Genomic DNA, 55,729 nt, shown 5'->3' with positions numbered 1-55,729 from the left:
CAGATACGCGGCCTGCACGGGCGCGGCCATCACGCCCCAGTAGCCGTTCTCCAGCGGCACCGGGTCGCGGGCGACGTCGTAGAGCGCGGCGACCCGGGCCCAGTACGCCTCGTCGCGCGCGAGCGCGTCGGCATCGACGCCCGCGGGCGCGACCGGCACGTCGGGCATCGCCGCGGCGGGCAGCGCCGCGGCCAGCGGGGCGAGCGCGGCGGCGCGCAGCAGGCCGCGGCGGGTGCGGTCGGCCATGTCAGAACCGCAGCCGGAGCTGGGCGTAGACGTTGCGCCCATCGGTGTCGTAGGGCGCGTTGCGCGAGTAGACCAGGCCGCGGCTGGCCTGGAACGTCGCCTCGTCCGGGTAGCGGTCGAACAGGTTGTCGGCGCCGATCCGCAGCGACAGCGCGTCGGTCGCCTTCCAGGTCGCGGCCAGGTCGAACATCAGCATGTCGCCGAAGGTCTGGAACACCTCGCCGGCCGTGTTGCCGCTCGAATCGGTCCAGGTGCCGTAGTAGCGTGCCCGCGCCATCCAGTCCCAGCGCTGCTGGCCGAGCGTGGCGGTGAAGCTGCCCTTGTTGCGCGGCAGGCGCTCTTCGAAGATCCGCTTCTGGTCGGGGTTGGTCGCCACGCCGGTGCTGCCGTCGGCGACCTCGGTGCGGTTGTGGTTCCAGGCCAGCGTGAGCCCCAGATCGCCGAACCGGGGCTGGCTGCGATGGTGCGCGACCAGGTCGACACCCTTGGTGACGGTGTCGAAATCGTTGGCGAACCAGTTGATCGAGGTGTAGCGCATCGGGTTGGGCACGTCGGCCGGAACCGCGCGGTTGGCCGAGATGCTGAAGCGGTCGTCGACCGCGATGCGGTAGACGTCGAGCGAGCCGGAGAACCCCGCCGGCCCCTGCCAAGCCAGACCGAGCGTCGCCGATTCCGATTCCTCCGGGCGCAGCGGCTGCGCGCCCAGCGCACGCGCGACCGGATCGTCGGGCGAGAGCCGGCCGGTGTTGAACACCAGCAGCGTGGTCGTGTCCAGACCCTGGGTCGTGGACGTGGAGAACAGCTGGCCGGGCGTCGGCGCACGGAAGCCGGTGGACCAGGCGCCGCGCAGCGCCAGGCCCGGCGCGATCTCCCAGCGCGCCGACAGCTTGCCGTCGAGCGTGTCGCCGAATTCGGAGAAGTCCTCGTAGCGCAGCGCGCCGCCGAGCGCGACGCGCGCGCCCAGCGGCACCTCGACGTCGAGATAGGCCGCCTGGCTGGTCTGGTCCCAGCTGCCAGCCTGCGCCGGGCTGAAACCGGGCGCGCCGCTGGCGTTGGGCGCCAGCCCCGCGACCGCGCCGGGTCCCACCGCCCACGAGGCCGGATCGCCCTGGCCGACCGCATAGGTCTCCTTGCGGTGTTCGGCGCCGAACGCGACGTTGACCGGCGCGTCGAGCGCGGCCGTCTGCCACGCGTAGACGAAGTCGAGGTTGAGGTTGGTCTCCTGCTGCTCGAGATTGCCGAGGTAGAAGCGGGTGGGGCTGTCGGGCCCGAGCGAACCGTTGAACGAGTTGTCGAGCGTGTAGTCGATGCTGCTCACGCCGTGCGCGGCGCTGACGTCCCAGTCCAGCGCCTCGCCCAACACGCCGCGGACGCCGGCCAGCAGGTGGATGTCCTCGGACGCATTGCCGTACTGCGGGGAGAACCCCACCGGGTAGAGGTCGCGCAGGTCGAAGCCCGGGAAGACGTCGGTGCGCCGGTAGAGTTCGCCGTTGGTGTCGGGGTTGCGCCAGTTGAAGTCGCTCACGCCGTCGGTGTTGCCGTACAGGCCGAACGCGTAGAGGCCGCCGTACTCGCCGAACGGGCGATCGAGGTTGAAGCCCAGCCGCGTGCTGGCGAGCTCGGGCTGGCCCCAGCGCTGCACCGGGTCGGGCACGTCGAGCTCGGGATGGGCCTCCTGGAACGCGATCGCATCGGGTCGCTGGCGCGAGCGCGAGGTCGGCTTGGACTCGCTGTGCGCGAGGAACACCCGGAACGCGCCGCCGTCGGCCAGTTCGAAGCCGTAGCCGAACTCGCCGCCCCATGCCGCGCCGTCGCCCTCGCTGTACTCGGAGACGTCGAGCCCGAACTGGCCGCCGACGCTGTCGTCGAGGATGATGTTGATCACGCCGGCGATCGCGTCCGAGCCGTACTGGGCCGCCGCGCCGTCGCGCAGCACCTCGATGCGCTTGATCGCCGCGGCGGGGATCTGCGACAGGTCCGGCCCCTGCGCGCCGCGGGAGCCGAGCAGTGCGGAGCGGTGGAAGCGGCGCCCGTTGACCAGCACCAGGGTGTGGTCGGGCGAGAGCGCGCGCAGCGTGGCCGGGCGCACGAACACCAGGCCGTCGGCCATCGGCATGCGCTGGACCACGAACGAGGGCACCAGCTGGGCGAGGATGTCGTTGACGTCGCTCGACTCGACGCTGCGCACGTCCTCGGCGCTGAACACGTCGATCGGCGCCATCGTGTCGAACTGGGTGCGGGCCGAGCCGCGGGTGCCGGTGACGATGACCGCGTCGAGCGCCGACGTCGTGGGCGGAGACGATGCGGCGTCAGGCGCAGGCGCGGCGGAAGCGGAGAGGGAAACGAACGCGGTCGACAGCGCGATCGCGATCGCGCGTGCAAGGTTGGCTGGTGTCATGGCTCGGCGGCTTGGGAGAGGGAGCGCGGACCGCATCCCTGCACCGCAGCGCGGCATGATCGGCGCCACGGTTGACGCGCCGATGACAGCCGCGGCTCGCGCGCGCCGTCATCGTCTCCCGGGCCACCTGCGCCAGCGCAGCGCGCGCCGGCGCAAACGTCAACTGCGCAGGCCCACGCCGCGCCTGAGCAGCGTCAGCGCCACGACGGTCAGCACGACCACGAAGCCCAGCATCAGCGCGTAGGCGATCGTCAGCGGGATGTCGGAGGTGCCGAGCAGGCCGTAGCGGAACGCGTTGACCATGTAGAAGATCGGGTTGGCGTGGGTCGCGGCCTCGGCCCAGTCGGGCAGCAGCTTGACCGAATAGAACACGCCGCCCAGGTAGGTCAGCGGGGTCAGGATGAACGTCGGCACGATCGCGACGTCGTCGAACTTCTTGGCGTAGACCGCGTTGATGAAGCCGGCCAGCGAGAAGATCGTGGCACCCAGCAGCACGGTGGTCAGCGTGACCAGCGGGTGCGGGATGCGCACGTGGGTGAACAGCATCGCGATGCCGAGCACGATCACGCCGACCGCGACGCCGCGCGCGACCGCGCCGATCACGTAGCCGCCGAGCACCACCCAGCCGGGCATCGGGCTAACCAGAAGTTCCTCGACGTGGCGGCCGAACTTGGCGCCGAAGAAGCTCGAGGAGATGTTGCCGTAGCTGTTCTGGATGACGCTCATCATCACCAGGCCGGGCACGATGAAGTCCATGTAGGACACGCCGCCCATCTCGCCGATGCGCGCGCCGATCAGGCCGCCGAAGATCAGGAAGTACAGCGTCATCGTGATCGCCGGCGGCACCAGCGTCTGGGCCCAGATGCGCAGGATGCGCACGACCTCGCGCCGGGCGATGGTGCCCAGGGCGACCAGATTGCGGGCGGTGTTGGTGGGTGTTGTGTTCATGCTCGGCGTGTGTCGAAGAAGAGAATGGGTCGGGGATGCCGCGGTGCGCGCGCCCCGCGCCTACGCATTCCCGGTCCCCGATCCCGCATCCCGCGCGGTCAGCCGCACGAACAGTTCCTCGAGGCGGTTGGACTTGGTCCGCATCGAGCGCACGCGCAGCCCGGCCGCGTCGAGCGCGGCGAACACGCGGTTGAGGTCCATCGCGCGCGGCATGTCGATGTCGAGCGTGTGCGCGTCGGGCGCGGCGATCGTCACCCCGTCGATCGCCGGCAGCGCGTCGGGCAGCGTCCCGTCGATGTCGAGCATGAACCCCTCGACGTCGAGCTGGGCGAGCAGCGCGCGGATCGGGCCCTGTTCGACGATGCGGCCATGGTCGATGATCGCCAGATTGCGGCACAGCGACTCGGCTTCCTCGAGGTAGTGCGTGGTCAGGATGATCGTGGTGCCGGCGGCGTTGATCTCGCGCAGGCTCCGCCACATGCCGCGCCGGATCTCGATGTCCACGCCCGCCGTGGGCTCGTCGAGGATCAGCAGCCGGGGGCGGGTCATCATCGCGCGGGCGATCATCAGCCGGCGCTTCATGCCGCCCGACAGGGTGCGGCTCATGACCTGGGCCTTGTCCCACAGCTGCGCGGCGCGCAGCTCGGCCTCGGCGCGCTCGGCGGCCTCGCGGCGCGGCACGCCGTAGAAGCCGGCGTAGTTGACCAGGATGTCGAAGGGCTTCTCGAACAGGTTGAAGTTGATTTCCTGAGGCACCAGGCCGAGCAGGCGCATCGCCTGGTCGCGGTGGCGCGCGATGTCCACGCCGAACACCTCGACGCTGCCCGCGCTCATGTTGACCAGCGAGGAGACGATGCCGATCAGCGTGCTCTTGCCCGCGCCGTTGGGGCCGAGCAGGGCGTGGAAGTCGCCGGGCGCGACCTCGAGCGAGATGCCCTTGAGCGCCTCGACGCCGCCGGCGTAGGTCTTGCGCAGATCGCGCACGGACAGCGCCGGCGCGTCGGCCGGCAGGGATTGGGTTCGGGTCATGGGTCCGAGAGGTCCGGTGCCGGCGGCCCAGGGGCGGCCTCGGCGAAGGCGCTAGTATAGGCGCCCGGTCGCGGCCGGCCCCGCGATGCACTGTTGCGCGGACCGCGCGCCGGTTCCCGCCTCCGATCCGGTTGACTCGTGGCCATCCAGCAGTTCCCGCTCAAGCTCACCGGCCGGCGCATGATCGCGCCGACCGTCGCCCATCTGTCGTTCGTGCGCGACGACGGCCAGCCGCTGGACTTCGTGCCCGGCCAGTTCATCCAGGTGCACTTCGCGTATGCCGACGGCACCACGACCAAGCGCTCGTACTCGCTGGCGACGATCCACGACCATGCGATGGGGCCGGGCGAGGCGGTGGAAATCGCGGTCAGCTACGTGCCGGGGGGCGCGGCGACCGCGCTGTTCGAGGGCCTGGCGCTCGGCGACCACGTGCAGGCCAGCGGTCCGTTCGGCCGGTTCTGCCTGCTGCCGCAGGACCGCAACCGCCGCTACCTGCTGATCGGCACCGGCACCGGCGTGACCCCGTACCGGGCGATGCTGCCGCTGCTGGCGCAGGCGATCGCCGAGCGCGGCGTCGAGGTCGTGCTGCTGCTGGGCGCCCGCACGCCGGCCGAGCTGCTGTATGGCGACGACTTCCGCGCGTTCGCGCAGGCGCACCCGCAGTTCCGCTTCGTGCCGTGCTTCTCGCGCGAGCTGCCGGCGCCGGGCGATCCGCACGCGCACGCCGACGTGCGCCACGGCTACGTGCAGCAGTTCATCGGCGAGTTCGCGCCGACCGCCGACGACATCGCCTACCTGTGCGGCAATCCGGACATGGTCGACGCCGCCTTCGAGGCGCTGAAGGGCTTCGGCCTGCCGGTGCCGCGGATCCGGCGCGAGAAGTATGTCAGCAGCAAATGAGGCCGTGACCGCCGGCCGGTCGCCTCGTCTTCGACGCGCAGCTGAGGTATCGGCGATACAGGTCGGGCGGCCGCGAGCGGCGGACGGCATCCGCTCCCCGTCGCGCTCCTCACCTCCATCGTAGGAGCGCGCTCGCGCGCGATGACGCGTTGCCGGGCGAACCCTATCGCGCGCGAGCGCGCTCCTACGGGTCATGCGTGTCAAGCACGCTTGACACCGGAGCGGCGCCGCCCGCATGCTGGATGTCAAGCCTCCTTGACACCCAATGCCATGCGTCCGTCCAGTTCCCGCAGTCTGCTGCTCGCCCTCGCGACCTGCCTGCTCGCATGCGCCCTCGGCACCTGGCGCTGGCTGCCGCAGGTACCCGGCTGGCTGCTGGGCCTGCAGTTCCTGGCCGCCGGCGTCCTCGCGGGCGTGGCGCTGTCGTCCGGCGCTGGCGCCGGCACGGGCTGCGGGGCGGCGCCGCGCGCGCTGCAGCGCCGCTACACCCGCGAGATGCTGGTCGCGCTGGGCGCCTATGCCGCGCTGCTGGTGGTCTCGCTGCTGTGGCTGCGCCATGTCCAGGGTCCGCTGCCGCGTGCGCTCGTCGCGCTGCTGCCGGTCCCGCCGATCGCGCTGGTGCTGCGGGCGATGGTCCGCTACGTGCGCGGCGTCGACGAGCTGCAGCAGCGCATCGAGCTCGAGGCGGTCTGCATCGCCGCGGCCGGCGTGTCGCTGGCCTACATGACCGGCGGCTTCCTGCAGGCCGCCGGCGTGGTCGCGGTGCCGGCGAGCGCGGCGATGCTGTGGGTGTTCCCGCTGGTGTGCGGCGGCTACGGCCTGGCCAAGGCCGTCGTCGCGCGCCGCTACCGATGAGCGCGCGCGGATGAAGAGCCGGGTGCGGGAACTGCGCGAGGCGCGCGGCTGGTCACAGGCGCAGCTCGGCGAACGTCTGGAGGTATCGCGACAGACGATCAACGCGGTGGAGACCGGCAAGTACGATCCGAGCCTGCCGCTGGCGTTCCGGATCGCACGCGAGTTCGGCGAGCCGATCGAATCCATTTTCCTGTTCGAGGACGTGTCATGAGGACAAACAGGCTTCCCCTGCTGGCGCTGCGCTTCCCGATGCTGGCGCTGGCCACGGGACTGGCGCTCGCCGGTTGCGGCGCGTCGCGGGGCGGCGACGGCGAAGACGCGGCGCGCCCGGCCCGGATGTTCGGCCAGATCCCGTTCCAGGCCTGCACGCTGGACGGCGGCAACGCCGCGACCCGCGTCGAGGCGCAGTGCGCGACCTACGAGGTGCCCGAGGACCCCGACGCGCCGGACGGCCGCCGCATCGCGCTGAAGATCGCGTGGCTGCCGGCCGGCAACAGCGACGGCGGCACCGGCGACCCGGTGTTCTTCCTCGCCGGCGGGCCCGGCCAGGCGGCGACCGAGCTGGCCGCGCACGTCAATCTCGCGCTGCGCGAGGTACGCAAGCAGCGCGACATCGTGCTGGTCGACCAGCGCGGCACCGGCGGGTCCAACCCGCTCGACTGCGTGGACGCCGACGGCGCACCGCTGGAACTCGACGCGCTGACCGCACCGACGGACGCCGACCTCGATGCCTACGTCGGCCGCTGCCTGGCCGGCCTGTCCGACCGTGCCGATCCGCGGTTCTACACGACCGCCAACGCGATCGCCGACCTCGACGCGGTCCGCATCGCGCTCGGCACCGAGCGGCTCAACCTGGTCGGCGGCTCGTACGGCACGCGCGTGGCGCAGCAGTACGCGATGGCGTATCCGCAGCACGTGCGCAGCCTGGTGCTCGACGGCGTGGCGCCGAACGACCTGGTCGTCGGCGGCGAGTTCGCACACACCTTCGAGGACGCGCTCGCGCTGCAGGCGCGCCAGTGCGCGCAGGACGCGGCCTGCCGCGAGCGGTTCCCGACCGACCTGCAGGCGCAGTTGCGCGGCGTGCTGTCGACGCTGCGCGCCGCACCGGTCGCGGTGAACTACCGCGACCCGACCACGGGCACGGAGCAAGCGGGCACGGTCTCGCCCGACACGGTGTCGGGCCTGGCGTTCCTGTTCTCCTACGCGCCGCAGACCGCGTCCTTGCTGCCGTTGATGCTCGACGAGGCCGCGCACGGCCGCTACGGCCCGCTGCTGTCGCTGTCGCAGCTGATGAACGCGAACGTCGGCGGGCAGATGACGCGCGGCATGCAGTGGTCGGTGCTGTGCGCCGAGGATGCCGGCCGCTACCGCGAGGACGCCGGCGCGCGCGACACGATCCTCGGCCCCGAGGTCGCGCGGATGTTCTTCGGCGCCTGCCGCACGTGGCCCGCCGGCGCGCCGCCGGCCGACCACACAGCGCCGCTGCGGTCCGACGTTCCGGCACTGCTGCTGTCGGGCGAACTCGACCCGGTGACCCCGCCGGCCTACGCCGAGCGCGTGCTCGCCGGCCTGCCCAACGCGCGCCACCTGGTGCTCGACGGCCAGGGCCACGGCACGCTGGCGCTGGGCTGCACGCCCAAGCTGGTCGCGCAGTTCATCGAATCGACCGACGCCAAGGCACTCGACGCCGCGTGCCTGGACGCGATGCGGCCGGTCCCGCCGTTCACGAGCTTCAACGGATGGGCGCCGTGACGGCCGGGCATCGGGACTCGGGAATGGGGAATCGCAACCGGCCAAGCCCCACGCGTCCCGATCCGACCCGACGACACCCCGCCGTTCCGAGCCTCGATTCCCGACTCCCCAAACCCGGATCGCTTCCATGATCACAGCCCAGCAACTGCACAAGGCGTTCAAGACGAAGACCGGCACGGTCCAGGCGGTCGACGGCGTGGACTTCGTCGCCGAGGACGGTCGCATCACCGGCCTGCTCGGTCCCAACGGCGCGGGCAAGACCACGACGCTGCGCATGCTCTACACGCTGATGAAGCCCGACCGCGGGCAGGTGCTGGTCGACGGCATCGACGCCAGCCGCGACCCGGCCGCGGTCCGCCGCGTACTGGGCGTGCTGCCCGACGCGCGGGGCGTGTACAAGCGCCTGACCGCCCGCGAGAACATCCGCTACTTCGGCGAGCTCCATGGCCTCACCCGGGCGCGGATCGACGAGCGCACGCAGGCGCTGAGCGACCAGCTGGGCATGGGCGAGATCCTCGACCGCCAGACCGACGGCTTCAGCCAGGGCCAGCGCACCAAGACCGCGATCGCGCGCGCGCTGGTGCACGACCCGCGGAATGTCATCCTCGACGAGCCGACCAACGGTCTGGACGTGATGACCACACGCGCGATGCGCGAGTTCCTGTTCAAGCTGCGCGACGAGGGCCGCTGCGTGATCTTCTCCAGCCACATCATGCAGGAGGTCGCCGCGCTGTGCGACCGCATCGTCATCGTCGCCAAGGGCCGCGTGGTCGCGGCCGGCACCGCCGACGAACTGCGAGAACGCTACGGTACGCAGAACCTCGAGGACGCCTTCGTGCGCGCGATCGGTTCGGAAGAGGGGCTGCTGGCATGACCGCGTCGCTGCAATGGGTGTGGAGCGTGATGCGCAAGGAGCTGCTCGACATCGGGCGCGACCGGCGCACGCTGTTCATGGCGCTGCTGCTCGGCCCGCTGATGTATCCGGTGCTGATGGTCGGCATGAACACGATGATGGAGAAGCGCGCCAAGACCGAGCAGGACCGCGTTCTCGAGGTGCCGGTGATCGGCGCGGCGCATGCGCCGAACCTGGTCGCGCACCTGGCGACGCAGGGCATCGTCGCGGTCGACGCTCCCGACGACCTCGATGCGGCCATCGCGCGGCAGGACGTGGACGTCGCGATCGAGATCCCGTCCTCGTTCGCCGACGACTGGCGGGCCGGTCGTCCGGCCACCGTGGAGGTGATCAGCGACAGTACCCAGCGCAATGCGCAGACGCCGGCGATGCGCGTGCGTACGGCGATCCTGGGCTACGGGCAGCAGGTCGGCGCGTTGCGCCTGCTCGCGCGCGGCATCGACCCGGCGCTGGTGCAGCCGGTCGCGGTGGGCACGCGCGACATGGCCAGCGAGGAAGCCAAGCGCGGCATCCTGCTCGCCGCGCTGCTGCCGTACCTGCTGATCCTGTCGAGCTTCATCGGCGGCTCCTACCTGATCATCGACGCGACTGCGGGCGAGCGCGAGCGCCAGTCGCTCGAACCGCTGCTGGCCACGCCGGCCGCGCGCGGCGCGATCGTCAGCGGCAAGATGCTCGCCGCCTGCACGATCGGCCTGCTGTCGCTGCTGCTCACGCTGCTGGCGTTCAAGCTCAGCGCCCAGGTCGGCACCGGGATGACGCGCATGCTCGACGTGCGCCTGGCGGCGATCGGCAAGATGCTGCTGGTGCTGCTGCCGATGCTGTTCATCGGCACGTCGCTGCTGACCTTCCTCGCCGCCGCGGCCAAGAGCATGAAGGAAGCGCAGAGCCACATCGTCTGGCTGATGCTGCTGCCGATGATCCCGACGTTCGTGCTGATCGTGAACCCGATCAAGACCGAGCTGTGGCAGTTCGCGGTGCCGTTCCTCGCGCAGAATCAGCTGCTGCTCAAGATCATCCGCGCCGAGCCGATCGCGCCGCAGGTCTGGGCGGTGTACCTGCTCGCCAGCCTGGCGCTGGTCGCGGTGTTCTGGGGCCTGGCGGTGTGGCGCTACCGGCAGGAGCGGCTCGCGATCTCGGGCTGAGCGCGCAGGCCCGCAGCCGCGCGACACGATGCAGGCCGAAGGCGGTCCGCCGGCCAGGGGCCGGTGGACCGGCCGTCGTCAGTTCGCGGTCGGCGAGAACCCGATCGTGCGGCGCGTAGTGACCGGCGCGGGCACCGGCTCGAAGCGCCAGCGCCGCACCGCCGAGAGCGCCTCGCGGTCGAAGGTGCGCGGCGGGTCGGCACGCACGATGCGCGCGCTGCTGACCGCGCCGTCGACGCCGACGGTGAACTCGACCTGCACCTCGCCGCTGATGCCCGCACGCAGCGCATCGGTGGGATAGCGCGGCGCCGGTGTGCTGAGCGGGCGCAGCTGGACGGGCGCCGGGGTCGGCGCGACCGCGACGGGGGGCGGGGCTGGCGCGGGGCTGGCGGGCGCCTGCCGCGCAGGCTCGGGACGCGGCGGCGGCGGCGCGCCGTCGGCCGGGGCGGGGGCGTCGCGCTCGGCCGTGGATTCGGCCGGCGGCGGACCCGGCAACTGCTGCGCCGCCGAGGCCTGCTGCTCGCGTTGCTGTTGCGCGCGTTCGCGCTCGATCTGCTGCTGGCGCTGCGCCTCCTGTTCGGCACCGAGCTGTCGCTGCGCGGCGTCGGTCTCGGCGGCCGCGATGCTGGTGCGCAGACGGCCGAGTGCCGGATGTTCGGCATCCGCGCGCTCGATCAACCCGAGCAACCGGCGCGCCTCGGCGAAATCGCCCCGGTCGCGGTTCTGTTCGGTCGCGATCACGGACATCGGCAGCAGATCGATCAACGCGCTGGAGGCCGCGGCGTCGCCCGCGGACTTCTCGCGCAGCGCGAGGTAGTACTCCATCGCGTTCTCGCCCGGCGGGAAGTACAGCCGGCTGTCCTGGTAGGCCTGGCCTGCCGCCTTGCGCAGATCCTCGACCGAGAGCGCGGCGATCGCGTCGTCGGCTGCCTGCTGCTGGCGTGCGGCCTGGTCGGCGGCCTCCCGGCTCACCGCCGGGGTCTCGACGGGCGTGTCCTCGATCGCCGGAGTCTGGTCCTGGCGGCCGCAGCCGGCCAGCCCGAGCGCCACGCACAGCGCCGCGGCCAACCCTGCCCGCGACGACATCGCGGACGTCGATCGTTTCGAGACCATCATCGTTCCCCAAGGATGCCTGTTCTTCAAAGTGCGTAGCACGCGGCAGACCGGTGGATTTGTCAACCGCGCGGCCCGCCGATCGGCGCCCGATTGTAGGCACGTTCGCAGCGCGTTGGCCGAACATGGGCTGCCTTCTGCGGGATTCCCGGCATTCGGCGCGTGGCCTACTTGCCGATGCAGAAGCTCGAGAAGATATGCCCGAGCAGGTCGTCGGGCAGCACGCGCCCGGTGATCTCGCCGAGCGCGTCGTGCGCGATCCTCAGCGCTTCGGCCGTCAGCTCCAGGCTCTGCGCCTGCAGCGTGTCGCGCGCGTCTACCACCGCATCGTCGGCGGCGCGCAGCGCATCGACGTGGCGCTGGCGCGCGGTGAACGCGCCCTCGCCGGCGACCGGGCCTGCGACGTGCGCCGCGAGCGCGGCGCGCAGCGCGTCGAGACCGGCCCCGGTGTGCGCCGATACGTACAGTCCGTCGCCGGGCGCATCGCCGCCCGCGAGCAGGTCGGCCTTGTTGTGCACGATGACGTGCGCCGGCACGTCGGCGATGTCGTCGGCGACGGCGTCCAGCCCGGCCTGCGGGTCGCGCGCATCGAGTACGACCACCGCGAGGTCCGCACGCCGGAGTTCGGCGCGGGCGCGGCGGATGCCCTCGCGCTCGATCGCGTCCCCGGCCTCGCGCAGGCCGGCGGTGTCGACCAGGGTCAGCTCGGCGCCGGCGACACGGACGGTCTCGTGCAGCAGGTCGCGCGTGGTGCCGGCGATGTCGGTGACGATCGCGCGCGCGCTGCCGGCCAGCGCGTTGAGCAGCGAGCTCTTGCCGGCGTTGGGCGGGCCGACGATCACCGCGTGCACGCCATCGCGCAGCCGGCGCCCCTGCTCGGCCTCGGCGAGCAGGGTGCCCAGCGACCCGGCGAGCGCATCGAGCCGCGCGGCGACGACGTCGCCGCCGAGCGCGTCGATCGGCTCGTCGGAGAAATCGATCATCGCCTCCACGTGTACGCGCAGGTGCAGCAGTTCGGCGGCCAGGGCGTCGCAACGGCTCGAGAACGCGCCGTCGAGTGCGCGACGCGCGGCGCGTGCGGCACGCACGTCGCCGGCGGCGATCAGGTCGGCGACGGCTTCGGCCTGCGCCAGATCGAGCCGGCCGTTGAGGAACGCGCGTTCGCTGAACTCCCCAGGCCTCGCGAGCCGCGCGCCGAGCGCCCGGCACCGCGCGAGCAACTGCTGCAGCACGACCGGGCTGCCGTGGCCCTGCAGTTCGACCACATCCTCGCCGGTGTAGCTGGCCGGGGCGACGAACGCGATCGCGACGCCGTCGTCGAGCGTCCCGCCGTCCTCGTCCTCGAAGTGCACATGGTGGGCGTGGCGCGGGCGCAGCGCACGGCCGCACAGCGCCTGCGCGATCTCGGACGCGCGCGGACCCGAGAGCCGCACGATGCCGACGCCGCCGGCGCCGGGCGCGGTGGCGATCGCGGCGATGGTGTCGGTGGGCGTGGTCATGTCGTGGCTCCTCAACGCACGAGCCCGCCATGCGGCGGGCTCGTGGAGATCGCGTCGGCGCGGCCCGTCAGGCCTTCGCCGGCGCCTCGCTGTAGCGGCGGATCATCCACCACTGCTGCAGCAGGCCCAGGCCGCCGTTGGTGACCCAGTACAGCACCAGGCCCGAGGGGAAGAAGATCATGATCACGCCGAACACCAGCGGCATCAGCTGCATGATCTTCTGCTGCATCGGGTCGACGCCGACCATCGGCGTGAGCTTCTGCGTGGCCCACATGATCGCGATGTTGAGCACCGGCAGGATGAAGTAGGGATCACGCGCGGTCAGGTCCTGGATCCACAGCATCCACGGCGCGTGGCGCAGTTCCACCGACTCGAGCAGCACCCAGTACAGCGCGAAGAACACCGGCATCTGCAGCAGCACCGGCAGGCAGCCGCCGATCGGGTTGATCTTCTCCTTCTTGTACAGCTCCATCATCGCCATCTGGAACTTCTGGCGGTCCTCGCCGTAGCGTTCCTTGAGCTGGGCGATGCGCGGCTGGAACTTGCGCATCTTCGCCATCGACTTGTACTGCGCGACCGACAGCGGATAGAGCGCCAGCTTCACCAGCAGCACCAGGCCGATGATCGACCAGCCCCAGTTGCCGAGCAGGCCGTGCAGCTTGGCCAGCACCCAGAACAGGCCTTCGCCGAGCATCGCGAACAGCGAGAAGCGGCTGTAGTCGACGACGCGGTCGAGGCCGCGCACGCCCTGGGCCTTGATCAGGTCGACCTGCTTGGGGCCGACCCACAGCCGCGCGCTGGTGGACGCCTGCTGGCCGGCCGCGACCGAGATCGGCGGGCCGAGCTCGCGGATCAGGTAGCGCGGCGCACCGGTGCTGCGGTCGACCTGCATCGAGATCGTGCTCGCATCGTCGGCGCGCGGGATCCAGGCGCTGAAGAAGTGGTGCTGCGCCATCGCGATCCAGACCTGGCTGTCCTTCGCGTTGAGCGGGCCATCGTCCTCGAAGTCGCCGAGCTGGCGTCGGCCATAGCCGATCTCGCCGCCGAACCACGTCGCACCGACCAGGCTGTAGGACTCGGGATTGGTCATGCCGCGCTTGAGCGCGGGCGCGGTGCGGATCAGCTGGCGGTAGGCGAAGCCCTGCCACGGCGCGCTGCCGGCGTTGACGATCTCGTCGCGGACTTCGATCGCGTAGTCGGCGCGCGAGAATACGAAGTTGCGGCGGATCGTGACGCCGTCGGTGCCGGTCCACACGAACGGCACGACCAGCGTGCCCTCGCCGTCGGCCAGCGCGACGTTCGACGCCTCGCCCTCGGGCACGAACGCGCCCTCGTGGCTGGGCGCGGCGTTGCTGCCGCTGACCCAGCCGGCCTGCGCGGCGTAGTAGTGCAGCGGGTCGGTGTCGAGCATGCGCACCGGGGGGCTGCCGGCATCGCGGGTCTGCGGGTAGCCGAGCAGGTCGGCCTCGACGACGTTGCCGCCGTCGAGCACGACGCGCAGCACATCGGTCTGCACCACGACGCGGCGCGCCGCCTGCGCGGCGGTCGCGGCCGGTGCCGCGCTCGTGCCGGGCACCGCGGGGGTCGCGGTGGCGGCCGGCGCCTCGGGCACCGCGGCGCCCGGCGCCTGGGGCATCGGCACGGTCGGCGACGCGGCGCTGGCGGCCGTCGTCTGGGCCGGCTGCGCGGCGGCCGCCTTCTCCTTGCCCCACTCCATCCACAGCAGCACGGCGACCATCAGCCAGGCGAGGATCAGGAAAGTACGGATCTGGTTCATCAGGCGGGCAGGCTCATGCGCCGGGCGGGGCCGGCGTGGGTGGAATCGGGGAGGCGGGCATTGTGCCGACCGGGGCGGCCAGCGGCAACGCGCGGGCACGTCGCAGCGCGGCGACGAACGCGGTGCGCAGAGTAGCGTTGTCGGCGGCGGCGGCCGGCGGCCGGGCGACGACCACGTAGCTGCCGGGCTTCAGCTGCCCCTGCAGCAGGCGGAACTGGTCGCGCAGTACGCGCTTGATGCGGTTGCGACCGACGGCGCGCTTGTCGACCTTGCGCGAGACCGCCAGCCCGAGGCGGGCCGGGCCCGGTTCGGGCAACAGGTGCACGGCCAGCAACGGCGACGCGGTCCGCGACGCACTGGCGAAGATGCGGTCGAAATCTGCACGCGCGCGAACGCGCACGTGCCGCGGGTAGCGGGCACCTGCGTTCATCGGATCGGCGCGGCGGACGGGACGGCGAGCGACGCGTTGCGGCTCACCGTCCCGGCAGGAAGCATCCTGGCGGCGATTAGGCCGAGAGGACCTTGCGGCCCTTGGCGCGGCGACGGGCGAGGATCTTGCGGCCGTCGGCAGTCGCCATGCGGGCACGGAAGCCGTGGTCGCGCTTGCGCTTGAGGTTGCTGGGTTGGTAGGTGCGCTTGGTAGCCATGGTGACGCCTTCTGGGGCAACGCGACGAAAAGGAACCGGAAATTCTAGCGGCGCGCTCCCGGGCCGGTCAAGTCGCCGTGGAACCGCGCCCGCCAGCGCACCGCATCGCGGCCGGTGGCCGGGCGGCGGCATGGTAGTCTGCGAGCCCTCTTTCCCGGTGCCGGAAGCCGCGCGGCTGCGCGACGGTCGCACCGTCTTTTGGTCGAATCGCGCGCACTATGGATGTCTGGCCCCGCTGCCTCCAACGCCTCGAAGCCGAGTACCCGGCCGAGGAAGTCCACACCTGGCTCAAGCCGCTGCAGGCCCGGGCCGATGCGCAGGCCACCGTGCTCTACGCCCCGAACGCGTTCGTCCGCGACGAGGTCCAGGCGCGCTACATGCCGCGGATCCGCGAGCTGCTCGCCCATTTCGCCGGCCACGACGAGGTGAGCCTGCAGGTCGGCTCGCTGCCGCGCGCCGCCGCGCCGCCCCCGCCGCAGGCCGCGCCGGCCCCGTTCGGCGGCGATGCCCGCAACAGCGCCCCGGCCGCGCCGATCGAAGCGTTCGCCGGCAACATGGACAGCCACTACACCTTCGACAACTTCGTCGAAGGCCGCAGCAACCAGATGGGCCGCGCCGCCGCCTGGCAGGCCGCGCTCAAGCCGGGCGACCGCGCACACAACCCACTGCTGCTCTACGGCGGCACCGGCCTGGGCAAGACCCACCTGATGTTCGCGGCCGGCAACGAGATGCGCCGGCAGAACCCGCGCGCGCGCGTGCTGTATCTGCGTTCGGAAGAGTTCTACAGCGCGTTCTTCCGTTCGATCCAGGAGAAGACGTCCGACCAGTTCAAGCGCCAGTTCCGCCAGATCGACGCGCTGCTGATCGACGACATCCAGTTCTTCGCCGGCAAGGACCGCACGCAGGAGGAGTTCTTCCACACCTTCAACACGCTGTTCGACAGCAAGCAGCAGATCATCATGACCTGCGACCGCTACCCGCGCGAGGTGGACGGCCTGGAGCCCCGGCTCAAGTCGCGGCTGGCGTGGGGGCTGTCGGTGGCGATCGACCCGCCGGACTTCGAGACGCGCGCGGCGATCGTGCTCGCCAAGGCCGCCGAGCGCGGCACCCAGGTGCCCGACGACGTGGCGTTCCTGCTGGCCAAGAAGATGCACTCGAACGTGCGCGACCTCGAGGGTGCGCTGAACACGCTGGCTGCGCGCGCGAACTTCATGGGCCGCGCGATCACCGTCGAGTTCGCCACCGAGACGCTGCGCGACCTGCTGCGCGCCCAGCAGCAGGCGATCAGCATCGCCAACATCCAGAAGGTCGTCGCCGACTACTACGGCCTGCAGATCAAGGACCTGCTGTCCAAGCGCCGCACGCGGTCGCTGGCGCGGCCCCGGCAGGTGGCGATGGCGCTGTCCAAGGAGCTGACCGAGCACAGCCTGCCGGAGATCGGCGAGGCCTTCGCCGGGCGCGACCACACGACGGTGCTGCACGCCTGCCGCCAGATCCGCAACCTGATCGAAAGCGACGGCAAGCTGCGCGAGGATTGGGACAAGCTGATCCGCAAGCTCAGCGAGTAAGCTGCGCAAAACCGGGGACTGCACAACACCGGGACGCGCAGTGGACAGGATGTGGACAATTTCGGACCCGCAAAGTTGCCCACAGCTTGATCCACTTTTCCACAGGGACTGTCCACCGGGTTTGATGTACCGAAATCTCTCTCAGAATCAGCAGCTTGAATGAGATATCACCCGGTTTTCGCTGCATCCAGCTCCACCTTTTTTAGATTTATAACCATCTTAAGAAAGCACGGCTCAAGGGGATAACACCGACATGCGCTTCAGTCTGCAACGCGAAACCCTGCTCAAGCCGCTGGCCCAGGTCGTCAACGTCGTCGAGCGGCGTCAGACCCTGCCCGTGCTGGCGAACCTGCTGGTCCAGGTCCAGGATGGCCAGCTGTCGTTGACCGGTACCGACCTCGAGGTCGAGATGGTCTCGCGCCGCGCCGTCGACGACGCGCAGGACGGCGAGACCACGATCCCGGCACGCAAGCTGTTCGACATCGTTCGTGCGCTGCCCGACGGCAGCAAGGTCGCGATCTCGCAGTCGGGCGACAAGGTCACGGTGCAGGCCGGCCGCAGCCGCTTCACGCTGGCGAGCCTGCCGGCCGGCGACTTCCCGTCGGTGGACGAGGTCGAGGCGACCGAGCGCATCGCGGTGCCCGAGGCCGCACTCAAGGAGCTGATCGAGCGGACCGCGTTCGCGATGGCCCAGCAGGACGTGCGCTATTACCTCAACGGCCTGCTGTTCGACCTGGGCGAGACGCGGCTGCGCTGCGTGGCCACCGATGGCCATCGCCTGGCGCTGTGCGAGACGGAGCTCGAGACGCCGGTGCAGGCCAAGCGCCAGATCATCCTGCCGCGCAAGGGCGTGACCGAGCTGCAGCGCCTGCTCGAGGGCGGCGACAAGGTGCTGGAGCTGGAACTGGGCCGCAACCACCTGCGGGTCAAGCGCGACGATGTCACGTTCACCAGCAAGCTGATCGACGGTCGCTTCCCGGACTACGAGGCGGTGATCCCGATCGGCGCCGACCGCGAGGTCGCCGTGGACCGCGAACTGCTGCGCGCCGCGCTGCAGCGCGTGGCGATCCTGTCGAACGAGAAGTACCGCGGCGTCCGCGTCGAGGTGTCGCCGGGCATGCTGCGGATCAATGCGCACAACCCCGAGCAGGAAGAGGCGCAGGAGGAGGTCGAGGCGGACACCAAGGTCGACGAACTGGCCGTGGGCTTCAACGTCAACTACCTGCTCGATGCGTTGACCGCCTTGCGCGGGGAGCAGGTGATCCTCAAGCTGCGCGACGCCAATTCGTCGGCGTTGGTGCGCGAGGCCGCCGACGAGCGCAGCCGTCACGTGGTGATGCCGCTGCGTCTCTGACGCGCGGTCTATCATGCGCGGGTCCGCCCGCCGCGACGTTTCACGTGGAACAAGCGCCCGGCATTGCCGGGCGTTTTCCGTTTTCGACCTCAGGACCCGGCGTTGCAGCTCACCCGTCTCGATCTTGGCCATGTCCGGAACCTGGATGCCGTGTCGCTGGCGCCGGGACCGCGCCTGAACCTGTTGCTCGGCGCCAATGGCGCGGGCAAGAGCAGCGTCCTCGAGGGCCTGCACCTGCTGGCCTACGGACGCAGCTTCCGCGGGCGGGTGCGGGATGGGCTGATCCAGCGCGGCGCCGAGGCGTTGGAGGTGTATGCGGAATGGCGTCCCGATCCATCACGCCCCGACCAGCGCCGGCGGGCGGGGCTTCGGCACGCCGGGCAGTCCTGGACAGGACGGCTCGACGGGCAAACGGTCGGGCAACTCGGTGAACTGTGCGCTGCGTTGATGGTGGTGACGTTCGAGCCGGGCAGCCACGCGCTGATCTCGGGCGGCAGCGAGATCCGACGCCGCTATCTCGACTGGGGACTGTTCCACGTGGAACAGGACTTTCTGGCGCAGTGGCGGCGCTACGCGCGGGCGCTGCGTCAGCGCAACGCCTTGCTGAAGGCCGGCTCCGGCGGCGCGCAGCTCGATGCCTGGGATCACGAGCTCGCGGAGGCGGGGCAACCTCTCGACCTGCGCCGGGAGGCGTACTTGGAGCGGTTGCAAGGGGCCGTCCAGCGCATCGCGGCCGTGCTGGCCCCGGGGTTGGGCGAGGCGACGCTATCGTTCCTGCCCGGATGGCGCCGGAGCGACCTGTCGCTGGCGGACGCGCTGCTGGTCGCGCGCGATCGTGACCGCGCGCTCGGGCACACGACGGTGGGCCCGCATCGGGCCGACTGGCGGATCGGGTTCGACGCGCGACCCGAGCAGGGCCTGCTGTCCCGCGGGCAGGCGAAGCAGGCGGCGCTGTGCTGCCTGCTTGCGCAGGCGGCCGATTGTGCAGACATGAGCGGCGGGCATTGGCCGGTCGTCGCGCTGGATGACCTGGCATCGGAGTTGGACCGCGAGCACCAGAGGCAGGTGCTCGAATTCCTGCACGGCGTGGAGGCGCAAGTGCTGCTGACCGGGACGGAACTGCCTCCCCATTGGCCGATGCCGCTGGTCGAGGGTGCGCGTGTGTTCCACGTGGAACAGGGTGGCGTGTTACCCGCTGACTGATTCGATTACTGGTGCGCTCCCAGTGTGCGTTTCACGTGGAACGTTTCGACGAGCTTGTTCAGGCATCGACCCGCGCCAGTGTGGTGTTCCACGTGGAACCTGGTCCAAATCAGGCTCCCATTCCGGAGCACAGGGTAGGGTGGCCCCTTGGAGATCAGGTCCTGATGGCTCGGTGCTGGCCTGTGTGCGCGCCCGCCGGGTACCGTGCCGAGTCGCGGCCCGATACCTCCTTGGTCGGTTCGGCACCCGGCGGGCACTGACGTCGTTCCGCGGCTGAGCGGAGGGCGAAGCCGCGGGATGGACGGGAGATCATTCGTTCCACGACTTATGCGACCGCCGGACCGCTCGCCCGCAAGAACGGCAGGCATAGCGCCCGCCGAGCGAGCATGACCGATAACCCCGACGACGCTGCGCGGAAATCCCAAGAACTCTTGCGCGTCGACAGCGCCATGCCGGGGCACCGCCCCGTGCACGAGAGCTCGGACGCAGAGCGCGTGTGCGCCCGGATAGCCGAGTCACCTCCCCCGGGTGCAGGGGAGGTCGGCGCGCCTGGCGCGTCGGGTGGGGCCAGGCTGTCGGCATCACAGTTGGCAACGATGTCGGCTCGTCCGATGCCGTGCGCGTGTGTCCACCGGGCACCGCGCCGAGTCGCGGCCCGATATCCGTTTGTTCGGCCCGGCATCGGCGGGCACTGGACATCGTTGCGCGGCGGACCGGAGAGCGAAAGCCGAGACATCAATGGATGGGAGCGTGGGGCGACGCATTCCGGCTCAACGTGCGGGCGACGCACGCCGAACGCTCGCGCCGTGCCGTGCCGCACCATGCCGTGAGTCAGCGCGCCTCGCTGCGGTGCGAAGGCATCCCGGCAGCCGACACGACGCCTGAAGAGGGGCCCCAGGGCAGCGTGTTCCACGTGGAACCTGTCCTCCGGGCGCGCGGAGGCGGGGTGGTATGATGGCCCTCTTGCCGGCCCGTTCGAACTGCCGCATGTCGCCTCCCGGCGCCTGCGCGTCGCGGACCGCGCGCCTGCCCTGACAGCGAATCGAATGAGCGACGAGACCATCACCGGCGGTGCGCCCGCCAACACCGATTACGACTCCAGCCGGATCACCGTGCTGCGCGGCCTTGAGGCCGTCCGCAAGCGGCCGGGCATGTACATCGGCGACGTGCACGACGGCACGGGCCTGCACCACATGGTGTTCGAGGTCGTCGACAACGCGATCGACGAGGCGCTGGCCGGCCACGCCGACGAGGTCGTCGTGACGATCCACGAGGACGGCTCGGTGTCGGTGTCGGACAACGGCCGCGGCATCCCGGTCGACATCCACAAGGAAGAGGGCGTGTCCGCGGCGCAGGTCATCATGACCCAGCTCCATGCCGGCGGTAAGTTCGACGACAACAGCTACAAGGTCTCCGGCGGCCTGCACGGCGTGGGCGTGTCGGTGGTCAACGCGCTGAGCGAGAAGCTCACGCTCGATATCTGGCGCGACGGCTACCACCACCACCAGGAATACGCGACCGGCGAGCCGGTGGCCCCGCTGGAGCGCCGCGACGCGTCGAACAAGCGCGGCACCACGCTGCGCTTCTGGCCGGCGGTGGCGACGTTCACCGACGTCACGTTCCACTACGACATCCTGGCCCGCCGCCTGCGCGAACTGTCGTTCCTCAATTCCGGCGTCAAGGTCACCCTGGTCGACCTGCGCGGGGAAGGGCGGCGCGACACCTACCAGTACGAGGGCGGCATCCGCTCGTTCGTCGAGCACCTGGCGCAGCTCAAGACGCCGCTGCACCCGAACGTGATCTCGGTGACCGGCGAGCAGAACGGCATCACCGTCGACGTCGCGCTGCAGTGGACCGACGCGTACCAGGAAACGATGTTCTGCTTCACCAACAACATCCCGCAGAAGGACGGCGGCACGCACCTGCAGGGCTTCCGCGCCGCGCTCACGCGCACGCTGACGCAGTACATCGAGCACAACGGCATCGCCAAGCAGGCCAAGGTCGCGCTGTCGGGCGACGACATGCGCGAGGGCATGATCGCGGTGCTGTCGGTGAAGGTGCCCGACCCGAGCTTCTCGTCGCAGACCAAGGAGAAGCTGGTCTCCTCCGAGGTGCGCCCGGTCGTCGAAAGCGCGTTCGGCCAGCGGCTGCAGGAATTCCTCGAAGAGAACCCGAACGAGGCCCGCGCGATCGCCGGCAAGATCGTCGACGCGGCCCGCGCGCGCGAGGCCGCGCGCAAGGCGCGCGACCTGACCCGCCGCAAGGGCGCGCTGGACATCGCCGGCCTGCCCGGCAAGCTCGCCGACTGCCAGGAGAAGGACCCGGCGCTGTCGGAACTGTTCATCGTCGAGGGCGACTCGGCCGGCGGCTCGGCCAAGCAGGGCCGCAACCGCCGCAACCAGGCGGTGCTGCCGCTGCGCGGCAAGATCCTCAACGTCGAGCGCGCGCGCTTCGACCGCATGCTGTCCTCGGCCGAGGTCGGCACGCTGATCACCGCGCTGGGCACGGGCATCGGCAAGGACGAGTACAACCCGGACAAGCTGCGCTACCACCGCATCATCATCATGACCGACGCCGACGTCGACGGCTCGCACATCCGCACGCTGCTGCTGACGTTCTTCTACCGGCAGATGCCCGAGCTGATCGAGCGCGGCCACGTCTACATCGGCTTGCCGCCGCTGTACAAGATCAAGCAGGGCAAGAACGAGCTCTACCTCAAGGACGACGCGGCGCTCGACGCCTACCTGGCCGGCAACGCGGTCGAGGGGGCGCAGCTGATTCCGGCGACCGACGAACCCGCGATCGAGGGCGTGGGCCTGGAGCGGCTGCTGCTCGACTTCGCGGCCGCCAAGGAGGCGATCGCGCGCAATGCGCACCGCTACGACCCGGCGGTGCTCGAGCTGCTGCTCGACGCCGCGCCGCTGTCCGGCGATGCCGAGGCCGCGCACGATGCGCTGCGCGCGCTCGAGGCCCGTCTCAACCAGAAGGGGCTCGGCCGCCCGCGCTACCGCTTCTCGGTGCAGCCGGCCAGCGAATCGCGCGGCGCGGTGCTCACCATCGAGCGCCAGCACATGGGCGTGGACCTGATCCAGGTCGTGCCGTTGGCCGCGCTCGAGAGCGGCGACCTGCGCGCCGTCGGCGAGGTCGCGCGCCAGCTGCATGGCCTGATCCGCGAGGGCGCCCGGATTGTCCGCGGCAATCGCGCCCAGCCGGTGAAGACCTTCGCCGATGCCCAGGCGTGGCTGCTCGAGGAGGCCAAGAAGGGCCGCCAGATCCAGCGCTTCAAGGGCCTGGGCGAGATGAACCCCGAGCAGCTGTGGGACACCACGGTCAACCCGGAAACGCGTCGCCTGCTGCAGGTGCGGATCGAGGACGCGGTGGCCGCCGACGAGATCTTCAGCACGCTGATGGGCGACGTCGTCGAGCCCCGCCGCGCCTTCATCGACGACAACGCGCTCAAGGTCGCCAACCTCGACGTCTGAGGCGCGTCGCGGGCCGGCGCCCACGCGCGCCGGGAGCCGCCCGGATTGACGAGACGTTAATCCGGGCCGCACTACAACGGTCGCCCTGACCATCCGTCTCGAGCAAGGGGAAGCCCGACCATGAAATCGCTCACCGCAGCCGTCGCCGCCGCGCTGCTGCTGACCGCCTGCGCCACCACGACCTCGCCGACCGGGCGCACCCAGTACGTCGGCGGCGTCTCGCAGGCCCAGCTCAACCAGATGGGCGAGCAGGCCTTCGCCGAGACCAAGTCCCAGACCCGCCAGTCGAGCGACGCCAAGCAGCAGGCCTACGTGCGCTGCATCGTCACCGACATCGTGCGCGAGCTGCCCGCCAACTGGCAGCAGCTCAACTGGGAATCGGTGGTGTTCGTCGACGACAACCCCAATGCGTTCGCGCTGCCCGGCGGCAAGGTCGGCGTGCATACCGGCATCCTGACCGTGGCCAAGAACCAGGACCAGTTGGCCGCGGTCGTCGCGCACGAGATCGGCCACGTCTACGCCAACCACCACGACGAGCGGATCACCCGGCAGATGGGCGCCCAGGGTGCGCTCGGCGTCGCCGGCGCGCTGCTCGGCTCGCGCTACGGCGAAGGGGCGCAGCAGACCACCAGTCAACTCGGCGGCGCCGCGCTGCAGGCGACGTTCCTGCTTCCAGGCACCCGGACCCAGGAGACCGAGGCGGACGTGGTCGGCCAGGAACTGATGGCCAAGGCCGGGTTCGACCCGCGCGCCGCGGTCGCGCTGTGGCAGAACATGATCGCCGCGAGTGGCGGCAACCAGCCGCCGCAGTGGCTGTCGACGCACCCCAACCCGCAAAACCGCATCTCCGAACTGCAGGCGCGCGCGACGGCGCTGGTGCCGACCTACGAGCAGGCGCGCGCGGCCGGTCGCCGGCCCGCCTGCGGCTGAGCGCCCCACGACGGGGAACCGTCGGCCATAATCGCCCCCTGACTCCTGCGCCCGCGGTCGCGGCGCAACCTGCCCAATCGAGGTGAACCGATGTCCAAGTCCCGTTTCTCCCACAAGGCGCTGGTCGCCGCGATGACCACCGCGCTGCTGGCGTTCGGCGCGCCGGCGATGGCGCAGGACGAGGGCGGCAGCGAGCGCAGCAGCCGCGCCGACCGCAGTTCGCGCTCGGCCGAGCGCAACGAGCGTCGCGGCGGCCGCCAGGCCCAGCAGAAGCAGGAAGCGCTGTACCCCAACGCCACGCGCAAGGAGCCGGGCGTGCAGGCCAGCCAGCGCCTGGTCAAGGATCTCAACGCGCTGTCGGAGGCCTACAACGGCCAGGACGCGGCGAAGGGCCTGCCGCTGGCCGACCAGATCATCGCCAACGAGCGCGCGAACGAGTACGACAAGTCGATGGCGGCGCTGCTCGCCGGCCAGCTGCTGCTCAACGACGACAACGCGCGCGCGATCACGTACCTGGAGCAGGCGATCGCCGGCGGCGGCCTGGACAACAACAACCACTTCCAGGCGATGCTGATCGTCGCCCAGCTGCAGGCGCAGGAGCAGGACTACGCCGCGGCGCTGGCCTCGCTGGAGCGCTACCTCGCCGAGTCGGGCTCGTCCGATCCCAAGGACCAGGCCCTCAAGGGCAACCTGTTCTATCGCCTGGAGCGCTATCCCGAGGCGATCGCGACGCTCAAGCCGCTGGTCGAGGGCGGCGGCGAGGTCGATCCGCAGTGGACCCAGGTGCTGATGGGCGCCTACGCCGAGTCGGGCAACAACGCCGAGGCGACGCGCCTGGCCGAGCAGGTCGCGCAGGCCACCCCGGACGACAAGCGTTCGCAGATCAACCTGGCGGTGTCGTACCTGCAGACCGACCAGAACGACAAGGCGATCGAGGTTTTCGAGCGCCTGCGCAGCAGCGGCCAGCTGACCGAGGACACCGAGTACCGCAACCTCTACGCGCTGTACCTCAACAGCGACGGCAAGGAGCGCGAGGCGATCGCGGTGATCAACGAGGGGCTGCAGAAAAACATCCTGCAATCCGACTACCGTACGCTGTCGGCGCTGGCGCAGGCCTACTACTTCTCCGACCAGATCGAGCCGGCGATCGAGACCTGGCGCAAGGCCGCGCCGCTGGCCGAGAACGGCGAGACCTACCTCAACCTGGCGCGTGCGCTGCACCAGGAGGGCAAGAGCGCCGAGGCCAAGGAAGCCGCCCGTCAGGCCATCGCCAAGGGCCTGAAGTCCAACGCCGACGCAGAGCGGATCATCTCCGGTCGTTAAGGAAAAGTTGTACGCGTCACGGATGGTGCACGTTACTCGGATTGGTATAAGCTTCAGGGTTCCTGCCGCCTGACAGGGCGGCAGGGTCGACCTTTCCACCGGGGTGTTTCGCCCCGGCCCCACGTGAGTTCTCCGCATGACGCAACGCTCGACGACGACCAACGACGAAGACGAAGGCCTGAACTGGGCCCGCATCGCCGGTTTCACGATGGTGGTCGCCTTCCACGCCGCCGCGGTCATGCTGCTGCTGGCGCCGGTCAACCCGCCGAACGCGGCCCCCGAGGAAGAGATGGCGACCCGCGTGGTCATCATCGAACCGCCGCCGCCGCCGCCCCCGCCGCCGCCGCCGCCGGAACCGCCGAAGCCGCAGCCCATCAAGGAGCTGTCGCCGCCGCGACCGACACCGGTGCCACCGCCGCCGGAAGCGCCGCCGGTCGTGTTCGACGACCCGTCGCCGGTTGACACCCCGGCACCGCCGCCGGCACCGCCTGCGCCGCCGGCCCAGGTCGCCGACATCGGCGCCAGCGTCGACATCTCGTCGAAGAACATGAACCCGCCGCGCTACCCGCCGGCCGCCGCCCGCGCCCAGATCGAGGGCACGGTCATCCTGGTCATCGACGTCGACGCGCAGGGCAACGTCACCAACGTGTCGGTCGAGAAGTCCAGCCGCAACCGCGATCTCGACCGCGCCGCGATCGAGGCGGCCCGCAAGTGGTCGTTCGCGCCGGCGATGCAGAACGGCCAGCCGGCCGCCGGTCGCGTCCGCGTGCCGGTCGACTTCAGCCTGAGCTGACACCGGCGGCCGACGGCCGCACCAGATCCAGGCGCCCTCGCGGGCGCCCGTTAGTCCCGCGTCACGTTCCACTTCTTCAAACCACTACATCTAGAAGGTAAGCGTTATGCTGCAGGAAACCACCACTGCCCCGACCGGAGCCGGCAACGCTGCAGCCCTGCAGCAGATGGGCTTCGCGGACATGATTCAGCACATGGACGCGGTCGGCTGGGTCGTCCTCATCGTGCTCGTCACGATGTCGGCCATGTCGATCTACTGGATCATCTACAACGCGATCAAGAACGCCCGCCTGCGCGGTAGCTCGGACCGCGTGATCAACACGTTCTGGGAAACCCCGAACGCCCAGGACGCGATCCGCCACATGGAAGAGCAGCCCAAGAGCGAGCCCTTCTCGAAGGTCGCCCTGGACGCCGCCCAGGCCGCCGCGCACCACCAGCGCCACGAAGGCTCGCGCCTGGTCGAGTCGCTGAACCGCTCGGAGTTCGTCGACCGCGCGCTGCGCCAGGCCGTCACCCGCGAATCGCTGAAGCTCGAGAACGGCCTGACCGTGCTCGCGACCGTCGGTGCGACCGCGCCGTTCGTCGGCCTGCTCGGCACCGTGTGGGGCATCTACCGCGCACTGATCCGCATCGGCGCCAGTGGCCAGGCGGACATCGGTGCGGTGGCCGGCCCGGTGGGCGAGGCGCTGATCATGACCGCGATCGGTCTGGGCGTCGCGATCCCGGCGGTGCTGGGCTACAACTTCTTCGTCCGCCTCAACCGCGGCACGAACAACAAGCTCGACACGTTCGCGCACGACCTGCACGACTTCTTCGCCACCGGTTCGCGCGTCGGCGATGCCGTCCCGCCGGCCAAGGTCTAAGAACGTACGTCAGTAGCGACAACGGAGTCCCGATATGGCTTTCAGCTCAGGTGGTGGCGGTAACGACAAGGTCAACGCCACGATCAACATCGTCCCGCTTGTCGACGTCATGCTGGTGCTGCTGATCATCTTCATGGTCACGGCACCGATGATGGCGCACAAGGTCAAGGTCGAGTTGCCGCAGGCCAATCTGGACGAGCGTCCGGATACGGCGCCCCCGGCGCCGCCGATCACGGTCGCGATCACCGACAGCGGCGAGATCTACGTCAACGACGAGCCGGTGTCGATCGAACTGCTCGAGAGCACGCTGTCGGTCGAGGCGCAGAAGACGCCGCAGCCGCCGGTGAACATCCGCGCCGACTCGACCGCGAAGTACCGGACGGTCAACCAGGTGGTCAACGTCGCGCAGGCCCAGGGCATGCGCAAGGTCGGCTTCGTGGCGACGACCGAAAGCAACTAACCGGAGCATCATCCATGGCATTTTCATCCGGTGGCGAAGGCCCGATGGCCGACATCAACATCATTCCGCTCTGCGACGTGATGTTGGTGCTGCTGATCATCTTCATGGTGACGGCGCCGCAGTTGTCCTATCCGATCGACATCGATCTGCCGCAGCGTTCCACGACGCCGCCTGACAATCCGGTGGAACCGCCGGAGCCGATCAAGCTGCGCATCGACGGTTCGGGCCAGATCTTCTGGAACGACAGCCCGACGCCGGTCTCGGCGCTGCGCAACATGATGGAATCGGAGGTCCAGCGCGATCCGACCAACCAGCCGACGCTGGAGATCGACACCAACGAGGACGCCGATTACGGCGTGCTGGCGAAGGTGCTGGCCGAGGCCAAGAACGCGCAGATGCTCAAGATCGGATTCGTCCGCAAGTAATCCGCAATACCGCCGACGCGCCTGCAGCACGCTCGGCGCTTACCCAGCTTCATTTGACGCCGCCTTCGGGCGGCGTTTTTTTGCGCCGGCTTTGGCCGGGTGGGGCGGGCTTTCTGCATTGGAAGCATGCGGTGAAGTTGGCCCAGGCCGATGTCGTGCGCGTGTGCCCGCCGGGTACCGTGCCGAGTCGCGGCCCGAACTCCGCTTGGTCGGCCCGGCACCCGGCGGGCACTGGCCATCGTTCCGTGGCGGAGCGGCGAGCGGGGCATGGAGCACACCTCCTCCGCGTGCGGGGGAGGTCGGCGCGCCTGGCGCGCCGGGTGGGGGCGAGCCTCGGGTTTGCGATGTCGACCAACCCAGGTTCCAGCATCGCGCCGGTCCAGGCGGCGCGACGTCAGGCTGGCGCGCCGACGATCGCGAGATAGCGGCGGACCGTGGCGTCGAGGCCCTCGTAAAGGGCCTCGCCGATCAGGGCGTGGCCGATCGAGACCTCGTCCACGGTGCCGAGCGCGTCGAGCAGGGCGCCGAGGTTGGCCTGGCTCAGGTCGTGGCCGGCATTGACGCCCAGGCCGGCGGCGCGGGCGCGACGGGCGGTGTCGACGAGTCCGGGCAATGCCGTGTCGGGCGTGCCGGCGGCGAAGGCCTCGGCCCAGGGGCCGGTGTAGAGCTCGATGCGGTCGGCGCCGGTGGCGAAGGCGGCCTCGATGTCGGCGCCGGCATCGGCGAACAGGCTGACGCGGCAGTCCAGCGCCCGGAGCCGGGCGACGAGCGGGCGCAGCGTGGCGCCGTCGCGGGCGAAGTCGAAGCCGTGGTCGGAGGTCAGCTGGGCATCGCCGTCGGGCACCAGCGTGACCTGGGCAGGCCGGACGCGTTCGCACAGCGCGAGCAGCCCGGGATAGTCGCCACGCGGTGGGGCGAACGGGTTGCCTTCGATGTTGAACTCGACGCCGCGGGCGTCGGTCAGCGCACCCAGCGCGACCACGTCGTCGGCGCGGATGTGGCGGGCGTCGGGACGGGGATGGACGGTGAGGCCGTGGGCGCCGGCATCGAGACAGGTTCGGGCGGCACGCAGGACGTCGGGATCGCCGCCGCCGCGCGAATTGCGCAGCACCGCGATCTTGTTGAGGTTGACGCTCAGGCGGGTATCGCATCGCGCCGCGCGCGGGGCCGATGCCGTCATGCGGTCGGCGGCGCGGGCGGCACGTCCGCAGCGGCGGCCGCGCGGCGCGCCTCGGCCTGCTCGCGCAGCCGGCGCAGTTCCATGGGATCGACCATCATCGCCTCGCTGCGGCTGCGTTCGCCCACGCGCTGGGCGAGCAGGCCGAGCACGCCGACGACGACGAGCGCCAGCGACAGCAGCAGGGCGACCACGGCGATCGGCACGGACGTGGTGGTGAACGCGACGACGAGCGCGCCGACGGCGAGCAGCAGCAACAACCAGGGCATGGCAGGGTCTCCGCTGACGTCGGGCCAGTCTACCCGCTCCGCCGGACGACGCCAGATGCCCGCCGACCGGGCCCATCGCGCCTGGAGACCCCTACAGCAGCGGCGAGCACAGCCGCGCCAGCGCCTCGGGCAGGCGCGCGGTCAGCAGCGGGCGCGGGCGGCCGCGCTGCACCCGCGGGGCGTGCGCGAACTCGCGCTCGATCAGCTGGGCCAGCGCGGCGGCGACGCCGGGGTCGTCGAACAGCACCGACAGCTCGAAGTTCAGGCGGAAACTGCGGTGGTCGAAGTTCGCGCTGCCGATGATCGCCAGGCTGTCGTCGATCAGCAGCGACTTGCTGTGCAGCATCCGCGAGCGGTACTCGTAGATCTTCACCCCGGCGACCAGCAGCTGGCCGAAATAGGACCGCGCGGCCAGCGTGACCAGCCGCGAGTCGCTGGTCCTGGGCACCAGCAGGCGCACGTCGAGCCCGGCGAGCGCGGCAGAGGTCAGCGCCATCATCGCCGCCTCGCCCGGCACGAAGTACGGCGTCGTCAGCCACACGCGATGCTTGGCGGCGTGGATCGCGCCGACGTGGAGCCGATGGATCGCTTCCCAGTTCGAGTCCGGTCCCGAGGTCAGCACCTGGGTCCGGACCGGGCCGGCGTCGGCGGACGGGGTCTGCGCCTCGACCTCGGCGAGGAAGTCCCGCCGCCCGGTCGCATAGGCCCAGTCCTCGGCGAACACCAGCTGCAGCACGCGCACCGACTTGCCGATCAACCGCATGTGCAGGTCGCGGTAGGCGTCGGGCCGCAGGCGTTCGTCCTGCTCGTCGGTGACGTTCATCCCGCCGGTGTAGCCGATCCTGCCGTCGATCACGACGAGCTTGCGGTGCGTGCGCAGGTTGGTCCACGGCCGCTGCCAGATCCGGCCCAGACGCATCGGGTGGAACCACGCCAGCTCGCCGCCGGCCTCGACCAGCGGGGCGAAGAACCCGCGCCGGGCACGGGTGCCGACGAAATCGAGCAGGATCCGCACCCGGACCCCGGCGCGGGCGCGCTCGACCAGCGCGTCGCGCAACGCGGTGCCGGTCGTGTCGGGCTCGAAGATGTAGTACTCCAGGTGGACGTGGTGGCGCGCCTGCGCGATGTCGGCCAGCAGGGCGGTGTATTTCGCCGCCCCGTCGACCAGCAGGTCGACTTCCGCCGACGACGTCGCCGGCAGCCCGGTGGTGTTCTGCCCCAGGCGCACGAGTTCGGCCGCCTCGCCTTCCTCGGCGTCGACCTGGGCGCTGTGCATCGAGGCGCGGCTGCGGCTGCGGCGCAGCCGGTTGCGGCGGATCTTCTGCGGCCCGAACACGTGGTAGATCAGAAAACCGAGGTAGGGCAGCAGCGCCAGGCCGAGCAGCCAGCTGAGCGTCGCCACCGGCTCGCGCTTCTGCAGCACGATCCAGCCGCCCAGCAGGACCAGGTAGAGCAGCCAGCCGGCGGCCAGCAGCGTGAGCAGGTGCGGTGCGGTGACGAGCGAATCCCAGGCGCGCTGCACGTTCGGTTCCAGCCATGGCGGCGCCGGTCGCGCCGCGCACAGCATAAATGCGCGCAGGGAAGCCGCGATGACGGGGTGGCGGCGCACTGTCGCACGGATTGAGACACCACCGGTGCATCGTGGCCGGATGAGCGCCGACCGCATCCGCCCGCCCGTGCCGACCGCCCGTAAGGGGCGCGGCAGCGCGTCGTGGGTCGCCGGGCGTTACGAGAAGCGGGTCGCGGTGGCCGAGGACGACGGTTGGGATGCGTTGCAGGCGTTGCAGGACGAGGCGCCGTCGCCCGACACCGTCGTCGTCGAGGAGCGCGCGCGCACCGTGCTCAGCCGCAACCGCTCGCCCGACGTCGGTTTCGACCGCTCGGTCAATCCCTACCGCGGCTGCGAGCACGGCTGCATCTACTGCTTCGCCCGGCCTTCCCACGCCTACCTCGACCTGTCGCCGGGGCTGGACTTCGAGACCCGCCTGTTCGCCAAGACCAACGCCGCCGAGCGGCTGCGCGCCGAGCTCGCGAAGCCGGGCTACGCGTGCGCCCCGCTGGCGCTGGGCATCAACACCGATGCCTACCAGCCGATCGAACGCCGCTACCGGGTCACCCGCGCGCTGATCGAGCTGCTGGCCGAGACCCGCCATCCGTTCAGCCTGATCACCAAGAACGCCGGCATCGTGCGCGACCTCGACCTGCTCGCCCCGCTGGCGGCCCAGGGCCTGGCGACGGTGCATTTCTCGGTGACCACGCTCGACAACCGCCTGTCGGCCCGCATGGAGCCGCGCGCGGCCGCGCCGCACGCGCGCCTGCGCGCGATGCGCACGCTGGCCGACGCCGGGATCCCGGTCGGGGTGATGGTCGCGCCGGTGGTGCCGGCCATCACCGACCACGAGCTTGAGGCGATCCTGGGCGCCGCGCGCGAGGCCGGCGCCGGCCCGGCGGGCTACGTGCTGCTGCGCCTGCCGCACGAACTCAAGACGCTGTGGCGCGAATGGCTGGAGCTGCACTACCCCGACCGCGCCGCCCACGTGATGAGCCTGCTGCAGCAGCTGCACGGCGGGCGCGACTACGACAGTCGCTTCGGCCACCGCATGCGTGGGCAGGGCCCGTTCGCCGACCTGCTGGCCAGCCGCTTCGCGCGGGCGCGCCGCGCACTGGGCTTCGGTCGCCTGCCGCCGCTGCGCACCGACCTGTTCGTGGCCCCGCGCGCGCCCTCGCCGCAGGGCCAGCTCTTCTGAGGCCGTATTCACGGCGTCTGCACAGCGCCTCCACGCCAGGATTTCCTACACTGCGCGGCTTCCCGCCGTTCCGCGCCCAGCCCACGCATGCCCGACGCCGTGTCCTCCCCATCGCCAGTCCGGCCCGGCCTGGCGACCGACGTCTTCGACCATCTCGCCACCGGTCTGGCGCAACTGGCGCCCGACGGCACCTGGCGACGCGCCAACCCGGCCCTGGCCCGGCTGCTCGGCACCGCGCCGGGTGCGCTGGTGGGCAGTGCCGCGCATCGCGACGCGCTGGCCCCGGTCGCCGCCCAGGTCGATGCCGCACTGACCGCGCTCGCCGGCGGCGGCGACGGCCTGCACGCGCTTCCGGTCACCCTCGACCGGGGCGAGGACGGCACGCGCTGCCTGCAGCTGTCGCTGACCGCGCTGCCGGGCGGCGACGCGCTGCTGCAGCTCCACGACGCGACCGCGCTGCGGACGATGGAACTGCTGCAGGACACGCTGGCGTTCGGCATCTCGCACGAGCTGCGGGCGCCGGTGCGCACGATCGAGCAGTTCTCCCGGCGGCTGGCCGCCCAGGGAGACGGGGCGGACACCGCGCTGGTGCGCGACCACGTGCAGCGGATCCGCGGCGCCGCGGCGCAGGCCGGCGGCCTGATCGACGCGCTGCTCGAGACCATGCGCGCCGCCCGAGCGCCGCGCAGCCCCGGCCCGGTCGACATCAGCCTGCTCGGCGACTGGATCTGCGCCGAACTGCAGGACGCCGATCCCGGGCGCGCGGCGCACATCGACGTGACCCCCGGGCTGTGGGCCTGGGGCGACGAGCACGCGCTCAAGCAGATGCTCGGCAAGCTGCTGCACAACGCGTGGAAGTTCTCGGCCCACCGCGACCAGGTGCAGATCGAACTCGACGGCGAGCGGGTCGGCGACCGGCTGCGGCTGCGGCTGCGCGACGCCGGCCGCGGGTTCGACATGCGCTATGCTGATCGACTGTTCGTGCCGTTCAGGCGCCTGCACGGCGCCGACGACGGTGCCGGCCATGGATTGGGGCTGGCGATCGCCCAGCGGCTCGCGCAGGCGCATGGCGGCCGCATCCGGGTGGAATCGGCGGAGGACGTCGGCACCACCTTCTTCATCGACCTGCCGGCGCCGCCGGCCGAGGACGCATCGCCCCCATGAGCGAACACACGATCCTGCTGATCGAGGACAACCCCGACGACGCGGAACTCACCCGCATCGCGTTCGTCGAAGCCGGCATCGACGGCCGGCTGGTCGTGGTCGGCGACGGCGCCGAGGCGCTCGACTACCTGTTCGCGCGCGGCCGCCACGCCGGCCGCGACGCGAGCCAGCTGCCGTCGATCGTGCTGCTCGACCTCAACCTGCCCAAGCTCGACGGGCGCGAGGTGCTGCAGGCGCTGCGCGCCAGCCCGGCGACCCGCGGCCTGCCGGTGGTCGTGCTCACGACCAGCACCGAGCCGTTCGACGTCGAGGCCAGCTACGCGCTGGGCGTCAACAGCTACATCCGCAAGCCGGTGGACTTCGGGAAGTTCGTCGAGGTGGTCAAGCAGATCGGCCTGTACTGGCTGGTGCTCAACCACCCGCGCGGCTGACACCGTTCTGTAGGAGCGCGCTCGCGCGCGATTGAAGCAATCCGGAGCCCCCGATCGCGCGCGAGCGCGCTCCTACGCAGCGTCCGCTGGCCCATATCGCGCTGGCCGACACCCACCGCGGTCGCAGCATCACCTTCTGCCGCCGCAGACGAGCCGCAGCGGTCGCGAGGTCAGCCGCCGCCGTACAGCGTTTCCGCGCGCTGGAACAGGATCCAGCTGGTGGCGATGAACTTGTCGCCGCCCTGCGGCACGTTGCCGCGCTGGGTATGGGTGAACGCGGTCGGCGCGATCAGCAGGTCGCCCGTGCGCGGCACGACGCGGCGCTGCTGGAACAGGAACTCGGTCTCGCCGGCGTCGAAGCCGTCGTTGAGGTAGATCGTCCACAGCAGGTGGCGGTGGAGCGTCTCGCAGCCGGTGTCGCGCGGAAACAGTTCGCAGTGCCAGTACGGGTAGCCGCCCTGGCCGGCGGCGTACCACTGCAGGTTGATCTGGCCGGGCCGCAGACAGGTCTGCAGCAGGCCGCCCAGCCGCGCGTCGTCCATGTCGGCGAAGTCCTCGGCGACCAGCCGGCGCAGCGCGCCGGACGCGTCGGGCTGCTGCAGCATCAGCGGCGCGATCAGCGCCTGCGGGTACTTGCGCAGGTACGCCAGCACGCCGCCGTAGACCGCGACGTTGAGCTGCTGGACGACGTCGGCCCAGTCGGCGCGCTCGCCGATCGACAGGTCGCGGCTGCGCTTGAGCTCGGGATGCAGGCCGCCGCCGACCTGGCCGGGCTGCAGGTCGGGGCTGGCGCGCAGCCGCGCGACGATCGCCGCGCACGCCTGCGGTGCCAGCGCACCGGGGACGACTTCGATGAAGTCGGCCCCGGTCATGACACGGCACCGTCGTGCTCAAGGTGGTAGCGGGTCGCGGCCTCGACCTCGTCCTTCGAGCCCAGGAACACCGGCACGCGCTGGTGCAGCGAATCGGGTTCGATGTCCAGGATGCGGCTGCGCCCGTTGGTCGCCGCGCCGCCGGCCTGCTCGACCAGCATCGCCATCGGGTTGGCCTCGTACATCAGCCGCAGCTTGCCCGGCTTGGACGGGTCCTTGCGGTCCCAGGGATAGATGAAGATGCCGCCGCGGGTCAGGATGCGGTGCACGTCGGCGACCATCGCCGCGACCCAGCGCATGTTGAAGTCCTTGCCGCGCGGGCCCAGCGCCCCGGCCAGCAGGTCGGCGACGTAGGCCTGCGTCGGCGCCTCCCAGTGGCGCTGGTTGGACATGTTGATCGCGAACTCGCGGGTCGTCTCGGGGATGCGCAGATCGGCCCGGGTCAGCACGAACGAGCCCTGCTCGCGGTCGAGCGTGAACGCGTGGGTGCCGTGGCCGATCGTGAGCACCAGCATCGTGCTCGGCCCGTACAGGCAGTAGCCGGCGGCGACCTGGGTGCGGCCGGCCTGCAGGAAGTGCGCGTCCTCGACCGCGCCCGCGCCCTCGGGGCAGCGCAGCACCGAGAAGATTGTGCCGACGCTGGCGTTGATGTCGATGTTGGAGCTGCCGTCGAGCGGATCGAACACCAGCAGGTAGTTGCCGCGCGGGAAGGCGTCGGGGATCGGCTCGCAGTGGGCCATCTCCTCGGACGCGCACGCGGCCAGGTGGCCGCCCCAGGCATTCGCCTCGAGCAGGATCTCGTTGCTGATCACGTCGAGCTTCTTCTGCGCCTCGCCCTGCACGTTGATGCTGCCCGCCTCGCCGCCGGCCTCGCCGAGCACGTCGCCCAGCGCGCCCTTGCCGACCGCGACCGAGATGCGCTTGCAAGCGCGCGCCACGACCTCCAGCAGCAGCCGCAGGTCCGGCGTGACGTGCCCCAGGCGCTGTTCCTCGATCAGGTGGCGGGTCAGGGAGATGGCGGGCATGGCGACTTTTTCCGTGGGAGCGAGGACGCCGGCATTGTCGCCCGGAAGCGCCGCGCTGTCCCGGCGCCGTCGCGCGCGCGGCGCCGGCCCGCTATCCTGCATGGGTTTGCCGCGCGCCCGGCGCGCCGCACCCCCTCCTCCTTCCGCGCAGGCCGTGCCGTGTCCTCCTTCTTCGCAGACGTCGAACTCGTTCCCGGTGATCCCATCCTCGGTCTGACCGAGGCCTACAACGCCGATCCGCGCGCCACCAAGGTCAATCTCGGCGTGGGCATCTACTACGACGAGGCCGGGCGCATCCCGGTGCTGGACGCGGTGCGCGAGGTCGAGCAGCGGCTGGCCGCCGAGGCCAAGCCACGCGGCTACCTGCCGATCGATGGCATGCCCGACTACACCCGCGCGACCCGCGAGCTGCTGTTCGGCGGCGATTCGCCGCTGCTGGCCGATGGCCGCGTCGCGACCACCCAGACGATCGGTGGCAGCGGCGCGCTGCGCACCGGCGCCGACCTGCTCAAGAAGCTGCTGCCGCACGCGACGATCGCGATCAGCAACCCGAGCTGGGAAAACCACCGCGCGGTGTTCGGCGCGGTCGGCTTCGAGGTCGTCGACTACACCTACTTCGACGCCGCCCGCCACGGCATCGACTTCGACGGCATGCTCGCCGACCTGCGCAAGCTCGAGGCCGGCACCGTCGTGCTGCTGCACGCCTGCTGCCACAACCCGACCGGCGCCGACCTCACCGCCGACCAGTGGCGCCAGGTCATCGAGGTGCTGGGCGAGCGTGGGCTGTTCCCGTTCGTCGACATGGCCTACCAGGGCTTCGACCAGGGCATCGCGCAGGACGCGGCGGCCGTGCGCCTGCTCGCCGCGTCGGGCATCGCCGAGTTCGTCGTCGCCAGCTCGTACTCCAAGTCGTTCTCGCTCTACGGCGAGCGCGTCGGCGCGCTGACCGTGGTCTCGGCCAATGCCGAACAGAGCCGCGCGGTGCAGTCGCAGATCAAGCGCATCGTGCGCGCGAACTACTCGAGCCCGTCGACCCACGGTGCGGCGCTGGTCGCCGGCGTGCTCGGCAGCGACGAGCTGCGCGCGCGCTGGGAGGCCGAGCTCGGCCAGATGCGCGAGCGCATCCACGCGCTGCGCGCCGGCCTGGTCGAGAAGCTCGCCGCGCACGGCGCGCCGCAGTTCGCGTTCATCCAGGACCAGGCCGGCATGTTCTCGTACTCGGGCCTGAGCCGGGCGCAGGTCGACCGCCTGCGCGAGGAGTTCGGCATCTACGCCGTCGGCACCGGGCGCATCTGCGTCGCCGCGCTGAGCACGAAGAACCTCGACTACGTGGCGCAGGCGGTTGCCACGGTCAGCCGCAGCTGATCGCGGTTGCAGCCTCCCCGCGTGCGGGGAGGCTGCAAGTGCTTCGCAGGAACGATACCGCGAGTGGGATGCCTGCACGCGCGTCCTCGCAATGCGTCAGGGACCGCGCTTTCTGGCGCGCCACCGCCCGCCCAGCTCCCGTGTCAGCAGCGTGAGCAGTACGCCGGGTGCGATGAACTGCACCGCAATCTGCACGCTGCGTCGTACTGCGAGGCGGATCGCCTCACGGACTTCGTCCCGCGCGATGTCGGGATCGAAGTCACGCCAGCCGAGCCATAGGCAGAGCACCAGCGCCGCGACCAGCGCGACGATGCGCCACCGGAGCATTGGACGGGGCGGCGTCACGCCGCCGCCTGCGCGCAATGCCCGCTCTGGCTGCGGGCATCACGAATGCGCACGTCGAGATCGGCCGCCTGCACCGGGGCGGCGAGTGCGGTGGCGACGGCCAGCACAGCGAAGGGGGCGGCGATGGCGGCGGGGGTGCGGGTCATGACGATGTCCTGATCGGGTGTGGCCACAGTCTCCGCGTGCCGTACCCCGATACCTGCTGCCAGTGGTCATCGATCCGCAGTGCCGGAAGTCACCTTCCGCGCCGCGCCCATTGCCGCGCCCGGCGACGGCTTGCAGCATGGCGCCATGGTCAAGCCCCGCCGCCCGTTCGAACCGCTCAACCTCGCCGGCCTGTTGACGCTCGGCGCGGTCGCGTTCTCGATGCGCTACTACGACCCCGCGCGCCAGGCGGCGGCCTGGGTCCTGCTCGGCCTGTTCTCCGTCGGGTTCCTCTCGCTGTCGCTGTGGCCGCCGCGGATGCGGCGCGTCGAGCACGCGGTGATCGCGATCCTGCCGGCGATGGCGCTGGCGCTGATCGCGCTCGACCCCAAGCCCGGCACCGCGCCGGTGCTGCTGGTGATCTGGATCGCGGTGGCGTTCTCGGACTGGTCGCCGCGCGTGGCGACGATGGCGTTGATCCTGGTCGACACCGTCTACTACCTGATCCTCAAGCACGTCGCGGGCTTCGGCGCGCCGCTGATGTCGGTGCTGATCTTCGCCGGCTTCCAGGCCTTCGCCGCACTGTGCATGCACTACGCGCGCAGCGCCGAACGCACGCGCGATGCGCTCTCGCGCGTCAACGCCGACCTGCTGGCCACGCGCGCGCTGCTGGCCGACAGCGCGCGCGATGCCGAGCGCCTGCGCGTGGCGCGCGAGCTGCACGACGTGGCCGGGCACAAGCTCACGGCGTTGCGCCTGAACCTGCGCGCGCTCGGCGAGGATCCCGCGTTCGCAGGCCATCCCCAGGTGCGCATCGCCGAGCAGCTGTCGGGCGAGCTGCTGGGCGACATCCGCAACGTAGTGCAGGCCCTGCGCGACGGCGAGGGACTGGACTTGGCGACCGCGCTGCATGCGCTGGCCGCGCCGATGCCGCGCCCGCGGCTGCGGCTGGAGATCGACGAGACGGTGCGCGTGACCGACCCGGCGATCGCCGAGGCGCTGCTGCGGCTGGTGCAGGAGGCGCTGACCAACGCGGCCCGGCACGCCGACGCCGACCTGCTCGACGTGCGGCTGTGGCGCGAGGGCGCGCGGCTGCGCATCGCGATCGAGGACGACGGCCGGCTGCGCGCACCCTGGCGCGAAGGCAACGGCATCGCCGGCATGCGCGAGCGCCTGGACGCGCTGCACGGTGCGTTGCGGCTGCAGCGCAGCCCGCGCGGGGCGATGCGCCTCGACGCCGAGCTGCCGGCATGACCGCAGCCCCGATCCGCGTTGCGCTGGCCGACGACCAGGCCCTGGTCCGGGCCGGGCTGCGCGCGCTGCTGCAGGGCCAGGGCGTCGACGTCGCGTTCGAGGCCGATTCGGGCGCGGCGCTGCTCGAGCGGATCGCCACGACGCCGGTCGACGTGGTGCTCAGCGACATCCGCATGCCGGGCCTGGACGGCATCGACGCCTTGGCCGCGCTGCGTGCGCGCGGCGATGCGACGCCGGTGCTGCTGCTGACGACTTTCGACGACAGCGACCTGCTGCTGCGCGCGACCGACGCCGGTGCGCAGGGCTTCCTGCTCAAGGACGCCGCGCCCGAGGACCTGCGCGAGGCGATCATGCGCGTGGCGGCCGGCGAGACCCTGCTGCAGCCGGTCAGCACCGACCCGGTGCGCGCGCGCTATCGCTTCCACGACGACCGCGCGCCGCGCGAGACCTTCAGCGACCGCGAGGTCGCGATCCTGCGCCTGCTCGCCGGTGGCTACTCCAACAAGGAAATCGCGCGCAGCCTGTTCCTCGCCGAAGGCACGGTGAAGAACTACGTCTCGGCGATCCTCGACAAGCTCGGCACCCGCGACCGCACCCGCGCGGTGCTCAAGGCGATCACGCTGCGGGTGATCTGAGGCGCCCGCACGCCCGGGTTTGATGCGGATCAACGCCGTGCCTGCGGCATCGCGCTAGCCTGAGGTCCCCTGACTGTGCTGGAGCCTGGACGATGGACAAGACGATGAAGGCGGCGGTGGTCCGCGAATTCGGCAAGCCGCTGGTCATCGAGGAGGTCGAGGTGCCGCGTCCGGCGGCCGGCGACATCCTCGTCAAGATCGAAGCCTGCGGCGTCTGCCACACCGACCTGCACGCGGTCGACGGCGACTGGCCGGTCAAGCCCAATCCGCCGTTCATCCCCGGCCACGAGGGCGTCGGCCACGTCGTCGCGGTCGGCCAGGGCGTGACCCATATCAAGGAAGGCGATCGCGTCGGCATCCCCTGGCTGTACTCGGCCTGCGGCCACTGCGAGCACTGCCTGGGGGGCTGGGAGACGCTGTGCGAGGCGCAGCAGAACAGCGGCTACTCGGTCAACGGCGGCTTCGCCGAGTACGCGCTGGCCAATGCCGGCTACGTCGGCCACCTGCCGAAGAACGTCGGCTTCGTCGAGATCGCCCCGGTGCTGTGCGCCGGCGTCACCGTCTACAAGGGCCTGAAGGTCACCGACACCAAACCCGGCGACTGGGTCGTGATCTCGGGCATCGGCGGCCTGGGCCACATGGCGGTGCAGTACGCCCGCGCGATGGGCCTGAACGTGGCCGCGGTCGATGTCGACGACGCCAAGCTCGACCTGGCCACGCGGCTGGGGGCGACGGTCACGGTCAATGCGAAGACCACCGATCCGGTCGCGTACCTGAAGCAGGAGATCGGCGGCGCGCACGGCGCGCTGGTGACCGCGGTCTCGCCCAAGGCCTTCGAGCAGGCGATTGGCATGGTCCGCCGCGGCGGCACAGTCTCGCTCAACGGCCTGCCGCCGGGCGAGTTCCCGCTCGACATCTTCGGCATGGTGCTCAACGGCGTGACCGTGCGCGGCTCGATCGTCGGCACCCGCCTCGACCTGCAGGAGTCGCTGGACTTCGCCGCGCAGGGCAAGGTGGCCGCGACGGTCTCGACCGACCGGCTGGAGAACATCAACGACGTGTTCTCGCGCATGCACGCCGGCAAGATCGAGGGCCGCGTCGTGCTCGATTTCGCGGCCTGATCCGCCGCCCGCCGCCGGCCCCGTCCGGGTCGGCGGCACGGGCGCGTCGCCGGGCGTCTGCTACCGTGCACGCCCGTCGTCATTGCCGCCTGCCGATGTCCCTGCGTTCCGTTGCCCCCCGCGCCGTCCCGTTCCTCGCCTCGCTGCCGCTGGCGATCGCCGTCTGCTGCGTCGTCGCGTCGCCGGCGATCGCGGCCGACGCGCCGCGCACGCTCGAACGGGTGCGCGTCGACGCCACCCGGCTGCGCGGCGTGTCGGACTTCGACACGCCGGCGTCGGTCGATGCGCTGCGGCTCGACGATGCCGACAGCAACCGCGCCGGTACCGTCGCCTCCGAACCGCTGGCCGGCGTGCCCGGCCTGCTCGCGCGCGACCGCCAGAACCACGCGCAGGACACCCAGCTGTCGATCCGGGGCTTCGGCGCGCGCTCGACCTTCGGCGTGCGCGGCGTGCGGCTCTACGCCGACGGCATCCCGGCCTCGATGCCCGACGGGCAGGGCCAGCTGTCGCATTTCAGCCTCGTGGGCGGCGACCGCATCGAGATCATGCGCGGGCCGTTCTCGTCGCTGTACGGCAATTCCTCGGGCGGCGTGGTCCAGCTGTGGAGCGCCGACGGCATGCCCGGCGACGACTGGCGGTTCAAGGCCAGCCACGGCCGGGACGACACGACGAGCCTGGCCGCGCAGCTGCGCGGCGGCACCGACGCGCTCGGCTACAACCTCGCGCTGTCGCGCTTCGACACCGACGGCTGGCGCGACCACAGCGCCGCGCGTCGCGACTCGGCGAACGCGAAGCTGCGCGTCGATCTGGGCGACCGGCGGCGCCTGGACCTGGTCGCGAACTGGGTCGACATCGACGCCCAGGACCCGCTGGGCCTGACCGCCGACCAGGTCCGCGCGAATCCGCGCCAGGTCGCGCCGGTCGCGCTGCAGTTCGACACCCGCAAGACGGTGCGCCAGCACCAGGCCGGCGCGGTCTACGAGCACGGCGTGGGCGATGCGCACACGCTGCGCGCGATGGCCTACGGCGGCGAGCGCGCGGTCGTGCAGTTCCTGCCGATTCCGCCGGGCGCGCAGGCCAATCCGCTGAGCGCGGGCGGCGTGATCGACCTCGACAACGCCTACGGCGGGCTCGACCTGCGCTGGAGCTGGGAGGGCCGGCTCGCCGGACGGCCGCTGGAGCTGACCGTCGGCGCGAACGCCGACCGCCAGCGCCAGCACCGCCAGGGCTTCGAGAACTTCGCCGGCGACACGCTCGGCGTGCGGGGCGCGCTGCGCCGCGACGAGCGCAACACGGTGGAGAACCGCGACCAGTTCGCGCAGGCGTACTGGGCCTTCGCGCCGCGCTGGTCGCTGCTGGCCGGCGTGCGCCACAGCGAGGTCGAGTTCGTCTCGCGCGACGCCTACGTCACCGCGGCCAACCCCGACGACAGCGGCCGCATCGCCTACCGCCAGACCTCGCCGGTCGCCGGGCTGGTGTTCGCGCCCCGCGACGACCTGCGTGCGTATCTGTCGGCCGGCCGCGGCTTCGAGACGCCGACGTTCAACGAGCTCGGCTACCGCGCCGACGGCGCCGCCGGACTGGCGTTCGATCTGGCGCCTGCGGTCAGCGACAACCTCGAACTGGGGGCCAAGTGGCGCGCGCGCTCGGGCGCCACGTGGAACGCGGCCCTGTTCCGCGCCGACACCGACGACGAGCTCGCGGTGGCGCGCAACGTCGGCGGCCGCAGCAGCTTCCGCAACATCGGGCGGGCGCGGCGCCAGGGCGCGGAACTGTCGCTGCGCCAGCCGCTGGGCGACGCGTTCGACCTGCACGTCGCGGCGACCTGGCTCGACGCGACGTTCCGCGACGACTATCGCGTCTGCACCGGCGCGGGCTGCACGGTGCCGGCGACGCCGGTCGCGGCCGGCGCGCGCATCCCGGGCGTGCCGGCGCGGCAGCTGTTCGCCCGGCTGGACTGGACGGGGGGCCCATGGAGCGCGGCGATCGAGGGCGTGGGCGTGGGCGACGTGGTCGTCGACGACCTCGCGACCGGGCGCGCGCCGGGCTACGCGCTGCTGCACCTCGAAGGCGCGCGGCGCTGGCGCTTCGATGCCGGCGAGCTGCGCACGTTCGTGCGCATCGACAACCTGCTCGACCACGCCCACATCGGCTCGGTGATCGTCAACGAAGGCAACGGCCGCTTCTACGAACCCGGCCCCGGCCGCGGCGTGCTGCTCGGCGCCCAGTGGACCTGGGAGCGGTGAACGGTCGACGCAGGCAGGGAAGCCTGGGCGTCAGACGTCCCCGCCCGCGGCCCAGCCCTCGCCGGTGCCGCGATGGTGCACCCGGTCCGCATTGCGCACCGTGCCGGCGTCGATCGCATCCTGCGTCGCCAGGCGCGCGTAGATCGGCGCGAAGTCCGGCCGCGTGGCGTCCATCAGCTGCTCGAAGCTGTCGATGACGAAGTAGATCTTCTGGAACGTGTCGATGCGGTAGCGCGTGCGCATGATCCGTTCCAGGTCGAAGCCGATGCGGTTGGGCGCGTCCGACTCGAGCGCGTACAGCGATTCCCCCTTCGACGAGACGATGCCCGCGCCGTAGATGCGCAGCCCGTCGGCCTGGCGGATCAGCCCGAACTCGACCGTGTACCAGTACAGCCGCGTGAGGTGCTGCAGCGCCTCGGGGCCGATGCCGTGCGCCTTGACCCCGCCGCGCCCGTAGGCCTGCATGTAGTCGGCGAACACCGGGTTCATCAGCAGCGGCACGTGACCGAACAGGTCGTGGAACAGGTCCGGCTCCTCGATGTAGTCGATCTGGTCGGGGCGCCGGATCCACCACGTCACCGGGAAGCGGCGGTTGGCGAGATGATCGAAGAAATCGAGCTCCGGCAGCAGGCCCTCGACGCCCAGCAGCGTCCAGCCGGTCGCGGCCTCGAGTACCGCGTTGAGCTCGGAGAACTTCGGGATCGCGTCGGGCGTCATGCCCATCGCGTCCTGCGCGGCGAGGAACTCGTCGCAGGCGCGCCCGACCAGCAATGCGCGCTGGCGCGCGTACAGCGCGGCCCAGGTCGCATGGTCGTCGGTGCTGTAGCCATCCCACGGCTGCTCGACGATGCCGGTTGCGTAGACCGGGACCTTGCCCTTGTCGGTCTGCTGGTTCTCGACGCGGCGCGGGGCGCTGGAAGGCTGGGCGGACATCGGACGCTCCTGGAAGGACAAGCGGCCTTCGACGATACCGCCGGAGCTCCGCAACGGGCTTGCGTTCGTTGCGCGTAAACCTGGTTTGTGCGCAATATCCATGCGTCTGAATACGAATCTGGGCAATCTATGGGCGCCGAGACGCTGGACCGCACCGATCTGCTGCTGCTCGCCGAGTTGCAGCGCAACGGCCGCCAGAGCAATGCCGACCTCGCCGAGCGCGTGCACCTGTCGGCCTCGGCGTGCCTGCGCCGGGTCCAGCGGCTCGAGCGCGACGGCGTCATCGCCGGCTACCGGGCCGAGGTCAGCGCCGAGCGGCTGGGCCTGGGGCTGCAGGCGTTCGTGCGCGTGCAGCTCAAGCACCACGACAGCGCCGCGGTCGCCGGTTTCGCGCGGCTGGTCGACGACTGGGACGAGGTCGTCGCCTGCCACGCGCTGACCGGCGACATGGACTACCTGCTGCAGGTCGCGGTGCGCGACCTCGAGCATTTCTCGCACTTCCTGCTCGACCGGCTGCTCAACCAGCCCGCGGTCGACGACGTCAATTCCAGCTTCGTGCTGCGCACGGTCAAGGCCTGGCGCGGGCTGCCGTTGCCTGGCTGATGGTGCCAGGCGCCACGCATCCACAGTTTGGTCCAGGCGTTCCCTCCGTAGGAGCGCGCTTGCGCGCGATGGCGCCTTACCGGGAACGCTTCATCGTGCGCAAGCGCGCTCCTACAACGGCGGATTCGGCGCACGGAAATGGTGCATTTTTAAGATACGCACCTGATGGATGCAAAAGTTTGACCCGCTACCGCTGCGCCAATAATCGTAAACTATTGATTAATCAGCGGAAGAAATGTTGGCACGCCGTTTGCTTGATCTCTGGCACACCCAACACCAAGGCGGTCGTTCCCGATGTCCATCGACAACGTCGAAAAGCTGATCAAGGACCACAAGATCGAGTTCATCGATCTGCGCTTCACCGACATGCGCGGCGTCCAGCACCACGTCACGTTCCCGCAGTCGATCGTCGAGCCGGGCCTGTTCGAGGACGGCAAGATGTTCGACGGCTCGTCGATCAGCGGCTGGCGCGGCATCCAGAACTCGGACATGGTGCTGATGCCCGACGCCTCGACCGCGTTCGTCGACCCGTTCACCGCCGATCCGACGCTGGTGATCACCTGCGACATCCTCGACCCGACGACGATGCAGTCCTACGAGCGCGACCCGCGCGGCATCGCCAAGAAGGCCGAGGCGTTCCTCAAGTCCAGCGGCATCGCCGACCAGGCCTTCTTCGGCCCCGAGCCCGAGTTCTTCATCTTCGACTCGGTGCGCTACGGCAACGAGATGGGCCACACCTTCTTCCACATCGATTCGGAAGAGGCGCACTGGAACTCGGCCAAGGAATACGAGGGCGGCAACAGCGGCTATCGCCCCGGCGTCAAGGGCGGCTACTTCCCGGTTGCCCCGCTCGACTCGCTGCACGACATCCGCGCCGAGATGTGCAAGACGCTGGCCCAGGTCGGCATCGAGGTCGAGGTGCACCACCACGAGGTCGCCAACGCCGGCCAGTGCGAGATCGGCACGCGCTTCAACTCGCTGGTCGCCAAGTCCGATGAGCTGCAGACGCTCAAGTACATCGTCAAGAACGTCGCGTTCCGCAACGGCAAGACCGCGACCTTCATGCCCAAGCCGATCGTCGGCGACAACGGCAGCGGCATGCACGTGCACCAGTCGCTGGCCAAGGGCGGCACCAACCTGTTCACCGGCGACGGCTACGGCGGCCTGAGCCAGACCGCGCTGTGGTACATCGGCGGCGTGTTCAAGCACGCGCGTGCGATCAACGCGTTCGCCAACGCCTCGACCAACTCCTACAAGCGCCTGGTGCCGGGCTTCGAGGCGCCGGTGATGCTGGCCTACTCGGCCTCCAACCGCTCGGCCTCGTGCCGCATCCCGTACGTCGCCAACCCCAAGGCGCGCCGCATCGAGATGCGTTTCCCCGATCCGATGCAGTCGGGCTACCTGACGTTCGCCGCGTTGATGATGGCCGGCCTGGACGGCATCAAGAACCAGATCGACCCGGGCGGCCCCAGCGACAAGGATCTCTACGACCTGCCGCCGGAGGAGGAGAAGAACTTCCCGACCGTGTGCCACTCGCTCGACCAAGCGCTCGACGCGCTCGACGCCGACCGCGAGTTCCTCAAGGCCGGCGGCGTGTTCACCGACGACTTCATCGATGCCTACATCGCGCTGAAGATGAAGGAGGTCACCGCATTTCGCGGCGCGACCCATCCGCTCGAGTACCAGCTGTACTACGCGATCTGACGTTGTACCGGGGGGCGGCCCGCGCCGGCCCCCGTCGTTCCACCGCCGACGGCGACGCCTCCCTCCCCCACGGTCGGCGGCGTCGCCGGCAGCGGCGCCCGGCACGCAACCGCCGGGCATGCGAGGCGCCGCAAGAGCGCACGCAGCAGGGGCGCACGCATCGTGCGCCCGGGGAGGGCCCGTCCGCACGAGAGCCCGACATGTCGCAGCACGACATCGCCATCGCCGCGCAGTCCGCCGCGCGCGTCCCGGCACGCCGGGGCCATGCCGGCCGCCGGCGTGGCGCGCCCGCCATCCGCACCGTCCCGACCTGCGACGTCGCACCGGCCGCCCGTGCGCGGACGGCCGCCGGCGCCGCCGGCCCCGCCCCAGGAGCGCACGCATGAAACTGATCACCGCCGTCATCCGGCCCTTCAAGCTCGACGAGGTCCGCGAGGCGCTCGGCGAGGCCGGGGTCACCGGCCTGACGGTCACCGAGGTCAAGGGCTTCGGCCGCCAGAAGGGCCACACCGAGCTCTACCGCGGCGCCGAGTACGTCGTCGACTTCCTGCCCAAGCTCAAGATCGAGTGCGCGGTCACCGACGAGGCCTACGAGGCCGCGCTTGAGGCGATCACCGCCGCCGCGGCGACCGGCAAGGTCGGCGACGGCAAGATCTTCGTCGTCGCGCTCGAGCAGGTGCTGCGCATCCGCACCGGCGAGATCGGCGCCGATGCGCTCTGACCCCATCCGGAGACATGCCATGAACTCGATCCAGACCCGCGGGTGGACGACCCGGATGCAGGCGGCGGGCCTGCCGCTGTCGTGCGCGCTCGCGCTGCTCGGCGTCTCGACCGGCGCGCTGGCGCAGGCGCCCGACGCGGCGGCGCCCGCGTTCGACAGCGGCAACGTCGCCTGGATGCTCACGTCCACGCTGCTGGTGCTGCTGATGGTGGTGCCGGGGCTGGCGCTGTTCTACGGCGGCATGGTCCGCGCCAAGAACGTGCTGTCGGTGCTGGTGCAGGTGCTGGTGGTGTTTTCGGTGGTGATCCTGCTGTGGGTCGCCTACGGCTACAGCGCCGCGTTCACCGGGGGCAACGCGTTCTTCGGCTCGTTCACCGACAAGGCCTTCCTGCGTGGGATCACGCCGGACAGCGATGCGGACGGCTTGCCCGAACTGCTGTTCGTGGTATTCCAGTCGACGTTCGCCGGCATCACCGCCGCGCTGGTCGTCGGCGCGTTCGCCGAGCGCATCAAGTTCTGCGCGGTGCTGCTGTTCACCGTGCTGTGGGTGACGTTCGCCTACCTGCCGATGGTGCACATGGTGTGGAGCGGCGAGGACGGCTTCCTCGCGCACAAGGGCGTGATCGACTTCGCGGGCGGTACGGTGGTGCACATCAACGCCGGCATCGCGGGCCTGGTCGGTGCGTACTTCGTCGGCAAGCGACTGGGCTACGGCCGCGAGGCGATCAAGCCGCACAGCGTGCCGTTCACCTTCATCGGCGCCTCGCTGCTGTGGGTGGGCTGGTTCGGCTTCAATGCCGGTTCGGCGCTGGCCGCCGATGCCAGCGCGGCGCTGGCGATGATCAACACGATGGTCGCCACGGCCGCGGGCGTCGTCGCCTGGAGCCTGGTGGAGGCGATCAGCAAGGGCCGCCCGTCGGCGCTGGGCGCGGCCTCGGGCGCGGTGGCCGGCCTGGTCGGCGTCACCCCGGCCGCCGGCAGCGTCGGCCCGATCGGTGCGCTGGCGATCGGACTGGCCGCCGGCGCGGTGTGCGTGTGGGGCGTCAACGGCCTCAAGCGCCTGCTGCGCGCCGACGACACCGCCGACGTGTTCGGCGTGCATGCGGTCGGCGGCATTGTCGGCGCGATCCTGACCGGCGTCTTCAGCGACGCCTCGCTCGGCGGCACCGGCCTCGACGTCTCGATCGGCGCCCAGGTGTGGGCACAGACCTTCAGCGTGCTGTTCACGATCGCCTGGTGCGCGGTCGTGACCACGCTCGCGATCCTGCTCACGCGCGCGGTCGTGGGCCTGCGCGTGAGCGAGGAGGACGAGCGTCAGGGCCTGGACATCGTCTCGCACGGCGAATCGGCCTACGAGAAGTAGCACCCAGGACATCGCTTTGGGGAAGGGGATGGACGGGCGGCGGCGGGGAAGGCCGTCGCCCGTCGCTTCGGGGGCGGTCGGCTTGCGCCGGGCCGCCGCCCTGCGGTGCAATGCAGCCATGTCCAGACGTCTGTCGATCGCGCTCGTCGCGTTGCTGCTCGCCGCCTGCGCCCACCAGGCGCCGCGCAATCCACTCGCCACCTGGGTGCCGTCGGCCAACCACGACCCACGTCGCCCGGTGCTGGTGGTGCTGCACTACACCGAGCAGGATTCGGTCGAGCGCAGTCTCGACACGCTGCGCACCGCCAACAGCGGCGGCCGGGTGAGCGCGCACTACCTGATCGGCAAGCGCGGCGAGCGCTACCAGCTGGTGTCCGATCTCGACCGCGCCTGGCACGCCGGCGCCGGACGCTGGGGCGCGATCACCGACGTCAACTCGGCCTCGATCGGCATCGAGCTCGACAACAACGGCCGTGAACCGTTCGCCGAGCCGCTGGTCGAGAGCCTGCTGGTGCTGCTCGAGGACCTGCGCACGCGCTGGCGGATCGCGCCGGAGAACGTCATCGGCCATTCCGACCTCGCGCCCGCGCGCAAGATCGATCCCGGCGTGCATTTCCCGTGGCGGCGGCTGGCCGAGCACGGCTACGGCGTGTGGCCTCAGGACGGCACCCCGCCTGCGCCGCCCGGCTTCGACGCGCTGCAGGCGCTGCGCACGCTGGGCTACGCGACCGACGATCCCGACGCGACCGCGCGCGCGTTCCGGCTGCGCTTCCGCGCCCAGGCGACCGGCGGGCTCGACGACGAGGACCGCCGCATCCTGTACGCCCTGGTCCAGGGCTGGACGATCCCGGCCACGCGCCGGGCCGCGCCGGCGCCGCGCGACTAGAATGACCGGCTTTCCAGCGACGAGGAGACAGGCGTGGGCGCAGTGATGACCCCGGTATCGGTCGGCGAGCTGGCCGACAAGATCACCATCCTCGAGATCAAGACCGAGCGGCTCGACGATGCGGACAAGCTCGCGCACGTGCGCGCCGAGCTCGAGGCGCTGCTGGCGCCCTGGCGCGGCGTCGAGGCGGGCGATCCCGGCTTCGCGCCGCTGAAGGCCGAGCTCAAGGCCGTCAATGCGACGATGTGGGACATCCAGGACGGCCTGCGCGACCGCGAGCGCCGCCAGACCTTCGACGACGAGTTCATCCGCCTCGCGCGCGCGGTCGCCACGACCAACCACGCCCGCGTGGAGCTCAAGAACGCGATCAACCGGCTGGCCGGCGCCGGCTTCATCGAAGAGAAGCAGTACGCGGCGGACGCGGACTGAAGGGCGGGGGCAGTCGCCGCGCGCGCGGCGAGCTGCCGACCGTGATCCGGGCGCGGACGCCCGGAACGCGCGTCACGCCCCGCGCAGCGTGAACTGCACCGCCTCGCCGGCCTCGCAATGCGGGGCGATCCAGACATCGAACAGGCCCGGCTCGGCAGCGAAGGCGCCGCTGCGGGTGGTGAAGGCGAGCTGGTCGCGATGCAGTTCGAACGTGACCGTGGTCTCCTCGCCCGGCGCGAGTGCGATCTTGCGGAAGGCCTTGAGCTCGCGGATCGGACGCACGCGGCTGGCGACGCGATCGTGGACGTACAGCTGCACGACTTCCTCGCCGGCGCGGTCGCCGGTGTTGCGCAAGGTGGTCGAGACGATCAGCGTGCCGTCCCAGTCGAGCGTGTCGGCCGACAGCTGCACCGGGCCGTACTCGAAGCGCGTGTACGACAGGCCGTGGCCGAATGGGTACAGCGGGCTGTGCGGCATCTCGCGCCAGCGGCTCTTGAACTCGCTCATCTCCGGCAGCTCGGGCCGGCCGGTGCGCTGGCGGTTGTAGTACAGCGGCTGCTGGCCCGAATCGCGCGGGAAGCTCACCGGCAGGCGCGCGGACGGGTTGTAGTCGCCGAACAGCACGTCGGCGATCGCAGGTCCCGTCGCGGTGCCGAGGAACCACGTCGCCAGGATCGCCTGCGCATCGCGGACCGCGCCGTGCAGCGCGAGCGCGCGGCCATGGCGCAGCAGCACCACGACCGGCGTGCCGGTCGCAGCGACGGCTTCGGCCAGCGCCTGCTGCGCGGCCGGGATCACGATCTGCGTGCGCGACTGCGCCTCGCCGCTGTAGTTCTGCGGCTCGCCGATCGCCAGCAGCACGACATCGGCGTCGCGCGCGGCGGCCACTGCGGCATCGAGGCCGCCGTCGAGCGCGTCCTCCATGCCGCTGCCGTCCACCACCGTCAGCGCGTCGCCGTCGTCGAGCGCGGCGCGCAGGCCGTCCTCGAGGTTCACGTGCAGCCGCTTGTCGCCGAACAGCGTCCAGCATCCCTCGATGTTGTCGCGGTCGCGGGCGTAGGGCCCGATCAGCGCGATCTTCTGACCGGCCTTCTTCAGCGGCAGCAGGTCGCCCTCGTTCTTGAGCAGCACGATCGAACGCTGCGCGGCCTCGCGCGCCAGTGCGCCATGCAGCGCCTGCGGATCGAGCGCGGCCTCGGCCTCGGGGTCGAGCGAGCGATAGGGATTGTCGAACAGGCCGATCGCCTGCTTGACCGCGAATACCCGGCGCACGCCCTCGTCGAGCGTCGCCATCGGCACCTCGCCGCTGGCGACCAGGTCCGGCAGGTGCGCGGCGTAGAGCCCGCTTTGCATGCTCATGTCGACGCCGGCGGTGAACGCCAGCTTCGTCGCCTCGCGGTCGTCGGCGGCGAAGCCGTGCGCGACCAGTTCGAAATCGGCGGTGTAGTCGGAGACCACGAAGCCGCCGAACTTCCACTCGCCGCGCAGCAGGTCGGTCAGCAGGCCGTCGTGCGCGGAGGCCGGCACGCCGTTGATGTCGTTGAACGCGCTCATGACCGTCAGTGCGCCGGCGTCGATGGCGGCCTTGAACGGCGGCAGGTGAACGTCGCGCAGCGTGCCCTCGGAGATCTCGACGCTGTTGTAGTCCAGTCCGCCCATCACCGCGCCGTAGCCGACGAAGTGCTTGGGGCTCGCCAATAGGGCGTCGTAGGCGGTCAGGTCGTCGCCCTGGAAGCCGCGCACGCGCGCGGCCGCGAAGGCATTGGCCAGCACCACGTCCTCGCCGGCGGCCTCGGCCACGCGGCCCCAGCGCTGGTCGCGGGCGATGTCGAGCGTCGGCGCGAACGTCCAGTGCAGGCCGCAGGCGGTCGCCTCGATCGCGGCCGCGCGTGCGGTGCGCCGGGCCAGCTCGGGCTCGAAGCTCGCGGCCTCGCCCAGCGGAATCGGGAACACCGTGCGCATGCCGTGGATGACATCGGCGCCCATCAGCAGCGGGATGCCGAGCCGGCTTTCCTCCAGCGCGATGCGCTGCGCCTCGCGGCCCTGGGCGGCGCCGACGCCATTGAAGACCGCGCCGACGTGACCGGCCCGGATACGCTCGCGCAGTTCGCCGGCGTTGAGCTCGTTCATCTCCGGATTCACGTCCGCGGCGAACGGCCGCAGCATGTCGGCGAAGATGCCGAGCTGGCCGATCTTCTCCTCCACGGTCATACGGGCGAGCAGCGCTTCCAGCCGGTCGTCAAGACGCATCGTCGATCCTGTGTAAACGATTACAGCCGGCGATTATAGGTGTCTCGACAGGTCGTGCGGGTAGGGTCGTCCCCAATGGCCGGGCATGCGCGCGCCGTGCTGGCCCCGGTGCAGTGCGCCGTGCGGCGCCGACCCCTCACTCCGGATCGCGGGCCGGCACGAACGGCGAGACGGGATCGCTGGCGGGGAAGGTCTCCTCCAGCGCCTCGTCGTGGGTGTTCTCCTCGTGCCGTTCGCGATGTCCCTGGTGCTCGCGCGCATCCTCAGGGGATGCGGGCGCAGGCGTGCGGTCGCGCTCGTGGGGCGTCTTGTCGATGTCGTGGTCTGGGCTCATGCGCGTAACGTCGCGCCGGTCGGCTCAACCGTGCGTGAAAGCCCGCCGGACCGGACGATCGCGGTGCGCAGCGCCGGCAGGCGGGCCCGGCAGGCCCGCGACGGCCCGGCCCGACGTGCGCCCAGTCCGTCCGGCGCCGGGTCGCCGGCCCGCCGCCGGCTGCGCGAGGCGATGCCCGACGCGATGTCCACGCCTGCGCCGCTGGCGCGTCCGGGGTTGACGCGGGGTCCACGAGCCCTTTGCCAGCCTGCGACGACCGCGCCCGCCCTGCCGCGCACCCGCGGGCGCACTCGCGCCCGCTGCGCATCGGAGATCCCATGGCACGTCCCATCTGGTCCGGCTCGCTGTCGTTCGGCCTGCTCAACATCCCGGTCTCGCTGATGTCGGGTGAGCGCCGAACCGACCTGAGCTTCCGCATGCTCGATTCGCGCGACAAGAAGCCGATCCGCTTCGAGCGGGTCAACGCCGACACCGGCGAGGAGGTGCCGTGGAAGGAGATCGTCAAGGCGTTCGAGTACGACAAGGGCAGCTATGTCGTCATCGAGAAGGAGGACATCGCCTCGGCCGCGCCCGAGTCGCACGAGTCGGTGGACGTCGAGGCCTTCGTCGACGCCGGCAGCATCGGCACGCGCTTCTTCGAGAAGCCCTACGTGCTGGTGCCGGGCAAGAAGGCCGAGAAGGGCTACGTGCTGCTGCGTGAGACGCTGAAGCGGACCGGCAAGATCGGTATCGCGCGCGTCGTGATCCGCACGCGCGAGTACCTGTGCGCGGTGCTGCCCGAGGACGACGCGCTGGTGCTGATGCTGCTGCGCTACCCGCAGGAACTCGTCGATCCCAACGACTACAAGCTGCCCACCGGCGATGCCGCCGACTACCGCATCGCCGACAAGGAGGTGCAGATGGCCACGCAGCTGATCGAGTCGATGGCCGCCGACTGGGATCCCGAGGGCTACCACGACGAGTTCCGCGAGCGCCTGGCCGCGATCATCCAGAAGCGCATCAAGGCCAAGGGTGCGACCACGCGCGTGACCGAGGAGCCGGAGCCGCGCGAGGATGCGGCCACCAACGTGGTCGACTTCGTGTCGCTGCTCGAGCAGAGCCTGCAGAGCAACAAGCGCACGCCGGCCAAGAAGGCCGTGGCGACGAAGGCACCGGCGCGGAGCGCGGCGAAGAAGGCGCCGGCCAAGAAGACCGCCGCCAAGGGCGCCAGGAAGACCGCGAAGAAGGCCGTGCGCAAGGCCTCGTGACGCCATGACCCTCGCCGAGTACCGCCGCAAGCGCAGCTTCGACGCGACCCGCGAACCGGAGCCGGGCAAGTCCGCGCCGCGCGGGCGGCGGGCGATCTTCGTCGTGCAGTTGCATCACGCCAGCCGCCGGCATTACGACTTCCGGCTGCAGGTGGGCGATGCGCTGCGCAGCTGGGCGGTGCCCAAGGGGCCGAGCTACGACCCGGACGTCAAGCGCATGGCGGTCCAGGTCGAGGACCATCCGCTCGACTATGCGGGCTTCGAGGGCGAGATTCCCAAGGGCCAGTACGGCGGCGGGCACGTCGCGCGGTTCGACACCGGGGCCTGGGCCGCCGACGGCGATCCGGAAGAGGCGCTGGCCAAGGGCCACCTGCGCTTCGAACTCTTCGGCCGCAAGCTCAAGGGACGCTGGCACCTGGTGCGCACGGCCCGGCCGGGCAGGCAGCCACAGTGGCTGTTGTTCAAGGACCGCGACGCGTACGCCGGCAAGCTCGACGCCGACGACCTGCTCGGCGACATCGCACCGCCCCCACCCGAGGACGCCAAGCGCGCCGGCACCGGCAAGGCGCGCAAGCGTGGCGAGCGCGAGGTCGCCGTCGCCACGCGCCGTAAGCACGACTGGGCGGCAGCCGCACGCAAGCTCGACGGCGCCCGCCGCGCGGCCGCGCCCGACGGCCCGTTCGCCCCCCAACTGGCGAAGCTCGGCGAATCCGCGCCCACCGGCGAGGCCTGGCTGCACGAGCTCAAATGGGACGGCTACCGGTTGCTGGTCACGATTGCGCGCGGCAAGGTCCGGCTGTGGTCGCGCAATGCGCTCGAATGGACCGCCAGGGTGCCGGAGATCACCGAGGCGCTGACCCGGCTCGGCCTGCGCTCGGCCGCGTTCGACGGCGAACTGATCGCCGGGCGCGGCGCGCGCGCGGATTTCAACCTGCTGCAGCAGACCTTGTCGGGCGAGCGCCAGGGCGCGCTGGCGCTGGTGCTGTTCGACCTGCTGCACGTCGACGGGGTCGACGTCAGCGAGGCACCGCTGTTCGCGCGCAAGGCGCTGCTGCAACGCATCCTCGGCGATCCGCTCCCCGCGCACCTGGCCTGGAGCTCGCACATCGAGGGCGAGGCGGCGACCGCGATCGAGCTGGCCTCGCAGGCCGGCTTCGAGGGGATCATCTCCAAGCGCGGCGACCGCGGCTATCGCCCGGGGCGCGGCGACGACTGGCGCAAGACCAAGGAGCTGGCCAGCGACGAATACGCGGTGGTCGGGTACACCCCGCCCAAGGGCAGCCGCAGCGGCTTCGGCTCGTTGCTGCTCGCCCGTCCCGACGCCGAACACGGCTGGCGCTACGCCGGGCGCGTGGGCTCGGGCTTCAGCGATGCGCTGCTCGAACAGATCGCCCAGCGCATCGGCAAGGCCGGACGCGACGATCCCACGGTCCACGTGCCGCCCAACGACACCGACCTGCGCGCCGCGCGCTGGTTCGCGCCGCGCTTCGTGGTCGAGGTGTTCTCGCGCGGCACCGGCGGCCATGGCCTGCTGCGCCAGCCCTCGCTCAAGGCGGTGCGGCCGGACAAGTCGGTCGAGGACCTGCACGACAGCGACCGCGGCGCCCCCGCAGGAGACGACGAGATGGCAACGCAGACCCGCAGCAAGACGCCTGCCCGCAAGCGCGCTGCCGCCGGCGCAGCCGCGAAGAAGGCGGCGACCCGCAAGGCGGCCGTGGATTCGCGTACGCCGCCGACGCTGTCGAGCCCGGACAAGGTGCTGTTTCCCGGCGACACGCTGACCAAGGGCGACGTCGCCGCGTACTACGCCGGGGTCATGGACTGGCTGCTACCCGAGATCGCCGGCCGGCCGCTGTCGGTGATCCGGTGCCCGGGCGGCATCGACAGCGCCTGTTTCTTCCAGAAGCACCACACCGCCGGCATGCAGCTGGTGGAAACGGTGCGGCTGAAGGAGGAGTCGGGCGGCGCGGGCGACTACCTCGTCGTCAACGACGCGGCGGCCGCGCTGGAGCTGGTGCAGTTCAACGCGCTCGAGTTCCATCCCTGGGGCGCACTCGCGCAGGCGCCCGACATCGCTGACCGCATTGTCTTCGACCTCGACCCGGGCGAGGGCATCGCCTGGCGCGACATCGTCGCCGCTGCACGCCAGATCCGCGGGCTGCTGCAGCAGGTGGGCCTCGAATCGTTCGTGCGCACCTCCGGCGGCAAGGGGCTGCACGTGGTGGTGCCGCTCGATCCGGGCTGCGACTGGTCGGTCGCCAAGCCGTTCGCTCAGGCCTTCGCGCAGAGCCTGGCGCAGCTCGAGCCGCTGACCTACGTCGCCACGGCGACCAAGAAGTTCCGCAAGGAGCGGATCTTCGTCGACTACCTGCGTAACGGCCGCGGCGCGACCGCGGTGGCGTCGTTCTCGCTGCGTGCGCGTGCCGGTGCCCCGGTGGCGATGCCGCTGCGCTGGGAGGAACTGGGCCGGGTCAAGGCCGGCAACCAGTGGACGCTGCGCAACGCGCCCGCCCGCCTCAAGCGGCTCGGCGCGCATCCCTGGGAGGGCTTCGAGACGCTGCGGCAGACGCTGCCCGAGCAGGCCCGGCGACGCTCGCGTTGAGAAGACGCTCGATGGCGCGATCCTGCGGCGCCACGGCCGAAATCGGCCTTCCGGACGCCATCGACGCTGCTGACGCCAGTAGGAGCGCGCTTGCGCGCGAAGGGACCTGCCAGGAAGGCCCTCGCGGCCGAGGCCGCTCCTACGTGGTCCCTACGCCGCACCGTCGCCGGGAGGCGCATCCGTAGGAGCGCGCTTGCGCGCGAAGGGGCCTTACGGGGAAGGCCCTCGCGGCCAAGGCCGCTC

51 protein-coding genes (1 of these 51 cut by a window edge) are annotated in these 55,729 nt (G+C 71.0%); 32 read left to right on the top strand and 19 right to left on the bottom strand.

Annotated elements, in window-relative coordinates; genetic code table 11:
* The 4 genes from WQ56_RS15530 to WQ56_RS15515 all read right to left on the bottom strand — a co-directional run.
* On the bottom strand, positions 1-246 hold the 5' end (the start) of the coding sequence (locus WQ56_RS15530; RefSeq protein WP_047138048.1) for an aminotransferase class V-fold PLP-dependent enzyme. Its footprint begins 1,050 nt before the window's first position; 246 of the gene's 1,296 nt are visible here — the first part of the coding sequence; the start codon lies at positions 244-246; the stop codon falls past the left edge of the window.
* 1 nt (position 247) lies between these two features.
* Positions 248-2,644, bottom strand: coding sequence for a TonB-dependent receptor (locus tag WQ56_RS15525; RefSeq protein WP_047138047.1), 2,397 nt, complete (start codon positions 2,642-2,644; stop codon positions 248-250).
* Positions 2,645-2,803: 159 nt separating this feature from the next.
* Entirely contained in the window at positions 2,804-3,592 is a 789-nt protein-coding gene (locus tag WQ56_RS15520) for an ABC transporter permease (RefSeq protein WP_047138046.1), read from the bottom strand.
* 60 nt (positions 3,593-3,652) lie between these two features.
* On the bottom strand, positions 3,653-4,621 hold the full coding sequence (locus tag WQ56_RS15515; RefSeq protein WP_047138045.1) for an ABC transporter ATP-binding protein: 969 nt from the start codon (positions 4,619-4,621) through the stop codon (positions 3,653-3,655).
* A 138-nt stretch (positions 4,622-4,759) separates the two neighbouring features.
* On the opposite strand from WQ56_RS15515, the gene WQ56_RS15510 reads away from it, so the two are divergent.
* The 6 genes from WQ56_RS15510 to WQ56_RS15485 all read left to right on the top strand — a co-directional run bounded on the left by WQ56_RS15510 (position 4,760) and on the right by WQ56_RS15485 (position 10,183).
* The gene (locus WQ56_RS15510; protein ID WP_082132460.1) at positions 4,760-5,521 is read left to right on the top strand and encodes a ferredoxin--NADP reductase; all 762 of its coding nucleotides are present in this window, start codon (positions 4,760-4,762) and stop codon (positions 5,519-5,521) included.
* Between the two features lie 270 nt (positions 5,522-5,791).
* Positions 5,792-6,376, top strand: coding sequence for a hypothetical protein (locus WQ56_RS15505; RefSeq protein ID WP_047138044.1), 585 nt, complete (start codon positions 5,792-5,794; stop codon positions 6,374-6,376).
* A gap of 10 nt (positions 6,377-6,386) precedes the next feature.
* The gene (locus WQ56_RS15500) at positions 6,387-6,587 is read left to right on the top strand and encodes a helix-turn-helix transcriptional regulator (protein ID WP_047138043.1); all 201 of its coding nucleotides are present in this window, start codon (positions 6,387-6,389) and stop codon (positions 6,585-6,587) included.
* Positions 6,584-8,128, top strand: a complete 1,545-nt coding sequence (locus WQ56_RS15495) for an alpha/beta hydrolase (RefSeq protein WP_231583436.1) — start codon at positions 6,584-6,586, stop codon at positions 8,126-8,128. Before WQ56_RS15500 ends, WQ56_RS15495 begins: the two co-directional genes overlap by 4 nt.
* Before the next feature lie 127 nt (positions 8,129-8,255).
* Positions 8,256-9,002 carry an ATP-binding cassette domain-containing protein gene (locus tag WQ56_RS15490; protein WP_047138042.1) on the top strand — a complete coding sequence of 249 codons (747 nt, stop codon included), beginning with the start codon at positions 8,256-8,258 and terminating at the stop codon, positions 9,000-9,002.
* On the top strand, positions 8,999-10,183 hold the full coding sequence (locus WQ56_RS15485; RefSeq protein WP_047138041.1) for an ABC transporter permease: 1,185 nt from the start codon (positions 8,999-9,001) through the stop codon (positions 10,181-10,183). Before WQ56_RS15490 ends, WQ56_RS15485 begins: the two co-directional genes overlap by 4 nt.
* 78 nt (positions 10,184-10,261) lie before the next feature.
* Here WQ56_RS15485 and WQ56_RS15480 read toward each other — a convergent pair whose 3' ends face one another.
* The 5 genes from WQ56_RS15480 to rpmH all read right to left on the bottom strand — a co-directional run bounded on the left by WQ56_RS15480 (position 10,262) and on the right by rpmH (position 15,219).
* Positions 10,262-11,269, bottom strand: a complete 1,008-nt coding sequence (locus WQ56_RS15480) for an energy transducer TonB (RefSeq protein ID WP_047138040.1) — start codon at positions 11,267-11,269, stop codon at positions 10,262-10,264.
* 194 nt (positions 11,270-11,463) lie between these two features.
* Positions 11,464-12,795 carry a tRNA uridine-5-carboxymethylaminomethyl(34) synthesis GTPase MnmE gene (mnmE, locus tag WQ56_RS15475; protein WP_047138039.1) on the bottom strand — a complete coding sequence of 444 codons (1,332 nt, stop codon included), beginning with the start codon at positions 12,793-12,795 and terminating at the stop codon, positions 11,464-11,466.
* Between the two features lie 67 nt (positions 12,796-12,862).
* Entirely contained in the window at positions 12,863-14,572 is a 1,710-nt protein-coding gene (yidC, locus tag WQ56_RS15470; RefSeq protein WP_047138038.1) for a membrane protein insertase YidC, read from the bottom strand.
* Positions 14,573-14,585: 13 nt separating this feature from the next.
* Positions 14,586-15,002, bottom strand: a complete 417-nt coding sequence (gene rnpA / locus WQ56_RS15465) for a ribonuclease P protein component (RefSeq protein WP_047138037.1) — start codon at positions 15,000-15,002, stop codon at positions 14,586-14,588.
* A gap of 76 nt (positions 15,003-15,078) precedes the next feature.
* Complete coding sequence (gene rpmH, locus WQ56_RS15460) at positions 15,079-15,219, bottom strand: 50S ribosomal protein L34 (protein ID WP_047138036.1); 141 nt, start codon at positions 15,217-15,219, stop codon at positions 15,079-15,081.
* A 218-nt stretch (positions 15,220-15,437) separates the two neighbouring features.
* Here rpmH and dnaA point away from each other — a divergent pair, with 218 nt between their 5' ends.
* The 10 genes from dnaA to WQ56_RS15410 all read left to right on the top strand — a co-directional run bounded on the left by dnaA (position 15,438) and on the right by WQ56_RS15410 (position 27,619).
* The gene (gene dnaA, locus WQ56_RS15455; RefSeq protein WP_047138035.1) at positions 15,438-16,787 is read left to right on the top strand and encodes a chromosomal replication initiator protein DnaA; all 1,350 of its coding nucleotides are present in this window, start codon (positions 15,438-15,440) and stop codon (positions 16,785-16,787) included.
* A 253-nt stretch (positions 16,788-17,040) separates the two neighbouring features.
* Positions 17,041-18,141 (top strand): DNA polymerase III subunit beta, encoded by a 1,101-nt coding sequence (gene dnaN / locus WQ56_RS15450; RefSeq protein ID WP_047138034.1) that lies wholly within the window; start codon positions 17,041-17,043, stop codon positions 18,139-18,141.
* Between the two features lie 102 nt (positions 18,142-18,243).
* Positions 18,244-19,344 carry a DNA replication/repair protein RecF gene (gene recF, locus WQ56_RS15445; protein ID WP_047138033.1) on the top strand — a complete coding sequence of 367 codons (1,101 nt, stop codon included), beginning with the start codon at positions 18,244-18,246 and terminating at the stop codon, positions 19,342-19,344.
* Positions 19,345-20,390: 1,046 nt separating this feature from the next.
* A complete protein-coding gene (gene gyrB, locus WQ56_RS15440) occupies positions 20,391-22,826 on the top strand; it encodes a DNA topoisomerase (ATP-hydrolyzing) subunit B (RefSeq protein ID WP_047138032.1) in 2,436 nt (811 codons plus the stop codon).
* Between the two features lie 120 nt (positions 22,827-22,946).
* Positions 22,947-23,756 (top strand): M48 family metallopeptidase, encoded by an 810-nt coding sequence (locus WQ56_RS15435; protein ID WP_047138031.1) that lies wholly within the window; start codon positions 22,947-22,949, stop codon positions 23,754-23,756.
* A gap of 90 nt (positions 23,757-23,846) precedes the next feature.
* Positions 23,847-25,079, top strand: coding sequence for a tetratricopeptide repeat protein (locus WQ56_RS15430; RefSeq protein ID WP_082132458.1), 1,233 nt, complete (start codon positions 23,847-23,849; stop codon positions 25,077-25,079).
* Positions 25,080-25,215: 136 nt separating this feature from the next.
* Positions 25,216-25,872, top strand: a complete 657-nt coding sequence (locus WQ56_RS15425) for an energy transducer TonB (protein WP_047138030.1) — start codon at positions 25,216-25,218, stop codon at positions 25,870-25,872.
* A 106-nt stretch (positions 25,873-25,978) separates the two neighbouring features.
* Positions 25,979-26,734 (top strand): MotA/TolQ/ExbB proton channel family protein, encoded by a 756-nt coding sequence (locus WQ56_RS15420; RefSeq protein WP_047138029.1) that lies wholly within the window; start codon positions 25,979-25,981, stop codon positions 26,732-26,734.
* A gap of 34 nt (positions 26,735-26,768) precedes the next feature.
* Entirely contained in the window at positions 26,769-27,194 is a 426-nt protein-coding gene (locus tag WQ56_RS15415) for a biopolymer transporter ExbD (RefSeq protein WP_047138028.1), read from the top strand.
* 14 nt (positions 27,195-27,208) lie between these two features.
* Complete coding sequence (locus WQ56_RS15410) at positions 27,209-27,619, top strand: biopolymer transporter ExbD (protein WP_047138027.1); 411 nt, start codon at positions 27,209-27,211, stop codon at positions 27,617-27,619.
* A gap of 394 nt (positions 27,620-28,013) precedes the next feature.
* Here the strand turns inward: WQ56_RS15410 and WQ56_RS15405 are convergent, their stop codons facing one another.
* The 3 genes from WQ56_RS15405 to cls form a co-directional block, all read right to left on the bottom strand.
* Positions 28,014-28,799 (bottom strand): pyridoxine 5'-phosphate synthase, encoded by a 786-nt coding sequence (locus WQ56_RS15405; protein WP_047138026.1) that lies wholly within the window; start codon positions 28,797-28,799, stop codon positions 28,014-28,016.
* Positions 28,796-29,065, bottom strand: coding sequence for a hypothetical protein (locus tag WQ56_RS15400; RefSeq protein WP_047138025.1), 270 nt, complete (start codon positions 29,063-29,065; stop codon positions 28,796-28,798). Before WQ56_RS15400 ends, WQ56_RS15405 begins: the two co-directional genes overlap by 4 nt.
* A 91-nt stretch (positions 29,066-29,156) precedes the next feature.
* Positions 29,157-30,587, bottom strand: a complete 1,431-nt coding sequence (cls, locus tag WQ56_RS15395; RefSeq protein ID WP_231583435.1) for a cardiolipin synthase — start codon at positions 30,585-30,587, stop codon at positions 29,157-29,159.
* Positions 30,588-30,714: 127 nt separating this feature from the next.
* On the opposite strand from cls, the gene WQ56_RS15390 reads away from it, so the two are divergent.
* From WQ56_RS15390 to WQ56_RS15380, 3 genes are all read left to right on the top strand, one after another.
* Positions 30,715-31,812, top strand: coding sequence for a PA0069 family radical SAM protein (locus WQ56_RS15390; protein ID WP_047138023.1), 1,098 nt, complete (start codon positions 30,715-30,717; stop codon positions 31,810-31,812).
* A gap of 87 nt (positions 31,813-31,899) precedes the next feature.
* Positions 31,900-32,976 (top strand): PAS domain-containing sensor histidine kinase, encoded by a 1,077-nt coding sequence (locus WQ56_RS15385; RefSeq protein ID WP_052773043.1) that lies wholly within the window; start codon positions 31,900-31,902, stop codon positions 32,974-32,976.
* Positions 32,973-33,407 (top strand): response regulator, encoded by a 435-nt coding sequence (locus WQ56_RS15380; protein ID WP_047138022.1) that lies wholly within the window; start codon positions 32,973-32,975, stop codon positions 33,405-33,407. The genes WQ56_RS15385 and WQ56_RS15380 overlap by 4 nt, the downstream gene beginning before the upstream one ends.
* A 170-nt stretch (positions 33,408-33,577) precedes the next feature.
* On the opposite strand, the gene WQ56_RS15375 is transcribed toward WQ56_RS15380, so the two are convergent.
* Both WQ56_RS15375 and WQ56_RS15370 read right to left on the bottom strand, forming a co-directional pair.
* Positions 33,578-34,279, bottom strand: a complete 702-nt coding sequence (locus WQ56_RS15375) for a 2OG-Fe(II) oxygenase (protein WP_047138021.1) — start codon at positions 34,277-34,279, stop codon at positions 33,578-33,580.
* Positions 34,276-35,304 (bottom strand): class 1 fructose-bisphosphatase, encoded by a 1,029-nt coding sequence (locus WQ56_RS15370; protein ID WP_047138020.1) that lies wholly within the window; start codon positions 35,302-35,304, stop codon positions 34,276-34,278. The genes WQ56_RS15375 and WQ56_RS15370 overlap by 4 nt, the downstream gene beginning before the upstream one ends.
* 159 nt (positions 35,305-35,463) lie before the next feature.
* On the opposite strand from WQ56_RS15370, the gene WQ56_RS15365 reads away from it, so the two are divergent.
* Entirely contained in the window at positions 35,464-36,669 is a 1,206-nt protein-coding gene (locus WQ56_RS15365; RefSeq protein ID WP_047138019.1) for an amino acid aminotransferase, read from the top strand.
* Between the two features lie 96 nt (positions 36,670-36,765).
* Here WQ56_RS15365 and WQ56_RS15360 read toward each other — a convergent pair whose 3' ends face one another.
* Positions 36,766-37,014, bottom strand: coding sequence for a hypothetical protein (locus WQ56_RS15360; RefSeq protein ID WP_156170575.1), 249 nt, complete (start codon positions 37,012-37,014; stop codon positions 36,766-36,768).
* Positions 37,011-37,160, bottom strand: a complete 150-nt coding sequence (locus WQ56_RS18795) for a hypothetical protein (protein WP_156170574.1) — start codon at positions 37,158-37,160, stop codon at positions 37,011-37,013. The genes WQ56_RS15360 and WQ56_RS18795 overlap by 4 nt, the downstream gene beginning before the upstream one ends.
* Before the next feature lie 49 nt (positions 37,161-37,209).
* Between WQ56_RS18795 and WQ56_RS15355 the strand changes: the two genes are divergently transcribed.
* From WQ56_RS15355 to WQ56_RS15340, 4 genes are all read left to right on the top strand, one after another.
* Complete coding sequence (locus WQ56_RS15355; RefSeq protein WP_047138065.1) at positions 37,210-38,412, top strand: histidine kinase; 1,203 nt, start codon at positions 37,210-37,212, stop codon at positions 38,410-38,412.
* Positions 38,409-39,047 carry a response regulator transcription factor gene (locus WQ56_RS15350; RefSeq protein ID WP_047138017.1) on the top strand — a complete coding sequence of 213 codons (639 nt, stop codon included), beginning with the start codon at positions 38,409-38,411 and terminating at the stop codon, positions 39,045-39,047. Before WQ56_RS15355 ends, WQ56_RS15350 begins: the two co-directional genes overlap by 4 nt.
* Before the next feature lie 92 nt (positions 39,048-39,139).
* A complete protein-coding gene (gene adhP / locus WQ56_RS15345; RefSeq protein WP_047138016.1) occupies positions 39,140-40,168 on the top strand; it encodes an alcohol dehydrogenase AdhP in 1,029 nt (342 codons plus the stop codon).
* Between the two features lie 95 nt (positions 40,169-40,263).
* Positions 40,264-42,414: a TonB-dependent receptor gene (locus WQ56_RS15340; RefSeq protein WP_047138015.1), complete on the top strand. Its 2,151-nt coding sequence runs from the start codon at positions 40,264-40,266 to the stop codon at positions 42,412-42,414.
* A gap of 30 nt (positions 42,415-42,444) precedes the next feature.
* Here WQ56_RS15340 and phhA read toward each other — a convergent pair whose 3' ends face one another.
* Positions 42,445-43,347 (bottom strand): phenylalanine 4-monooxygenase, encoded by a 903-nt coding sequence (gene phhA, locus WQ56_RS15335; protein ID WP_047138014.1) that lies wholly within the window; start codon positions 43,345-43,347, stop codon positions 42,445-42,447.
* 129 nt (positions 43,348-43,476) lie between these two features.
* Between phhA and WQ56_RS15330 the strand changes: the two genes are divergently transcribed.
* The 6 genes from WQ56_RS15330 (at position 43,477) to WQ56_RS15305 (ending at position 49,053) form a co-directional block, all read left to right on the top strand.
* Positions 43,477-43,950 (top strand): Lrp/AsnC family transcriptional regulator, encoded by a 474-nt coding sequence (locus tag WQ56_RS15330; protein WP_047138013.1) that lies wholly within the window; start codon positions 43,477-43,479, stop codon positions 43,948-43,950.
* A gap of 294 nt (positions 43,951-44,244) precedes the next feature.
* A complete protein-coding gene (glnA, locus tag WQ56_RS15325; RefSeq protein WP_047138012.1) occupies positions 44,245-45,654 on the top strand; it encodes a type I glutamate--ammonia ligase in 1,410 nt (469 codons plus the stop codon).
* Between the two features lie 382 nt (positions 45,655-46,036).
* Positions 46,037-46,375 carry a P-II family nitrogen regulator gene (locus WQ56_RS15320; protein ID WP_047138011.1) on the top strand — a complete coding sequence of 113 codons (339 nt, stop codon included), beginning with the start codon at positions 46,037-46,039 and terminating at the stop codon, positions 46,373-46,375.
* Positions 46,376-46,394: 19 nt separating this feature from the next.
* Entirely contained in the window at positions 46,395-47,738 is a 1,344-nt protein-coding gene (locus WQ56_RS15315; RefSeq protein WP_231583434.1) for an ammonium transporter, read from the top strand.
* Between the two features lie 118 nt (positions 47,739-47,856).
* Entirely contained in the window at positions 47,857-48,624 is a 768-nt protein-coding gene (locus tag WQ56_RS15310) for an N-acetylmuramoyl-L-alanine amidase (RefSeq protein WP_047138010.1), read from the top strand.
* A 33-nt stretch (positions 48,625-48,657) separates the two neighbouring features.
* Positions 48,658-49,053, top strand: coding sequence for a DUF6165 family protein (locus WQ56_RS15305; protein WP_156170572.1), 396 nt, complete (start codon positions 48,658-48,660; stop codon positions 49,051-49,053).
* Between the two features lie 72 nt (positions 49,054-49,125).
* Here the strand turns inward: WQ56_RS15305 and WQ56_RS15300 are convergent, their stop codons facing one another.
* Together WQ56_RS15300 and WQ56_RS15295 are read right to left on the bottom strand one after the other, a co-directional pair.
* Complete coding sequence (locus WQ56_RS15300) at positions 49,126-51,303, bottom strand: glycoside hydrolase family 3 N-terminal domain-containing protein (protein WP_047138008.1); 2,178 nt, start codon at positions 51,301-51,303, stop codon at positions 49,126-49,128.
* A gap of 136 nt (positions 51,304-51,439) precedes the next feature.
* Positions 51,440-51,637, bottom strand: coding sequence for a hypothetical protein (locus WQ56_RS15295; protein ID WP_047138007.1), 198 nt, complete (start codon positions 51,635-51,637; stop codon positions 51,440-51,442).
* Between the two features lie 317 nt (positions 51,638-51,954).
* On the opposite strand from WQ56_RS15295, the gene WQ56_RS15290 reads away from it, so the two are divergent.
* On the top strand, positions 51,955-52,884 hold the full coding sequence (locus WQ56_RS15290) for a Ku protein (protein ID WP_047138006.1): 930 nt from the start codon (positions 51,955-51,957) through the stop codon (positions 52,882-52,884).
* 4 nt (positions 52,885-52,888) lie between these two features.
* On the top strand, positions 52,889-55,486 hold the full coding sequence (gene ligD, locus WQ56_RS15285; protein ID WP_047138005.1) for a DNA ligase D: 2,598 nt from the start codon (positions 52,889-52,891) through the stop codon (positions 55,484-55,486).
* Positions 55,487-55,729 lie beyond the last annotated feature (243 nt).

Origin of the sequence: Luteimonas sp. FCS-9, from assembly GCF_001014645.1 — a bacterium.
Classification (GTDB): Bacteria; Pseudomonadota; Gammaproteobacteria; order Xanthomonadales; family Xanthomonadaceae; genus Luteimonas.
The sequence above is the reverse complement of the archived record's forward strand: the minus strand, read 5'-3'. Positions and strand labels throughout refer to the sequence as shown.

What these genes read in the sequence shown, in the direction of transcription:
- WQ56_RS15425 (WP_047138030.1), top strand. Translation starts at nt 25,216, where the DNA reads ATGACGCAACGCTCGACGACGACCAACGACGAAGACGAAGGCCTGAAC.
- dnaN (WP_047138034.1), top strand. Translation starts at nt 17,041, where the DNA reads ATGCGCTTCAGTCTGCAACGCGAAACCCTGCTCAAGCCGCTGGCCCAG.
- WQ56_RS15315 (WP_231583434.1), top strand. Translation starts at nt 46,395, where the DNA reads ATGAACTCGATCCAGACCCGCGGGTGGACGACCCGGATGCAGGCGGCG.
- WQ56_RS15495 (WP_231583436.1), top strand. Translation starts at nt 6,584, where the DNA reads ATGAGGACAAACAGGCTTCCCCTGCTGGCGCTGCGCTTCCCGATGCTG.
- WQ56_RS15525 (WP_047138047.1), bottom strand. Translation starts at nt 2,644, where the DNA reads ATGACACCAGCCAACCTTGCACGCGCGATCGCGATCGCGCTGTCGACC.
- WQ56_RS15310 (WP_047138010.1), top strand. Translation starts at nt 47,857, where the DNA reads ATGTCCAGACGTCTGTCGATCGCGCTCGTCGCGTTGCTGCTCGCCGCC.
- WQ56_RS15435 (WP_047138031.1), top strand. Translation starts at nt 22,947, where the DNA reads ATGAAATCGCTCACCGCAGCCGTCGCCGCCGCGCTGCTGCTGACCGCC.
- WQ56_RS15400 (WP_047138025.1), bottom strand. Translation starts at nt 29,065, where the DNA reads ATGCCCTGGTTGTTGCTGCTGCTCGCCGTCGGCGCGCTCGTCGTCGCG.
- gyrB (WP_047138032.1), top strand. Translation starts at nt 20,391, where the DNA reads ATGAGCGACGAGACCATCACCGGCGGTGCGCCCGCCAACACCGATTAC.
- WQ56_RS15290 (WP_047138006.1), top strand. Translation starts at nt 51,955, where the DNA reads ATGGCACGTCCCATCTGGTCCGGCTCGCTGTCGTTCGGCCTGCTCAAC.
- dnaA (WP_047138035.1), top strand. Translation starts at nt 15,438, where the DNA reads ATGGATGTCTGGCCCCGCTGCCTCCAACGCCTCGAAGCCGAGTACCCG.
- adhP (WP_047138016.1), top strand. Translation starts at nt 39,140, where the DNA reads ATGGACAAGACGATGAAGGCGGCGGTGGTCCGCGAATTCGGCAAGCCG.
- WQ56_RS15385 (WP_052773043.1), top strand. Translation starts at nt 31,900, where the DNA reads ATGCCCGACGCCGTGTCCTCCCCATCGCCAGTCCGGCCCGGCCTGGCG.
- WQ56_RS15380 (WP_047138022.1), top strand. Translation starts at nt 32,973, where the DNA reads ATGAGCGAACACACGATCCTGCTGATCGAGGACAACCCCGACGACGCG.
- WQ56_RS15370 (WP_047138020.1), bottom strand. Translation starts at nt 35,304, where the DNA reads ATGCCCGCCATCTCCCTGACCCGCCACCTGATCGAGGAACAGCGCCTG.
- WQ56_RS15295 (WP_047138007.1), bottom strand. Translation starts at nt 51,637, where the DNA reads ATGAGCCCAGACCACGACATCGACAAGACGCCCCACGAGCGCGACCGC.
- WQ56_RS15490 (WP_047138042.1), top strand. Translation starts at nt 8,256, where the DNA reads ATGATCACAGCCCAGCAACTGCACAAGGCGTTCAAGACGAAGACCGGC.
- WQ56_RS15300 (WP_047138008.1), bottom strand. Translation starts at nt 51,303, where the DNA reads ATGCGTCTTGACGACCGGCTGGAAGCGCTGCTCGCCCGTATGACCGTG.
- WQ56_RS15320 (WP_047138011.1), top strand. Translation starts at nt 46,037, where the DNA reads ATGAAACTGATCACCGCCGTCATCCGGCCCTTCAAGCTCGACGAGGTC.
- WQ56_RS15415 (WP_047138028.1), top strand. Translation starts at nt 26,769, where the DNA reads ATGGCTTTCAGCTCAGGTGGTGGCGGTAACGACAAGGTCAACGCCACG.
- WQ56_RS15350 (WP_047138017.1), top strand. Translation starts at nt 38,409, where the DNA reads ATGACCGCAGCCCCGATCCGCGTTGCGCTGGCCGACGACCAGGCCCTG.
- glnA (WP_047138012.1), top strand. Translation starts at nt 44,245, where the DNA reads ATGTCCATCGACAACGTCGAAAAGCTGATCAAGGACCACAAGATCGAG.
- WQ56_RS15505 (WP_047138044.1), top strand. Translation starts at nt 5,792, where the DNA reads ATGCGTCCGTCCAGTTCCCGCAGTCTGCTGCTCGCCCTCGCGACCTGC.
- WQ56_RS15405 (WP_047138026.1), bottom strand. Translation starts at nt 28,799, where the DNA reads ATGACGGCATCGGCCCCGCGCGCGGCGCGATGCGATACCCGCCTGAGC.
- WQ56_RS15500 (WP_047138043.1), top strand. Translation starts at nt 6,387, where the DNA reads ATGAAGAGCCGGGTGCGGGAACTGCGCGAGGCGCGCGGCTGGTCACAG.
- rpmH (WP_047138036.1), bottom strand. Translation starts at nt 15,219, where the DNA reads ATGGCTACCAAGCGCACCTACCAACCCAGCAACCTCAAGCGCAAGCGC.
- WQ56_RS15390 (WP_047138023.1), top strand. Translation starts at nt 30,715, where the DNA reads ATGAGCGCCGACCGCATCCGCCCGCCCGTGCCGACCGCCCGTAAGGGG.
- WQ56_RS15420 (WP_047138029.1), top strand. Translation starts at nt 25,979, where the DNA reads ATGCTGCAGGAAACCACCACTGCCCCGACCGGAGCCGGCAACGCTGCA.
- WQ56_RS15410 (WP_047138027.1), top strand. Translation starts at nt 27,209, where the DNA reads ATGGCATTTTCATCCGGTGGCGAAGGCCCGATGGCCGACATCAACATC.
- ligD (WP_047138005.1), top strand. Translation starts at nt 52,889, where the DNA reads ATGACCCTCGCCGAGTACCGCCGCAAGCGCAGCTTCGACGCGACCCGC.
- WQ56_RS15480 (WP_047138040.1), bottom strand. Translation starts at nt 11,269, where the DNA reads ATGTCGTCGCGGGCAGGGTTGGCCGCGGCGCTGTGCGTGGCGCTCGGG.
- yidC (WP_047138038.1), bottom strand. Translation starts at nt 14,572, where the DNA reads ATGAACCAGATCCGTACTTTCCTGATCCTCGCCTGGCTGATGGTCGCC.
- WQ56_RS15330 (WP_047138013.1), top strand. Translation starts at nt 43,477, where the DNA reads ATGGGCGCCGAGACGCTGGACCGCACCGATCTGCTGCTGCTCGCCGAG.
- rnpA (WP_047138037.1), bottom strand. Translation starts at nt 15,002, where the DNA reads ATGAACGCAGGTGCCCGCTACCCGCGGCACGTGCGCGTTCGCGCGCGT.
- WQ56_RS15375 (WP_047138021.1), bottom strand. Translation starts at nt 34,279, where the DNA reads ATGACCGGGGCCGACTTCATCGAAGTCGTCCCCGGTGCGCTGGCACCG.
- WQ56_RS15485 (WP_047138041.1), top strand. Translation starts at nt 8,999, where the DNA reads ATGACCGCGTCGCTGCAATGGGTGTGGAGCGTGATGCGCAAGGAGCTG.
- phhA (WP_047138014.1), bottom strand. Translation starts at nt 43,347, where the DNA reads ATGTCCGCCCAGCCTTCCAGCGCCCCGCGCCGCGTCGAGAACCAGCAG.
- mnmE (WP_047138039.1), bottom strand. Translation starts at nt 12,795, where the DNA reads ATGACCACGCCCACCGACACCATCGCCGCGATCGCCACCGCGCCCGGC.
- WQ56_RS15515 (WP_047138045.1), bottom strand. Translation starts at nt 4,621, where the DNA reads ATGACCCGAACCCAATCCCTGCCGGCCGACGCGCCGGCGCTGTCCGTG.
- WQ56_RS15430 (WP_082132458.1), top strand. Translation starts at nt 23,847, where the DNA reads ATGTCCAAGTCCCGTTTCTCCCACAAGGCGCTGGTCGCCGCGATGACC.
- WQ56_RS15520 (WP_047138046.1), bottom strand. Translation starts at nt 3,592, where the DNA reads ATGAACACAACACCCACCAACACCGCCCGCAATCTGGTCGCCCTGGGC.
- WQ56_RS15340 (WP_047138015.1), top strand. Translation starts at nt 40,264, where the DNA reads ATGTCCCTGCGTTCCGTTGCCCCCCGCGCCGTCCCGTTCCTCGCCTCG.
- WQ56_RS18795 (WP_156170574.1), bottom strand. Translation starts at nt 37,160, where the DNA reads ATGACCCGCACCCCCGCCGCCATCGCCGCCCCCTTCGCTGTGCTGGCC.